Source organism: Thiobacillus denitrificans DSM 12475 (assembly GCF_000376425.1).
Classification (GTDB): domain Bacteria; phylum Pseudomonadota; class Gammaproteobacteria; order Burkholderiales; family Thiobacillaceae; genus Thiobacillus; species Thiobacillus denitrificans.
In genome coordinates this window covers 1-56,611 of sequence record NZ_AQWL01000007.1, presented here as the reverse complement: position 1 = coordinate 56,611, position 56,611 = coordinate 1, and the positions used below count along the sequence as shown (strand labels likewise).

The following is a 56,611-nucleotide window of genomic DNA, read 5'->3' as shown; positions in this document are numbered from 1 at the left end:
CCACGAAAGGAAAACGAAATGACCCCGACCGATTTCATTCAGGCCCACCGCGACGCCGTTCTGATCCGCGCAGGCGCCCTGAATCCGAACGCGCCTATCTGCCACCCGCAAGCCGCAGCCGTCGCCGTGAGCGCCGAGCCGTTGCTGCCGGCGCTGGCAAAATTCTGTTCTGACTTGGCAGACTCGCGCCGAGGCGCGGGCGCGGCCGTCCGGGTGAAAGGTTCCGGATTCGCCACGCCAGATTTTGGAAACGCATTGGCTGATGCCGTGCGCACCGTGACGCAGGCCCGCATGGCCGCCCACATGCGGCATGAGGCTTTTTGCAAACTGATGCCGGTTGCCGACTATAAGCCGCAGCGGTTTCCGATGCTTGCTGTCGGCGGCGATCTTGAGTTTCTGGGCGAGAGTTCCGAAGCCCCGGAAGCGATGGTGAGCGATGAGGCGGGCGCGCTCGCTGGGCTGGGCCGGTATGGCCGCAACGTTTTGATATCGCGCCGCGTGCTACTCAATGACGATATCGGTTTGATCATGGCCACGTTTGAAAACTTCGGCACCGCCGCCGCGCGGGTTGAAGCCAAGTTGGCGTACACGCTGATCGAATCAAATTTGGTTCTGTCGGACGGCGAAGCCATGTTCGATGCTGGCCATGGAAACGTCCTGGCATCCGTTTTCGGCGATGTGGCGCTTGGCGAGGCGATGCGGATGCTGCGCGCTATGCCCGACCCCTTCGGCGAGGTGCTTGACCATGACCCCGCCGTGCTGGTCGTCGAAGGTGCGCTTGAGTTGCACGCCCGCCGCCTGGTGCACGAAGCCGGGCTTGACCTGGAGGTCGTGGCATCGTCCCGGCTGCCCAACGGGCGCTGGTACCTGCTGCCGAATCCCGAATTCGCCCCCGTCGTTGGCCTGTTGCGCCTGGCCGGATCGAAGTCCCCCGTGTCGATCGACGCCGGCCGCGACGATCTTGGACGCGACGGCACGCTGATCGCCGTGCGCGCAAACGCCGCTGTTGTGCCCCTGAGCCGTACCGCGATCAAGGGAGGCGCGTAACCATGTTCGGCCGAGACCCCAATGAACTTGGCGGGCTGGCGCGCGCGTATGCCGGCGCAGCGAAAGCGTACAAGAACGCCGAGACCGTGCTGAATCGGGCACTGGACGCGCTCGCCGCAGCCCGTGAGGGTGATTGCCCCAGCGATATCACCCGCACTCGCCAGGCGGCAATCGAGGCAGACCGCGCCGCCGGTATCGCCTGGGATGAGGCGGAGGTTGCCCGCCGCGCTTTCTGGCGCCAGCGGGCTGCCGAGCACGAAGCACGAGTCGTAGCCGAGTGCGTGCCGATGCTGGTTCAGTTGGCTGCATTCCAGCGCTTTGCAGGATTGCCCGCAATCCCGCCCGAGCACCTGTTGCGGCACTACCTGATAACCCCGCCAAGCCACATCGAGCCGGAAGGCGACGTGCGCATCGACCCGTTGCCGAGTCCAGGCCTGGACCGCGCCAGCGATGAGATCACGTCCCCGCAGTCGGGTTGGAAGATGCCAACCCGGAAAACCTGACCGAATCTACGGCGCTTGCGCCGTGCATGATGCCGCTTGGGCGAGAGAGCCGACCCATAGCCCAAGCGGCAAGACCTCCCAGATTATGGGCACGGCAGGCAGGCGACGGCTGAAATCGCCTGGACCCGCATCCTCCCCGCATGAAAACCGGGTATACGGCGCACCCCAAAACATGGAATACAAGATGACCCCTACCATCGAACCGCCACCGCCCCGCTACCTGCAGCGCGTCATTTTCGGCACTCAGGCATGGCCCCTGATGGGCGCCGGCGATATAGCCGTGCACGAGGCTGCGCATGTTGTTGTTGGCCTGGCCCTGGGGATGCCCGTGTACGGCGCGCGCATCGCCGCCGACGGCGCATCCGGACAGGCCGGCGTGCTGTCCGCCGTGGGCGAGACCGTCACCACCCCCGCCACGCTGCGGCCGCCGGAAGACGTTGCTGACAGTTACCGGCAGGCCGCGCCGCTTGTCTGGCCGGGTCTGCCGTCAGCCGATGCTGCGCTGAATTACGCCGTCATGCTGGTGGCTGGCAGGCAAGCCGAGCTGATCGCCGCCGGCATCCGGCTTGGCGGCGAGCTGCGCATCCATGACCCCGATCACCAGCAAGCCCGCGCCATCTTGGCCGCCACCGACCAGCGGCTTGCTATGACGTTCGTGCAGCGCATGGCCCGCCATTTGCTTACCGCTGCCTGGGCAGATGTTGAAAGCATCGCCGCCGAGCTGCGCGCGACTGGCACCTGGACGAATTCGGGCGCATGGGTGCGCGAATCAAGAACCCCCTCAACCACCGGAGATTTTGAAAATGGAAAATGATCTTTTAGCGAGCGTGGCCGTGAACGCCGGCGCTGCGGGCGCTCGCCGGCTTTGTCGCGGGCTTTGCCGTCGTCGGAACATGGTGGAAAATTTTCCACCATGTCTGTTCTCTCCCCTTGCCGCGCGCTGCCGTTGAGGCCTCACGCACCGCCCGCCCGCCTCTACGGCGGGTTTTTTTATGCGCGGATAGGCGAGGATATAGGCCGGCCCGAGAAAGGGCTGTAGCGTTGATTCTGGCGGGTCTTGACTGTCAACGTGCGCCAGCGGGGGGCGCGAACGTTGCAATTGGCGAAAAAATAGGCGTATGCTGGAGATGTCCAACACTCTGTTGGATAAAAAGCGGGGCGACCAAGCGTTGAAGCGCGAGGCCACCCCTACCACAACCGTTTACAAAGGAAACGATCATGGGTGCATCAATTATCCCTCAATCCCCGGCACTTCGATTCACGGCGACGCTTGGCGTCTATCAGTTCGCGCCGTCCGCTACCGTGCTCGATCTGGAGGACCAGTTAAGCGCGAAGCAGTCGCAGCTAAATGCGATGCTATCCGTCGCGGGTGAGTCCAGGCTGGACTGTGTCTCTGGCTCCCTGGCAAATTACTTTTGGGCCTGCAAGGCAACTGCTGAAGAGATCGCCGACCTGACGGCGGAATTGCTCCGCCGGAATAGTCCGCAGCAGTCCTGAAAACACGCGCCCACCAAAAACAGCCCGGCCTTCGCGCCGGGCTGTTTGTTGGCGGGAAAATAAATCGATAACGTGACAGATATTAAATCCGGAAAATTTACCGATAACGGTAACGATAACGGATCTCCTGTAGATGGCGTGCCTATTGGCTTTCGGCTTTGTTACCCATGCATACGAAAAGTACTTTAGTCATGAATCGTGTTCTTCCACTCCAAACAATACCTGCCTGAGTGCCCTCAACTGGTCGCGAAGTTCCGCAGCTTTCTCGAATTCCAGGTTCTTCGCCGCATCGAGCATGTCTTTTTCCAGCTTCTTGACCTTCCTGGTCAGCGCTTTTTCATCCAGTATCTTGTATTCGGCCACCGTCTGCGCCGCCTTGAGTTCCTGGCGCGTGGCATCGGCGTCGTAGACGCCGTCGATGATGTCCTTGATGCGCTTGACCACGCCGCGCGGGACGATGCCGTTCTCGGTGTTGAAGGCGATCTGCTTGTTGCGGCGGCGCTCGGTTTCGTCCATCGCCCGCCTCATCGAATCGGTAATGCGGTCGGCGTAGAGGATCGCGGTGCCATTGAGGTGGCGCGCGGCGCGGCCGATGGTCTGGATCAGCGAGCGCTCGGAGCGCAGGAAGCCTTCCTTGTCGGCGTCGAGAATCGCCACCAGCGACACCTCGGGGATGTCGAGGCCCTCACGCAGCAGGTTGATGCCGACCAGCACGTCGAATTCGCCCAGCCGCAGGTCGCGGATGATCTCGACGCGCTCGACGGTGTCGATGTCGGAATGCAGGTAGCGCACCTTGATGCCGTGCTCGGCGAGGTAGTCGGTCAGGTCTTCCGCCATGCGCTTGGTCAGCGTGGTGACCAGAACCCGCTCGCCGACGGCGATGCGCTTGCCCGCTTCGCTCATCAGGTCATCGACCTGGGTCGCTACCGGGCGCACCTCGACCAGCGGATCGACCAGCCCGGTCGGGCGCACCACCTGTTCGACCACCTGGCCGGCATGCTCGGCCTCGTACTTGGCCGGCGTCGCCGAGACGAACACGGTCTGCGGCATCAGCGCCTCGAATTCCTCGAACTTCAGCGGACGGTTGTCGAGCGCCGACGGCAGGCGAAAGCCGTAGTCGACCAGGTTTTCCTTGCGTGAGCGGTCGCCCTTGTACATGCCGCCGACCTGCGTGACCGTGACGTGCGACTCGTCCATGAACATCAGCGCGTCCTTCGCCAGGTAGTCGATCAGCGTCGGCGGCGGCTCGCCCGGTTTGCGCCCGGACAGATGCCGCGAATAGTTTTCGATGCCCTTGCAGAAACCCAGCTCGACCATCATTTCGAGGTCGAAGCGGGTACGCTGCTCCAGTCGCTGCGCCTCCACCAGCTTGTTATTGGCGTAGTACCACTCGAGGCGCTCGCGCAGTTCGACCTTGATCTGCTCGATGGCGCGCAGCGTGGTTTCGCGCGGAGTGACGTAATGACTCGACGGGAACACGGTGAAGCGCGAAACCTTCTGCAGGATCTGCCCGGTCAGCGGGTCGAACAAGTGCAGCGTCTCCACCACGTCGTCGAACAGCTCGACGCGGATCGCGGTTTCCGCGTGTTCCGCCGGGAAGATGTCGATGACGTCGCCGCGCACGCGGAACACGCCGCGCTTGAACTCGACGTCGTTGCGGTCGTACTGCATCTGCGTCAGCCGCGCGATGACCTCGCGCTGGCTCATCTTCTCGTTCTGCCGCAGCAGCAGGATCATGCTGTGGTAGTCGGACGGGTCGCCGATACCGTAGATCGCCGACACGGTGCACACGATCACGGTATCGCGCCGTTCCAGCAGGGATTTCGTCGCCGACAGCCGCATCTGCTCGATGTGCTCGTTGATGCTGGAATCCTTCTCGATGAACAGGTCGCGCGCCGGCACGTAGGCCTCGGGCTGGTAATAGTCGTAGTAGGAGACGAAGTACTCGACCGCATTTTCCGGGAAAAACTCGCGCATCTCGGAATACAGCTGCGCCGCCAGCGTCTTGTTGGGCGCCATGATCAGCGCCGGCCGCCCGGTTTGCGCAATGACGTTGGCCATGGTGAAGGTCTTGCCCGAGCCAGTCACCCCTAGCAGGGTCTGGAACGACAGGCCGTCTTCGATCCCCTCGACCAGCCGGGCGATCGCGGTCGGCTGGTCGCCAGCCGGCGGAAACGGCTGGAACAGACGGAACGGGCTATTGGGGAAGGTGACGAACACAGGTAAAATCGCGCGGCTAAAACTTGTCGATAGTAGCATCCCGAGCGGATGCATGAAGGAACCACTGTGGAACTCTCCCGCCGCGTACAGGCCATCAAACCCTCACCCACCCTGGCCGTCACCGCCCGCGCCGCCGCGCTCAAGGCGACCGGCCGCGACATCGTCGGCCTCGGCGCCGGCGAGCCCGATTTCGACACGCCGCAGCACATTAAGGAGGCGGCGATCGACGCGATCAACAAGGGGTTCACCAAATACACCGCGGTCGACGGCACCCCGGGCCTGAAAGCGGCGATCATCGCCAAGCTCAAGCGCGACAATGGCCTCGACTACACGCCGAAGCAGATCCTGGTATCGTGCGGCGGCAAGCAGAGCTTCTTCAACCTGGTTCAGGCGGTGATCAACCCCGGCGACGAGGTCATCGTCCCCGCCCCCTACTGGGTCTCGTACCCCGATATCGTCATCCTCGCCGACGGCAAGCCGGTGATCGTCGAGGCCGGCATCGAGCAGGGCTTCAAGATCACCCCGGCGCAACTCGAAGCCGCGATCACGCCAAAGACGCGGCTCTTCGTCATCAACAGCCCGTCCAACCCCACCGGCGCGGTGTACAGCCGCGACGAGCTTGCCGCGCTGGGCGAAGTGCTGAAGAAGCATCCGCAGGTGCTGATCGCCAGCGACGACATGTACGAGCATATCCGCCTCGATGGTGCGCCCTTCGTCAACATCCTCAATGTCTGCCCCGATCTGTACGACCGCACCCTGGTGCTGAATGGCGTCTCCAAGGCCTATTCGATGACTGGCTGGCGCATTGGCTACGCCGCCGGACCGGAAGCGATCCTGCGCGCGATGACCAATGTGCAGTCGCAGTCCACCTCCAACCCCACCTCGATCTCGCAAGTGGCTGCCGAGGCCGCGCTCAACGGCGACCAGGGCTGCATCACCCCGATGCTCGACGCCTTCAAGGCACGCCACCGCTACGTGGTCGACGCACTCAACGCCATTCCCGGCTTCAACTGCGTCGACAGCGGCGGCGCCTTCTACGCCTTCCCCGACGTGCGCCCGGCGATCATGAACCTGCTGGCGCGCGACGTCATCGAGCAGCCAACCGACATCGCCTTCTCCGAATACCTGCTGGAATCGGCCGACGTCGCCGTCGTCCCCGGCTCGGCCTTCGGCGCCGAGGGCTACATCCGCCTCTCGTTCGCCACCTCGCAGGCCAACCTGGAAAAGGCGCTCAAGCGCATCGCCCAGGCGATGGCCTGAGCGTCGGCATCCGGGCGAGGGCAGGCAAGTGCCATGTTCCAGAAACTCGCCGCCCTGCTCCCCATCCGCGGCACCCTGAGCTGGCTGCTTCAGCTTGCCTACACCACCTGGCGCCTGTTTGGCCAGAACGGGCTGCAGAACCACGCCGCAGCGACGGCGTTCTACTTCCTGCTGTCGGCCACCCCGCTGCTGCTGCTGCTGAGTTACGCCCTGCAGCTGCTGGGCCATATTGCCGAGAATTCGGTGCCGGCCACCATCCTGATGGCCGCACTCTACGACCAGATGCAACTGGACAATCTCACCGCGCTCGGCTTCATTCCGCGCCAAACCCAGCTCACAGCCGGTGGCGTCGGCCTTGTCACCCTGGTGCTGTCGTCGCGCGGGCTGGTCAACACGATGCAGGGGGCTTTCCGCATCATTTTCCCCGACCGGACCAAGCGCAATCTGGTGGTGTCGTGGATACTGCCGCTGATCATCCTGCCGGTGCTGTTCCTGCTGATGGGGGTGGCCGCACTGGCCCAGGTCACGCTATCCTTCCTGGCGCAGAATGACTTCATCGGCACCGGCAACGCGCAGGTACTGCAGGCGCTCAACTCGCTGTTCGGCTTTGCCATGGTGTGGGCACTGCTGTTCACCGCCTACTGGCGGCTGCCACGGCGGCATCCGCGCGCGCGCGACGCCGCCGTATTCGCGCTCGCCGCGACCGTGAGCCTGGGCCTGCTGCTCGCGCTGTTCGGCGCCTTCTTCAAACTGGAGAACTACCACAGCCTGTACGGCGCATTGGGCGGCGTGGTGTTTGTGCTGATCGGCGGCTATTTCGCCTTCCTTCTGCTGTATCTGTGGGCACAGGCGCTGTATGCCTATGGCAAGGCCGATATCACCGCACTGGAAAAGCTGTTCCTCGGCGGCAGCGGCGAGGGTGCCGGCAAGCTCGAAAGCTACGTTTTCAGCGACAGTCACCACCTGCTGGAAAAATACGGCCAGGTGCACCCCGCCGGCCATGCGCTGATCGAGGAAGGCGACGACGCGAAAACCGCCTATTTTCTGTACGCCGGCCGCGCAGCGGTGTACAAGAACACCGACGGCGGGCGCCGCCGCCTGGGCGAACTCGGCGAAGGCCAGCTGTTCGGCGAAATGGCTTATCTGTTGAATGAAAAACGCACCGCCTCGGTCGTCGCCGACAGCGAGATCACCGTGCTGGCGCTGCCGCCGCAGACGCTGGAAGAGCTGATGCGCCATTCCGCCCCGCTGTCGCGCCGCATCATCGACATCCTGTGCCAGCGGCTGGAACGGATGAACCTGGCGAACCCGGGCTGAATTGATCGGATATAGTGTATGGATATACACTATATTCAACCTCAGCCTTCACCCCGGCGTGAGGGATGGAACCCGCCATGGCCCTGCATTCGCTTTACGTCGATCTCAATTCCTTCTTCGCCTCGGTCGAGCAGCAGCTTCGCCCCGAGCTGCGCGGTCGCCCGCTCGGCGTGCTGCCGGTGATGGCCGACACCACCTGCTGCATCGCCGCCAGCATCGACGCCAAGCGCTTCGGCATCCGCACCGGCACCCCGGTGTGGCAAGCCCGCAAGCTGTGCCGCGACATCGTTTTCGTGCAGGCGCGACCGTCGATCTACGTGGAAATCCACCACCGCATCATCGCCGCCGTGGAGTCGTGCACCCCGGTCGGCGCCGTGCTGTCGATCGACGAAATGGCCTGCGACCTAATGGGCAGCGAGCGCGAGGAAGCCAGGGCCGTCGCGCTGGGCAAACAGATCAAGCAGGCGATCTACGATCAGGTCGGCGAGGTGCTGCACAGCTCGGTCGGCATCGCGCCCAACCGCTTTCTCGCCAAGACCGCGTCCAACATGCAGAAACCGGACGGGCTGGTGGTGATCCGTCAACACGAATTGCCGCAGCGGCTGTACGGCCTCAAGCTCGGCGCATTGAACGGCATCGGCCGCGCCATGGAACAGCGCCTCAACCAACTCGGCATCCACACCGTCGAGCAGCTCTGCACCGCCAGGCGCGACACCCTGCGCCGCGCCTGGGGCGGCATCGGAGGCGAGCACTATTACGCCAAACTGCGCGGCGAGAACGTCGCCCCAGCCCCCACCCAGCGCTCCAGTGTCGGCCATTCGCACGTGCTGGCGCCCGAGCTGCGCGACCCCGATTCCGCGCTCGCGGTGCTGTACCGCCTGCTGCACAAGGCCGCCATGCGGCTGCGCCATTACGGCTACTGCGCCGGCGGGCTCGGCCTGCATCTGCACTACCTGAAAACCGCCGCCGGCCACCCCCGCTGGGTCGATCAGGCGCGCTTCGCGCCGCACGCCGACACTCTCCAGCTCAATCCTGTGCTGGCCGAACTGTGGCAACGCCGCCCGTCCGATCCCGGCCCCATCCTCAAGGTCGGCGTCACCCTCACCGACCTGGTCGAGCACAGCCAGGTCACGCGCGACCTGTTCGACCCCGACGACCGGCACGAAACCCTCAACAGCGTGCTCGACCGGATCAACCAGCGCTACGGCCCCAACACCCTCTACTTCGGCGGTGCCCACCATGGCCGCGGCGCCGCGCCGATGCGCATCGCCTTCAGCCACGTGCCCGAATTGCAGGTGGAAAATGACGGCTGAGGGTTGACCGAATCGCCCGTCATCACTAGAATGCGCGCTTCCCATTCCCCGATAGCTCAGTCGGTAGAGCGACGGACTGTTAATCCGCAGGTCCCTGGTTCGAGCCCAGGTCGGGGAGCCAGACATAAGCAAGCACTTAGGCCATCCTTCGGGGTGGCCTTTTGCTTTTTCCTGTTTCTGTATCGGCACGAGGCTCGCCACGGGTCGCGCGCTGATCAACACGTCAAAGGAATCGAGATGCAGACAGACCAAATCCTAAGCCACCTGAAAAAGCATGGGCAGCTGCTCGATCTGGAGATCGCGTCGGCAACCGGGATTGCACTGGTTCAAGTACGCAAGTCACTGGCTGACTTGACGGCACGTCGCGAAATTTCCCAGTGCAGCGTCACCCACTTCAATGGCGACAAGCGTGTTGATGGTTTTCAGTGCAGGATTTCGGGCTATGTTCCGCCCGCCGCGCCAGGCCGAAAAGCCGGGCCTACCAAAAGCGTCGCGTCAGACTAGAAACGGGACAGTCATTGAAGAATAGCTCGGAGTGATGTCCTGGCGGTCCAGGAGTCCAGCGGGTGATCCCTTCAGCGAGGGGTGATCCCAGTGGGTTTCAACCAATATCATGGAGCAATACCAGTGACCAACGCACAACGCCGGGCAGCATTGCTCGCCAGCCGCAAGGCCGAAATGGATTCGTCAAGCAACAACAGCAAACCAATGCCCAAGCCCAGCAGCGCATTCTGCCCCCATGAGGCTGGCGCGTATTACCTTGCTGACGTGAATACGGTCGGCACGTTCAAGATGTTCGCCAGGGACCACAAGCCGCCCGTTTACACCTACGGCATCATTACCGTTCACTTTGAATTGAATCCCGACACCGGCACATGGATCTGGTTTGACGGCGAGAAAAATCAATTCCCGCGCAAGACCCAGGATGGTTGGCGTCTTGGCAGCAGAAAGCTGCACGACACACGCGAAGGCGCAGAGGCCGAGCTTCAGTGCGCGATGGCCAAGAACGGCGACCGGGTGACCAAGGTGCATGACCTGCCCGACGATATGACTGCGCTGAAAAAGATCCGTAGCGCCCACCACCCGGACCGCAACCCCGCTGCCGATCAGGATCTCTATCAGGCGGTAGTCGAGAAGCTGGACAGGATGCGCGCGCTGGCCCAGTGAACCAGAATTAGGAATGACTCCTATGGATTTCTGCTGCCAAGACAATCCAAGGCATTCGGCTACAATGGCCGGGCGAATAAGACTTCAAGCCGAAGCGTTTCCAGGAGGGGGCGCCACCGGAGGAAAGCTATAAGAACAGCAGAAGAAGAACGACATGAAGACCTTACTTATCCCCCTGCTCGCTCTCGCCGCCTCGCCGGCGGTTGCCGACGTCTACCGATGCACTTCTGGCCACAAGACCGTCTACCAGGATGTGCCGTGCGCGAACGCCAAGCTGGTTGAAAATCCAAACGGCCTGCCGCCATCTCCTGCCGAGCAGAAGAAGGCTTTTGACAGAGCCGCGAACGACCAAGCGGCCCTGGCTCGCCTTCGCCAGCAACGCCAAATTGAAGAACAGACGGCTTCACGCCGTCAGGCGGTTTCAACCGTCCCCGCCGCCCCCACCGCGCCGTCTTATCAGCCCAACAACACCTCTGGACGGCCGGACAGATACTACGATCGGCCAGACAGGTACCACGATCGCCGCACCGAGACCTACACGACGAGCCATCGCTGAAATGCGAGATCGCCAATTATGACGAAACTGTAGCTGGAAAAGCTGGCAAGCCACATTTGGTATTTTGGATCACGGACGGAAACACCCAGTTGTACCCTAAGCAGCGCAGCCAAGGCGTCCGATGGTTCCTGTCGTTTTATTTGCAGCTCAAGGCCTCGGAGAAGAGCAACGCCAAGCGACTTTTTCTATTGGATGAACCTGGAGCGAATCTCCATTCCAAAGCCCAGGCCGACGTACTAAAAGTGATCAACAAGCTTGCCAAGCAGAATGCGTCGACGGTCATTTATTCGACTCATAGCCCACAAATGCTTGAATACCCCAAGCTGTTCCGAGTGCACGCCGTTCAGCGCGATGGCGAGCAAGACGACAGTCCAACGGTTGTGATTGATGCTCATAGACTCGGTACCGCATCGACGGATACTTTGTCTCCAGTATTAACTGCAATGGGATCCGACCTCTCAAGTCACGAAGTTATAAAGAAAGAAAACAACGTGCTTCTGGAGGAAATGAGCGGGTATTACTACCTGACTGCCTTCTGGAAGCTAACTGATACTAAAACGAAGGCACACTTTATCGCTGCGACGGGTGTCAACAAGATCGAAATGCTGACCAATATGTTCCGTGGATGGGGGCTAGACTTTATTGTGGCGGTCGATGATGACAATCAAGGGCGTAACGCCTAAAAATCAATGAAAAAGGAACTGTTTGGTGACGATGAGGTTGTCTCATCGAAAAAGCTTTTGAAACTTCCGGACTGCCCCGGCGTCGCTGATGCGTTCAGCACGGACGACTTTAAGAAACACGTTCTGAAGGACGAGCACGCCGTCATTGCAGGGACAAACAGTGAATATTTAAAAAATGCAAACCGATCCAAGCCAGTGCTCGCTTTCCAATTCAACCTGGCTGTTGATTCGGGAGATCTGAAGTGGGCGATGATGGATGAAGTTAGCAAGAAAAGGATTAAAGCAATCGTCGGTGCGATTGCTTCGAGGCTGATATAGGGCCTGCCCTTTTCAGGCCCTTAGCTTGGCAGCACCACTATCTCAACCCAGTTCCCAGATTCGTCTTGCCTGGTGAGCCAGACACAGCAAGCACTTAGGCCATCCTTCGGGGTGGCCTTTTGCTTTCCGGGAATTCTGCATGGGCCGCTCCTGGGTTCTGCAGGATCGCTTCATATGTTTTCCCGTGCTTTATTCCCTCAACTTCTCCGAGGTATTCGAAATGCACACAGCCGCCATTCTCCAATTCCTGAAGAAGCATGGTCAGCACCTGAACTCAGAAATTGCTTTAGCGACAGCCATCCCGCTGCCGAGGGTGCGCACTTCCCTGTCAGACCTTTCGTCACGCGGTGAAATCTCCCAGTGCAGCGTGACACGGTTCACCGATGGCAAGCCCGTTGAGGGGATTCTTTGCCGCATCGCCGGCTCCATTCCGCCCAGAACGCCTGGAAGAAAGCCCAGCGCTTAAAAAGGGACAACGCTCGTGATCCGGCCAAGGAGCTGGCCGGGATGGGTTTTGGTTTCTGCCAGGGCAACGCTGCTCCACCCCTCCGGCCAGTCATTGTGCGGCTCATGCATCGCGCAGGCGCCCGCCCAATCGGTCTTGTTCAGGCCCAGTACTTCGCCTTGTCCGGCAGCACCCAGCGCACCCCGCCGCGCGGGTCTTCCTTGTCGCCGCGGTAACGCGGGATCAGGTGAATATGCAGATGCGGCACGGTCTGTCCGCCGGCCTGGCCATGGTTGATGCCGATGTTGTAGCCGTCCGGCTGGTGGTGCTTGTCCAGCAGGCCTTTTGCCTGCGCCATCATCTTCAGCAAGGCGGCCTGCTCGGCTTCGCTGGCCTCGAACAGGGTAGCAAAATGGCGGCGCGGAATGATGACGGTGTGGCCGAGCGAAACCGGGAAGCCGTCCCGGTAAGCGACGGCAAGCTCATCCTCGGCGAGGATGCGGTGGGGGTCAAGCTTGCAAAAGGGACAGGGTTTGGAATGGGATGGAGACATGCCTTGGGTGTACTCGTCTTGCTGTCGGAAAATGGGGGTCAATAGGCCGCCGCCCGGCAGGAAGTGCGGGCAGGCCTGGTTTGAACCGAGTGTAACCGATGCGGCGGCCGGTTCAGCCGCTCGGGCAACCACTCGCCACAGCCCCTCAAGGCCGCCACCCCGCCTAAAATAAAAAAGTGGAAACGAACAGGGGAGTGCGATGGTCTTCGCCAATCGTCATCAGGCCGCCGACCGGTTGGCTGCCGCGCTGGCGGCCTACAAGGGCCAGCATCCACTGATCCTCGCCATCCCGCGCGGCGCGGTGCCGATGGGACTGCGGCTGGCCAGGGCGCTGGACGGCGAGCTCGACGTGGTGCTGGTGCGCAAGCTGCGCGCACCGTTCAATCCGGAATTCGCCATCGGCTCGATCGACGAATCGGGCTGGAGCTATATTGCCGACTACGCCGAATCCGTCGGCGGCACGCCGGCCTACCTGGCCCAGGAAAAGCAGACCCAGCTCGACACCATCAGAAAACGCCGGGCGCAGTACACCCCGCTCAGGCCGCCGATCGACCCGGCCGGACGCACCGTCATCGTGATCGACGACGGGCTGGCCACCGGGGCGACGATGCTGTCCGCGCTGCATGCGCTGCGCGCGCGGAAACCGGCGCGCCTGGTCTGCGCAGTGCCGGTGGCGCCGCCGGATACGCTGGAAAAGATCCGCTCCTACGCCGACGAGGTGGTGTGCCTGTCGACGCCGATGCAGTTCCAGGCAGTGGGGCAGTTCTATGCGGATTTCCCGCAGATCGAGGATGCGGAGGTCGAAGCGATCCTGAAGCAGGCTTCCGGCCATTGAGACGGCCGGCGAATGTTTGAACCCAGCCGTGTTTTTCGCGCCGTTTCAGACTGCATCAGGCCGAATCGATAAAGAACAGCATCGCTGGCGATTTCGCACTGGCCTCCAGCGCCAGGATGCGCAGACGACAGACTAAAAATGCTCATCTTCAACCTCAACATAGGCGTGCGCAATGACCTTGCCCAATTCGTCGAAGTGGTCCCAGGTGCGGTACGCCTCCATGTCCTTTTCGACCCGTGCCGTCATTTCGTGGGCCTGCATCCCCTGCAGGTAGTATTTCTTGACCGACGCCAGCAGGTCCTCGGTGAAATTGATCTGGATCGCCATGGACTTCTTGTCTTCGGGATAGCCATGGCCGGGCACGTAGGTCTCGACACTGGTGTTGTCGATAGCCGCCCGCAGCGCGCTGGCCGTTCCCTTGAAGCTCGCGTCCTGCGGCATCGCCGAGTAGGGCATGAACTTGTTCATCGAGATGTCGCCCATGAACATGAGCTTGTCTTCAACGACTTCGATCATGAGGTCGGTGTCGGAATGGGCATGTCCGGGGTGATGGATCTTGAGCGTGACCCCCCCTATCTTCATGGTCTCGCCACCCTTCAAGGCCTTGTCGGGTATCGCGATGCGGGTGTTGGCCAACGCACCCTGCGTCATGCCGTTGAATCGGTCGTGCCATTCCTGCGCTTCGCCCGACCTGAGCCTGTCGATGGTGCGCTGATGCGCGTAGATCGGCGCGTTGGGGTAGGCATCGCGTATTCCCTGGTTGCCCAGAAAATGATCGCCGTGCAGGTGCGTATTGAACACGGCGACAACGGGCTTGGTGGAGATGCATTTGAGTTTTTCCAGGAACCCGCGGCCGACATCGGCACTGCTTCCCGGGTCCACGATGACGAAGCCTGCGTCGGTGAGGATGGCGGCCGGGTTGTTCATGAACCCTTTTGTCTTCTTGTTCGGCCAGTCGTGCGGGCCGATGACCACGTACACGCGCTCGCTGAGCCTCTGCAAGGGGTAATTCTCGATCGTCGGCGGCAAATCGGTCAGGCCGCCAAGAAACTGGGCGCTCGCCGACGAATGAAAAAAGCTGTTGAACAGGAGCAACAGCGCCAGTTTTACAAGATTTGCCTTATGCATCTGCTTTATCCTATCCTGAGCAAACGGGCGGGGTTCATTCCCCATGACAGCGTCCTACCCTATCGCGCCAGATATTCGTCCGTCGTCATGATCGCGGCGTAGGCGAACCCCAGCGCGGCCATCTGGGCGGCATGGACCTGTGCCGCGGGCACCACCTGCCCGCCGAATTCAAGGTCCATCGTCGCGCACGCATCGTGAACCACGACGGTCTTGTAGCCAAAGTCCGAAGCGGCCCGGCTGGTCGCATCGATGCACATATGGCTCATCGCCCCGATCACCACGACTTCCTCGATGCCCTTTGCATCGAGCATCTGCTTCAGATCGGTCTGGAGAAAGGAATTCGGATGGTTCTTCAGGACGACCGGCTCGCCTTCGACGGGCGCAACGGCGGGATGAATCTGCGTGCCTTCCGTCCCCGGAACGAAGAAGGGGGTGTCGGGGGCGGTGAATTCATGCCTGACGTGGATGACCGGATCGCCGTTCGAGCGGGCGGCAGCGATGACGCGGGCCGCGTTGGCCACCGCATCCTCGATGCCGACCAGGGGCAGTTTGCCGGAAGGAAAATATTCGTTTTGCAGATCGACGACAACCACTGCCCGTTTGCTCATGAGGCTCTCCTTATGCATGGACGCAACAATCAGAGTCGACATGGTCGGGCCTGGATCGCACAATGCGAAGTGGCGCTATCGACATAGTGAGTGGCAAAAACGACATGGCCTGCGACGAATCGATCGAAATCGGTCTGGTGCTATATCCGGGAGCGCAACTGGCGGCGGTGTTGGGCTTGACCGACCTGTTCGGCCTGGCGGACGGGATTGCCGCCCGCTACGGCAAGCGGGATTCCAATGCGCTGCGCATCAGTCATTGGCAAACGGACGCAGCGGGCAAAGCGCCTGTCCGTATCTTCGACACGGCCCCGGATGACGTGAGCACGCTGGCCGTCCTCATTCTGCCGCCCGGCCTGGGCGAGCCGCTGTCAGCAGAAGCCGCCGCTCCGTTCGCGGACTGGCTGCGCAATCAACATGGCATGGGCGTCACGCTGGGATCGGTCTGCGCCGGGGCCTTCCTGCTGGGCGAGACCGGCCTGCTCGCGGGCCGCACCGTGACTACGCACTGGCTCCATGTCGAACTCTTCCAGGCCCGCTTCCCGCAAGCGCGCATGGACGCCGACCAGCTCATCATCGACGATGGCGACATCATCACCGCCGGCGGCGCGATGGCGTGGACCGACCTGGGATTGCGGCTGGTCGATCGTTTTCTCGGGCCGACGGTCATGGCCGAGACTGCACGGATACTGCTGGTCGATCCCCCGGGGCGCGAACAGCGCTACTACAGCCCTTTCTCCCCGCGGCTGACCCACGGCGACACGGCCGTGCTCAAGGTGCAGCACTGGCTCCAAGCAACGGATGCCAGGGACATCGCGCTTGCAACGCTGGCCGAGCGGGCAGGACTGGAGGAGCGGACCTTCCTGCGCCGCTTCCAGAAGGCGATCGGCATGACGACCAGGGAGTATTGCCAGCGGCTGCGCGTGGGCAAGGCGCGCGAGATGCTGCAGTTCAGCCGCTTGCCCGTAGACCGAATCGCCTGGGAAGTCGGCTACGGCGATCCTGGCGCCTTCCGCAAAATCTTTGCCCGGATTGTCGGCCTGACCCCCGGCGAATACCGCCGTCGCTTCAGTGCCGAATGACCCTTCCAGGCAGAGAGGATGGCCTTCCGTACGCACCCCCCCCGCGGGCCACGGCACCGCGAACAGACCGCGAGCGCCCCGGCCTCGCTAGCGCGGCTTCACCCGCACGCCGTCCTTGATCGTCTCGTCGGGGTGCGCGACCACCTTGTCGCCAGCCGCAAGTCCTGACAGCACCTCGGTGGCGAGCCCGGCGCGCTGACCGAGACCGACCGGCGCCAGGCGTGCGCGGCGGCCGTCGATCACGAACGCCGCCCAGCCGTCGCCCTGCCGGAACAACGCGCTGGTCGGCAGCTGCAGCACGTCCTGGCCTTCCCACAGCACGAAGCGCGCCTCCACCCGGTAGCCGTCGCCGAGCCGCGCCCACGCCTCGCGCGGCGAACTGAAGTCGACGATGACGCGTACCCGCTGCTCCTCCACCCCGAGCGCCGAGATCTTGGTGAAGCCGCTCGGCTCGACCACGCGCACACGGCCCTCGACCGCCTGCGCGCCGCCCCAGCGGTCGAGGATGACTTTCGAGCCGGGCGCGATCTTCACCGCATGGGTCGACAGCACCTCGACCTCGACCTCAAGGCTTGCGGGGTCGCCGATCTCGAGCAGCGGCTGCCCGGCCGCCACCGCGCCCTCGCTTTCCTGCAGCAGGCGCAAGACGTGAGCGTCGGCCGGCGCGCGTACCTGCACCACGTCGGCCACCCCGCTCTTCAGGCGGTCGGTACTGGCGACCGCCGCCTGCGCCGTCTCCAGATCGAAGCGCGCGACCTTCACTGCATGCCGCGCGCCCTGGTCGGCGGCACGGGCACGGGTCTCGGCGGTGATCGCGATATCGAGTGCCTGCGCCGAGACGAAATTCGACTGCCGCAGCGACTCGGCGCGGACGCGCTCCTGCCGTGCCAGCTGCGCGGCGGCCGCGGCGGCGCGCGCATTCTCCTCGGCGGCAGCGAGCGCTGCGCGGGCGGCGCTCACCTGCGCCTGCGCCTGCGCGCGCGTGCGCGGATCGAGCGCCACCGCGCGCGCAGGCTCGATCACCGCCAGCATCTGCCCCGCCTTGACGGCATCGCCCGCGTCGAGGCCGATGCGACGAACGTAGCCCGCCACCGGCGCGGACACCAGGTAGCGCTCACGCACTCGGGTCTTGCCCTCCTCCTCCACCGTCACCGCGAGCGGCGCGCGCGCCACTTCGGCGACATCGACCGGCACCGCGCGCGGCATGAAGCCGATCGCGAGGCCCGCCGCCACCACGGCGGCGGTTGCCAGCATTCCGGTTTTTGCGCGTAGCCGCATGTTTCCCTGTTGCCTATTCGCGAGTTTTCAATACCGCCACCAGATCGAGCCGGCCGAGGCGATGCCACAGCAGCAGGCCGGACAGCAGCGCGGAAGCGATGATAACGGAGGCGCCCATGGCATAGTTTTCCGGCGTCAGGATCAGCGGCAGCCGGTACAGTTCGCTCTGGAACGCCACCACCAGGATGCCGACCAGGCCGACGCCGACGGCGAAGCCGACCGGGATCGCAGCCAGCGACAGCAGCGCCAGGTCCCCCAGCAGGATATAGGCGATCTCGCCGCGGGTGAAGCCCAGCACGCGCAGGCTGGCGAGCTCGCGGCCGCGCTCGGAAAGGCTGATGCGCGCGCTGTTGTAGACCACGCCGAAGCCGATCGCGCCGGCGAGCAGCGTCGCCACCAGGTTGTAGAACAGGATGAACTCGCCGATGGTGGCGTAGAAGCTCTGCACCGCCGCCTTGTTGGCGACCATGCCGAGCACGCGCGGGCGCTCGTGAAGGTCGGCGTAGAGCCGTGCCTGGGTGCCCGGCTGCACCGCGAGGTAGGCGCCCGAGACCGTGTTGCCCTCGCGCATCAGGGCGTTGAGCGAGTCCTGCTGCATGTAGGCCGACACCCCGAGATACTGTTTGGTGATGCCGAGCACCGGCACCTGCCGTACCGGGCGGCTGCCCTCCAGCACCTCGATCGTCAGCAGGTCGCCCGGCTTCACGTTCAGTATCTCGTTCGCCAGGTGGTCGGTGAGCACCACGCCGCCTGGCGGCACCGCCACCGGCTGCAGCCGGCTGTCGAGCGAGCGGTGCAGCCGGCCTTCCGGCTGGATGCCGAAGACGGCCGCACGATGGCGATACTGCCCGAAACGCAGGATCGCCGGCACGTCGCGGTAGCCCTCGACGTGGTCGACGCCGGGCAGCGCGGCAAGCTCGTGCAGCGCGCGTCCCGAAGTCGGCTCGATGAAGGTGAGCGCCAGATCCTCGCGCGCGGCCTGGCGGAACTGCACGTCGACCATGAAGTCGATCGCGCCTTTCTGGTAGTTGCCCACCATCATCAGCCCGCAGGCGCAGGCGATCCCGAGTATGGAGAGCAGCGACTTCATCGGGTGCCGCCCGATGTGGCGCAGCACCATGCGGCTCGGCGCGGCGAGCCAGCGCGCAAGGCCGAGGCGCTCGAACACGCTGGCATGGTAGGCGAGCGGGGTTTCCGGGCGCATCCCTTCCGCCGGCGGCAACCGCACCGCGCGCACCACCGACAGCAGCGTGCCGCTCACCGCAGCGAAGGCGGAGATCGCGAGCGCGATCAGGATGACCCCCGGGCGCAGCTGGTAATCGAGGTAGGGAAAGCGAAAGCTCGTTTCGGTGTAGACGTGCGCCAGCCCCTGGCCGAACCAGGCGCCGAGCGCCAGGCCCGCCGCCGCCCCGAGTACCGCCATCAGCAGCACCAGCTTGACGTAGTGCGCGCCGATCGCGAGATAGCTGTAGCCGAAGGCCTTGAGGATGGCGATCTGGTCGCGCTGCAAGGCGATCAGCCGGCTCAGGACCACGTTCAGCAGGAAGGCGGCGACGCCGAGGAAGATCGCCGGGAACACTGTCGCCATGGTCCGCAGCTGCTTCAGCTCCTCGGACAAAAAGCGGTTGGAGAACTGGTCGTCTCGGCCGTAGGCGCCGGTGCCGCCGTAGCTTGCGAGCACGGCGTCGACGCGGTCGATCACATCCTGCTCGCGGGCATCGCGGGCGAGCGTGAGGCTGACCTGGTTGAACGCGCCCTCCATGTCGTAGGCGGCGGCGAGCGCGCTGCGCCCCATCCACAGCACGCCGTAGCGCTTGAAGTCGGGAAACATCGCGCCGGGCGCGATCTGGTAGACGTATTCCGGCGACACCGCGACGCCGACCACCGTCAGCCGCTTGCGCTTGCCATTGATGATCGCGGCGAGCGTATCGCCCGGCTGGAAGCCGTGAGCGTCGGCGAAGGTGTCGGAGAGCACCACCTCGTCCGCGCTCCATGGCTGCACGCTGCGCCCGCGCTTGAGATGCACGTGGTTGAGTTGTGCCTCGCCGACGTCCGGCACGGACAGGATCAGCCCGGTGATGGGGTCGGTGAAGCCCGCGACTTCGAGCTTCACCCCTGCCCTCACCCGCGTTTCCAGCACCTCGACGCCAGGAATCGCCGCGAGCCGCTCGGCCACCGGCTCGGGCGCGCGCTTGAGGCTGGCGAAGACCTCGGCAAAGCGGTATTCGGCGTAGAAGCGGTCGCGCGTCGTGGTGAGCGAATCGTAGGTCGACAGCGACATCGCCATGGTGGCGATGCCGCCCATGATCACCGCGGTGATCGCCAGCACCTGGCCGCGCATGTGCCACAGATCACGGAAGAGTTTGCGGTCGAGGGCCTTCACGTCGTCAACGGGCTGCGCGCGCGCCCCACCTCCGGTAAAACACGCGCTTCATCGCGTACACGGCGAGCAGGTAGGCGGCCGCAATGCCTGCGAGCACGGCGTAGAACGCGGCAGGCAGCGGGACGAATCCCAGCTGCGCGCCGAGGGGCGTCAGCGGCAGCGCGATCGCCACCGCAACCACCAGCAGGGACAGCGCGGCCAGCGCCGGATGCGGCCGGCTGGCGAACGGGTTGCCGCGGGTGCGGATGACGAAGATCACCAACACCTGGGTCACCACCGACTCGACGAACCAGCCGGTGTGGAACAGCGCCTCGCCGGCATGGAATACGCCGAGCATGACGTAGAAAGTCAGGAAATCGAACACGGAGCTGACCGGCCCCAGGGTGAGCATGAAGTTACGGATGAAATGCATGTCCCAGGTTCGCGGCCTGGCCAGGTCCGCTTCATCGACGCTGTCGAGCGGAATGGCGATTTCGGACAGGTCGTAGAGGAAGTTGTTGAGCAGGATCTGGATCGGCAGCATGGGCAGGAACGGCAGCAGCAGCGTCGCGCCGGCCATGCTGAACATGTTGCCGAAGTTGGAGCTGGTTCCCATCATGATGTACTTGGTGACGTTGCCGAAGGTGCGCCGCCCTTCCCGCACCCCTGCATGCAGTACCTGCAGATCGTGCTCCAGCATGATCAGGTCGGCGGCCTCCTTTGCCACGTCCACCGCGCCGTCCACCGAGATGCCGACGTCCGCCGTGTGCAGGGCGGGCGCATCGTTGATGCCGTCGCCGAGAAATCCGACCACGTGGCCGCGTGCGCGCAGCGCGGCCAGGACACGGGTCTTCTGTGCCGGCGTGATGCGGCAGAACAGATTGGCGCCCTGCACCCGCGCCTGCAGCGCCGGATCGTCGAGCTGCACAATCTCGCCGCCGGTCAGCACGCCGCTGACCGCCACGCCAAGCTGCGCGCAGATGTAGCGGGTGACGAACTCGTTGTCGCCGCTGACGATCTTCAGCGCGATGCCGTCCTGCGCCAGCGCGGCCAGGGCCGGCGCGGCGCTGGCCTTGGGCGGATCGAGAAAGGCGGCAAAGCCGCTGAACACCAGTTCTGCCTCGTCGGTCAGCATGGCGTGGCCGTGCTCGGGCGGCTCGCTGCGCCAGGCGATGCCGAGCACGCGGAAGCCGTCGCGGCTCAGCGATTCGAACAGGGCCTGGATGCGGGCGCGGGCGGCGGCGTCCAGCGGATATTGCCGGCCGTCCGTTTCGTAGCCGGTGCACAGGCGCAGGATGTCTTCCGGCGAGCCCTTGACCGCCAGGGTGCGTTGGCCGCCCTGCTCCAGCAGCACCGATACCCGGCGCCGCTCGAAATCGAACGGCACCTCGTCGATCTTGCGCCAGCTGCCGACGTCGACGTGGCGGTGGGCGAGGATGGCGTCGTCGAGCGGGCTCCTGATGCCGGTTTCGAAATAGCTGTTGAGATAGGCGAGCTCCAGCACCCGGCTGCTGTCCCTGCCGGCGGCATCGACATGCCGCTCCAGCCGGATGCGGCCCTCGGTGAGGGTGCCGGTCTTGTCGGTGCACAGCACGTCGATGCCGCCCAGATCCTGCACCGCCGACAGCCGCTTGACGATGACGCGGTTGCGCGCCAGCCGCATGGCGCCCTGCGACAAGGTGACCGACACCACCATCGGCAGCAGTTCCGGCGTCAGGCCCACCGCCAGAGCGACGGCGAACAGGAAGGACTCCAGCAGCGGACGCTGGAACAGCGCATTCACCAGCAGCACGAACAACACCAGCAGCAGGGTCAGGCGCAGGATCAGGTTGCCGAAGTCCCGGGTGCCTCGCTCGAAGGCGGTGCGCGGCGGCCGCCGCGCCAGGGTGTCGGCGATCTGCCCGAGTGCCGTATCCGATCCGGTGCGCCGCACCAGCACGACCCGGGCGGAGCCGCTGACGATCGACGTGCCCATGAAAACGGCGTTGGTCGCCGCCGCGATGCCGTCGTCCGGACTGCGGTCCGGTTCGAGGTCCGCCACGCGCTTTTCCACCGGATAGGATTCGCCGGTCAGCAGCGCCTGGTTGACAAACAGGTCGCGCGCCTCCAGCACCCGGCCGTCGGCGGGAACCAGATCGCCGGCTGCCAGCAGCACCACGTCGCCCGGGACCAGATCGGCCACCGCCGCCTCGTGCGCCTGCCCGCCCCGCACGACGCTGGCACGCAGGGCGACCTGGCGCTTGAGGCGATCGACGGCGCGGCCGGCGCGGTATTCCTGGGCGAAATCGAGCGTCACGCTCATCAGCACGATGATGCCGATGACGACGAAACTGCGCATGTCGCCGAGGAAGCCGGCGACGGCGCTCGCCGCGAGCAGCACCAGCACCAGCGGATTGCGGAAGTGGGCGAAAAACGCCAGCAGCCAGGTCCGCTCGGCGCGGGGGCGCAGCAGATTCGGGCCGCTGCGGTCCAGGCGGGTGGCGGCTTCAGCGGCGTCCAGGCCTTCGGGCCGCGTATTCAGCGCGGCAAGGAGTTCAGCCAGAGGCAGCTGCCAGAGACGCTCGGGAGGGTGTCTATCCGGCGTTGGCATGGCGCTACCAGCTCAATTCGTGCGCCGCCTTCTTCACGGCGTTGTCGCGGATCTCGGCAATCTGGCCGTCCGACAGGCGGATCACGCGGTCGGCCATGTCGGCGATGCCGGCGTTGTGGGTGATCAGCACGGTCAGCGTGCCGAGTTCGCGGTTCACCTTTTCCAGCACTTCCAACACCACCACGCCGGTGGCCGAGTCGAGCGCGCCGGTCGGTTCGTCACACAAGAGCACCGCCGGGTTCTTGGCGACGGCGCGGGCGATCGCCACGCGCTGCTGCTCGCCGCCGGATAGCTGGGCCGGAAAATGGTCAAGGCGGTTGCCCAGCCCCACCAGGCCGAGCGCGTCCTCGGGACGCATCGGCGAGGGCGCGATCTCGGTCACCGCGGCGACGTTCTCGCGCGCGGTCAGGCTGGGGATCAGGTTGTAGAACTGGAACACGAAGCCGACGTGCTCGCGGCGGAAGCGAGTAAGCTCGGTCTCGGTCGCGCCGGTCAGCTTGTGGTCGAGGTAGTAGACCTCGCCGCCGGAGGGTGCGTCGAGTCCGCCGAGGATATTGAGCAGCGTCGACTTGCCGCTCCCTGAGGGGCCGAGCAGCACCACCATCTCGCCGCGGTAGAGCGTGAGGTCGATGCCGCGCAGCGCCTGCACCTCGACCTCACCCATGCGGTAGACCTTGGTGAGGCCGCGGGCGACGAAGACAGGGCTGGCTTGTTCGGCAGGCATGCTTCGATCATGCCACGCGGCCCGACGGGCGGCCAGCGTGCTCAGTCAGCGTCGGGGAAGGTGCTCCGCGAACCACCCCGCCGCCCGCATCGCCACCGCCTCCAGCGCGCCGGGTTCCTCGAACAGGTGGGTCGCGCCGGGAACGATCACCATTTCCTTCTCGCAGCGCAGCTGGTCGTACGCCAGCTGGTTGAGGTCGATCACGCCATCGTCGTAGCCGCCCACCAGCAGCAAGGTCGGCGCGCCCACTTCCTGCAGGGCCAGTTCGCTGGCCAGGTCGGGACGACCACCGCGGGAGACCACGGCGCGTGCCGCCTCGCCCAGTGCGGCGGCGGCTTCGAGCGCGGCGGCGGCGCCGGTGCTGGCACCGAAGAAACCGAGCGGCAGGGCGCGGGTCGTGTCCTGCGCGCCGACCCAGCGCGCCGCGTCGAGCAGCCGCTGCGTCAGCAGACCGATATCGAAGCGGCGCGAATAATCGCGGTCCTCCTCCGGCGTCAGCAGGTCCATCAGTAGAGTGCCCACGCCGGCGTCGCGCAACACCCCGGCGACATAGTTGTTGCGCGGCGAGTGGCGCGACGAGCCGCTGCCGTGGGCGAACAGTACCAGCCCGACGGCGCCGTCGGGGATGTCCAGCATGCCTTCGACGGTAGCATTGCCGGCCGGGATGTGGGCCAGGGTGGCGCTGCTCATGGCCGATCCTCGCGGTGCATGGCAACCGGGATGCGGCGGTTGCCGAAGGGATGGCTGAACGCACCGAAGCGGCCGGCGATGGCGCCACCGCAGTGCGGGCAGTGGCCGTCCGGCGTGAGCTTGTAATCGTCGATGCGGTACCAGTCGCGCACGATCAGTGCCTCGTGGCAGCCCGGACAGAAGGTGGTGCCGCCGGTGGTGTCGTGCACGTTGCCGGTGTAGACGTAGTGGAGACCGGCCTGCAGCGCGATGTCGCGCGCGTGCGTCAGCGTCGACGCCGGCGGCACGTCGCGCATCTTCCAGTCGGGATGGAAGGCGGAGAAGTGCAGCGGCACGTCGGGGCCGAGTTCGTGCATGATCCACCGGCTCATCGCCGCAAGCTCGGCGTCGGAATCGTTGCGGCCGGGGATCAGGAGCGTGGTGATCTCGAACCAGACGTCGGTCTCGCGCTTCAGGTAGATCAGCGTATCGAGCACCGGCTGCAGATGGGCGCCGGTCAGCTCGACGTAGAAATCGTCGCTGAAGGCCTTGAGGTCGACGTTGACGGCGTCCATCCTGGCGAAGAATTCGCGCCGCGGTTCCTCGGTGATGTAGCCGGCAGTGACCGCCACGGTCTTGAGGCCGCGCGCGTGGCAGGCGTCGGCGACGTCCATCGCGTATTCGGCGAAGATCACCGGATCGTTGTAGGTGAAGGCCACACTCTTGCAGTCGCTCCGCTCCGCCGCTTCGGCGATCTCGTCCGGCGCAGCCCGGTCCATCAGCGTGTCGGTCTCACGCGACTTGGAGATGTCCCAGTTCTGGCAGAACTTGCAGGCGAGGTTGCAGCCGGCGGTGCCGAAGGAAAACACCGAACTGCCGGGGTAGAAATGGTTGAGCGGCTTCTTCTCGATCGGGTCGACGCAGAAACCGGACGAGCGACCGTAGGTGGTGAGCACCATCCTGCCGCCCTCATTCTTGCGCACGAAACACAGCCCGCGCTGGCCCTCGTGCAGCCTGCAGAAGCGCGGGCACAGGTCGCACTCGATGCGGCCGTCCGGCAGCACGCGCCACCAGCGTGCCGGGTGATGCGATTCGGGGATGCTCATGCGGCCGTCTCTTTCCACTTGCTGACGCTGTAGTGCGACAGGCGCACGCCTTCAGCCCAGAAATCCGCGGGCAGACCCGCCTTGCGCTTGAGCTGGGCGAGAAACGCGGCCGGCTCGGGCAGCTGCGCCCATACCTGCGGCAGGAAGGTGCTGCGGTAATGGCCATACTCGAACACCACCCCATCGACATGCGGCTGCAACGCCGCCAGCGCGTCCGCCTCGCTTGTCACCGCCAGCGGCTCGGCCGGCGTCAGCAGCGACACCTCGACCCGGATTTCCTCGAACTCGCCGCGGCCCAGCGGCATGAAGCGGGGATCACGGAACGCCGCCGCCACCGCGTTTTCGCGCACGTCGATCTCCAGCGAACGGTGTGCTTCCAGGGTGCCGATGCAGCCACGCAGCTCGCCGTGCCGGGTCAGGGTGACGAAGCAGGCGCCCGGCTCCAGCAGCCAGCCGGCCTGGGTGGGGGATGCCGCCTCGTGGCCCAGCCTGGAAGCGATCTCGGCGCGCGCCAGCTTGAGCAGGGTGGCGCCCTTTTCCGCGTCCGGCCGGTCCGCATCGGTCCCGGCCTCGAAAGCGAACGCGGCGTAGCCGACCACCCGCTCGGGGTCGCCGGCGGTGTCGCTGGAATTGCGCACGTCCAGCGCCACGGCATGCAGGCCATGCGTGCGCGCCGCCAGCAGCAGGCCGTTGATCGGCGTGGCGCCGCAGGCCTGCTCGTGGCTGAGGTGCGGATCCAGCGCCAGAATCGCGCCGACGGTCTCGCCGTCCACCTTGCGGGCGAGCGCATCGGGCAGGAAATGCGACAGGTCGGAGCTAATCACGATCAGCGTCTCGTCGCCGCCCCACATCCTCTCCAGCACCTCGGCGACCTCGGCAGCGGTCGCCTCGCCCACCGCCAGCGGCAGCAACAGGAAATCGCCCAGCACCTGCTGCAGGAAAGGCAGCTGCACTTCCAGCGAATGCTCCATCCGGTGCGCCGCGGCGCTTGCGCTTACCTGCGGCAGATCGGCGAGGTGCCGCATGCCCTCGCGATCCAGCCGGATTTCGCCGAGCGGGGTGGCAAAGCGCTCCGCCTCGGGCAAGGCCAGCCCGCGCACATGGACCCGGTGGGCGGGACCGAGCAGCACCACCCGGCAAATATGGCCGCGCAAATCGCCCAGACGCGCATAGGCGCTGGCGGCGACCGCGCCGGAATACACATAGCCGGCATGCGGCACGATCAAGGCTTTGGGCCGGCAGGGCAGTGCAACGGGGCCGGCCTCGGCCAGCATGTCGGCGAGCGTTTGCCTGAGCAAAGCCGGCTGGTCCGGGTAGAAAAGGCCTGCGACGACAGCGGGGCGGGTGGTAGGCATGGACAATCCCCTCGGCAACCAGTTTACTAAGTGTGGGAGATTCGACCCGATTTCAAGTCGGGCGGTGTTTCCGCCGATAATGACGGATTAAAAAAAGACAGGAATCTGTCGTCATAAAAACTTCAGCAATGAGGAGGAGTATGGTTTCATCCAAAACCGTCGGCGAAGGCGCGCTGTTGAAGGCGATCCTGCAGGAAGCGGCCACCGAAGTAATGGTGTTCGACGCGGACACCCTGCAGATCGTCCAGGCCAACCCGTCCGCTGCGAACAACCTGCAATATCCGCTCGCGGCCTTGCAGAAGCTGACACCGCTGGACGTGCTGGCGCCCGAGGACAAACCGTCGTTCAACACCCTGCTTGCCCTGCTGCAAAGCGGGAAGAAGCGCCGCATCACGCTGCATGCGCACTGCTGCCGCCGCGACGGCAGCCGCTATCCGGTCGAGGCCCGGCTTTCCTGCGCAACCCATCGCGGCCAGCCGGTTTTCATCTGCATTGCCGACGACATCAGCCAGCGCGAGGCCTCGCGGCAGGCGCTGGCACACTCGGCCTCCGATTTGCGCGCGATCGTGGCGCATATCCCCGGCATGGCCTATCAGATCATGCGCAAGCACGATTCCCAGCCCGTCCTGCGCTACGCCAGCGAGCAATCCGTACAGTTGCTCGGTATCGATGCGACCGCCCTGTGCGCTGAGCCGGAACGCTTCTTCAAGCTGATCGTGGAAGACGACAGGGCCGACTACCTGGCGAAGTTCACCGAAACCGGCGGCGGCCACATGAGCTTCAACTGGGAAGGCCGCATCCGGATGGATGCCTGGGAGGATGTGAAATGGGTGTCGATTCGCGTCGGCCAGCGCAAGGTGGCCGGCAATCTGGTCTGGGACGGCATCATGCTGAACGTGACGCAAAGCAAGCAGGCCGAAGCCGAAATCCGCCATTCGCGCGCGCAGTTGAGCGCGTTGGCCGCGCACGTCGACAAGGTCAAGGAACAGGAGCGCATCCACCTGGCACGGGAGGTGCACGACGACCTCGGCGGCAATCTCACCGCCATCAAGATCGTGCTGGCCTGGCTGAAGGACAACCTGCCGCCCGACGCGCACCGCCTGATTCAGCGCACCGACTATCTTGACAAGGTGGTCGACCATACCTTCGACGCGGCACATCGCATCGCCTCTAATCTGCGGCCGGCAGCGCTGGATCTCGGCATCGTTCCGGCCATCAAGTGGCAGCTGCAGCGGTTTGGCCGCAACACCAACATCGCCTACCGGTTCAGCGCGACCGACGAGCCGATCCCGCTCGATCCCGATGTCGCGATTGCCGTGTTCCGCATCGTGCAGGAAGCGCTGACCAATGTCGCCAAGCACGCCCGCGCCACTCAGGTCAGGCTCAAGCTGGTGCGCAATCAGGACAGCCTGCTTGTCACCCTCTCCGACAATGGCACGGGTATCCAGCCTGTGCGCAGAGATGAAGGCAAGCCTGCCTTCGGCATCCTCGGTATGCACGAGCGCGCCGCGGCACTGGGCGGCGAACTCACCGTGCTGCCCGCCCGGCGCCGCGGCACCCGGATAAGTCTGCGCGTTCCATTACCCGCCCCCTCGCCCAGCTGTCAACAAAATGACAACATAAACATGTTAAAACAATCAGCAGAGAACGATTCCCGTGGCTGTCGCTAAACCCTACCGCATCCTCATCGTCGACGACCATGCCATCGTCCGCGAGGGGCTCAAGCAAATCCTCGCCGAAGTCGACGACATCGAAGTCGCTGGCGAGGCCGACTGCGCAAGAAATGCCCTGCAGATGGCCCGGCGGGAGCCCTGGGACCTGGTGCTGATGGACATTTCCATGCCCGACCGCAGCGGCTTGGAAACCCTGGAACTGCTGAAGAACGAACATCCCGGCATCAAGGTGCTGATGCTGTCGATGCATCGCGAGACCCAGTATGCGGTGCGCGCGCTGAAGACCGGCGCCGCCGGCTATCTCAACAAGCAGAGCGCGCCGGATCAGCTCGTCGACGCCATCCGCCTGGTCGCCTCGGGCAAGAAGTACATCAGCGCCGAAGTCGCCCAGGAACTCGCCAGCGAAATCAGCGGCGAACGCGCCAGCCTGCCGCACGAAGGCCTCTCCAACCGCGAATACCAGACCCTGTGCATGATCGCCTCCGGCCTGACCGTCACCCTCATCGCCGACCGGCTGGCGCTGTCGGTCAAGACCATCAGCATGTACCGCGCCCGCCTGCTGAAGAAAATGCAGCTCAAGAACAACGCCGAGCTGACGCATTACGCGATCAAGCAGGGACTGCTGGACTGAGACTCGAGATGCAAGATGCAAGGTTCAAGCGACAAGGTTTTCCTTGCATCTTGTATCTTGAGTCTTGCACCTGCCTTCGGAAATACCGGGGTTTTCCCGCCCTAATCCACCCTTCAGCCCCCTTCCGCCCGCCTTAACATGCGAGGCATAGTGAATTGCCCGCTTCCGGGCCTGAGTGCCGACATGGCCGAGCCGACCGTCAAAATCAATCTTGCCAATCCGACCGAAGTCGCGCGCGAAACCTTGCGCCGCCTTGCGCTGCGCCGGATCGCGCCGACCCCGGACAACTACCAGACCCTGTACGAGGAAATCACCGGCGCGCCCGGCGTGCCGATGACGACGGCCATCACCGCTACCGCTGCCAGTGCGCTGTCCGGCCTGGTCATGGACCTCAGCCTGCACCATCCCGAGCTGGCGGGCCCGGTGGAAATCCTCGACCGGGCCATCCGCAAGAGCGACTGGGCGCAATGCCGCAAGCAGTTGAGCCAGATCACGCGGCTGCTCAAGCAGCGGACGGACGACGGCGGCGAGGAAGACCTGGCCCTGCTGCGCGACCTGCTGGCCAAAACCCTGGAATTCGGCCTCATTCCCCAACTGTCGCACAGCCCCGCGCTGACGGACAGAGTACAACAGCTGGCCTCGGTCGTGCGCGATGCCAGCAGCGCCAGCGCCCTGCGCAATACCGCATCCAGCCTGAAATCCCTGTGGATCGACGTCGACCAGCATGCCTCGCACCGCCACGACCAGCAGGAAACATTCCGGCGCATTCTGCTGCTGCTGGTGGAAAACATCGGCGAACTGCTCGACGACGACACCTGGCTGCGCGGCCAGCTCGACATGGTGCAGGAAATCGTCGCCGGCCCGCTCAGGATCGAGTCGCTGCAGGAAGCGGAAAAACGGCTCAAGGAAGTGATCTACAAGCAAAGCCTGGTCAAGCACGGCCTGCGCGAAGCCACCGCCACGCTGAAAGCCACCATGACCACCTTCGTAAGCCGTATGCACGACGCCGTGGCGGCCAACGACGAGTACCAGGGGAAAATCGCCTCCCACATCGAACGCATCGGCAGCACCGAAGACGTGCGGGAGCTGAACCGCATTCTGGAAAGCCTGCTAGAAGAAACCCGCACCGCGCAGTCCGACACCCGCCGCGCCCACGACCAGCTGATCCAGGAGCGCGACGCCGCCCTGCAGGCCGAAGGCCGCATCCGGCAGCTGGAAACCCAGCTCACTGAAATGAGCGCCCTGGTGCGCGAAGACCCGCTCACCCGCAGCCTCAACCGGCGCGGCCTGGACGACGAATTCGCGCGCGAAGCCTCGCGCGCCGACCGCTATGCCTCACCGTTCTGCATCGCCGTGCTGGATGTCGACAACTTCAAGGCGCTCAACGACAGGCACGGCCACCAGACAGGCGACGCGGCGCTGATCCATCTGGTCAAGGTCGCCAAGGAGGAACTGCGCCTCACCGACCACATCGCGCGCATGGGCGGCGAGGAATTTCTCATCCTGCTGCCCAACACGCCGCTCGACGAGGCCATGGGAATCGTCACCCGCCTGCAGCGCAGCCTCACCAGAAAATACTTCCTCGACAACAACGAACGCGTGCTGATCACCTTCAGCGCCGGCGTCGCCGCGCGTGCTCACGGCGAATCGCAGGAAGCCGCCATCGCCCGCGCCGACAGCGCCATGTACGAAGCCAAGCACGCCGGCAAGAACCGGGTTTGCCGGGCGCCGCAAGCGCCCATGCAGGCTCCGGAATGAAGATCATGCAGATTTTTGCAACCGCAGCCTTAACTTTCTCCGACCCCCGACGATTCCTCTCACAACGGCGGTTCATGTAGCCCAGCGGGCAAACCAACGTTGACGGCACCAGAGCCCAGCGGGCGTAAAAGCCGGAACCATCGACCACTAAAGGAGAAACAACATGGCAGCAGTGATCAACACCAACATCGCTTCGCTCAACACCCAGCGCAACCTGGGCACCTCGCAGTCCGCGCTCAACACCTCGATCCAGCGCCTGTCTTCCGGCCTGCGCGTGAACAGCGCCAAGGACGATGCCGCTGGCCTGGCGATTTCCGAGCGCATGACTTCGCAGATCCGCGGCCTCAACGTCGCCGCCCGCAATGCCAACGACGGCATTTCGCTGGCGCAGACCGCCGAAGGCGCGCTCGGTAAGGTCGGCGACATGCTGCAGCGGGTGCGCGAACTGGCGGTGCAATCCGCCAACGCCAGTAACAGCGCCGACGACCGCAAGGCGCTCAACGCCGAGGCCGGCCAGCTGCTGTCAGAAATCGACCGCGTCGCCAAGCAGACCGAATTCAACGGCCTGAAACTGCTCGACGGCAGCTTCACCCTGCAAGCCTTCCAGGTCGGCGCCAACGCCGGCGAGACCATCGACGTCGCCGGCATCGCCAACGCCCAGATCTCGGCGCTCGGCAGCTGGACCAGCGTCGACACCCCGGCCGCGCCGGTCGCCGGCGCGGCACCGACGGGCACGGGCTACGTCGCCGGCACCACGGCGACGGCGACCGATTCTGTAGCCTCCGGCGCCTACGTCCAGGCCGCATCCGACAATGCCGCCGACGCCTTCCAGTTCAAGATCGACGGTGCGATCGCCTCCGACCGCCTGGTCGGCGATGCCTCCGCCGCCAACCTTCAAACCGACATCGCCGCTTTTGTTGCAGCCAGCGGCGGCGCCTATACCCTGGCGGGCACGGTTGCCGGCGGCGACCTGGTCATCACCAAGGCCGACGGCACCGACATGGCCATCGCCACGTCGTTCTCCAACGCCGTCGGCTCTACAACTGCTGCGGCAGGCACCACTTCGGCCGGCACCTTCGGCGGCGCTGGCTTCGTCGGCAACCACACCGGCGGCACCCCGGCAAGCGGCGGCACTCCCGGCACCTTCTCGGCGCTGACCGGCACGGCCTTCACCATCAACGGCGAGAACATCGAAGTCGGCGCCGCCACCGATGCCGCCACCCGCCTGGCCGACCTGACCACCGCCATCAATGCCAAGACCGGCGCCACCGGCGTCCAGGCATCGGTTGCCGGCGGCGCGCTGACCCTGACCTCGATCGGCGGCTCCGGCAACATCGACATCGCCGGCTCCGGCGCCGTGACCGAGCAGACCGGCCTGACCGCGGGCACCAACGCCGCCACCCCGGGCAGCGCCCAGACCGGCTTCGCCACGCTCGACATCTCCACCGTCGCCGGCGCCAACAACGCCATGAAGGCGATGGACGCGGCAATCAACTCGGTGAACAGCGCCCGCGGCACTCTGGGTGCGGTGCAGAGCCGCTTCGAGAACGCCATCGGCAACATCCAGGTGACCGCCGAGAACCTGCAGGGCGCCCGCAGCCGCATCATCGATGCCGACTTCGCCGCCGAGACCGCCTCGCTGACGCGCGGCCAGATCCTGCAGCAGGCCGGTACCGCGATGCTGGCGCAGGCCAACTCGCTACCGAACAACGTGCTCTCGCTGTTGCGTTAAGTAACAAACAGGCGTCTCCGGGCGCCTGGCGACACGGCGGACCAAGGTTTTTCCTTGCTCCGCCTTCGTCGCACCTAGATAAGGGGAATCATCATGTCCATTGGAAAAGTCGATTCAGTTGACCTTGCCGCGTTGAGGCAAGCCCCCGCGCCCGCACCCATTACCCCCGCGCAGCGCGCCACCCTCGACAATCCGGTGTTCGCGCCCGCGCCGCCTGTCACCCAGGAGGCGGTCGCCGCCGCCGTGCAGGCCGCCAATGCCTACGTGGAATCCGTGTCGACCAACCTCAAGTTTTCACTCGACCAGGAAACCGGCCACACCATCGTCAAGATGGTCGACACCGAAACCGAGGAAGTGCTGCGCCAGTTTCCCAGCGAGGAAATGCTGGCTATTTCCAAATCCATAGACCGCATGCAGGGTCTGTTGATCAACCGAGAAGCCTGAGGAGACGGCCATGGTTTCAGCCGCAGGGATCGGATCGGGACTCGACGTCAACGGCATCGTCGAACAGTTGATGGTGTCGGAACGCAGGCCGCTTGCCGCCTTGAGCAGGCAGGAGCTGGCGCACACCCAGAAGCTGTCCGCTTTCGGCCAGCTGCGCGGCGCGCTCGCCAGCTTCCAGACCGCGCTGAAGGATCTCGGCAGCGGCAGCAAATTCCAGGCGCTGAGCGCCACCTCGTCCGACACCAAGGTGCTCAGCGCCAGCGCCGCCGGCAAAGCCATCCCGGCCAGCTACCAGATCGAAGTCAAGCAACTGGCGCAGCAGCATAAACTGGCGTCCGCCGGCTACGCCTCGGCCGACGATATCGTCGGCTCGGGCACGCTGACGATCCAGTTCGGCACCTACGACAGCAGCTCGAACAGCTTTACCGCCAATGCCGGCAAGGCCGCGAAAAGCATCAGCATCGAACCGGCCAACAACACGCTTGCCGGCGTGCGCGATGCGATCAATGCCGCCAATGCGGGCATCACCGCCACCATCGTCAACGACGGCGGCGCCGCCGGCAACCGCCTGGTGCTCACCGCCAGCGACAGCGGCGCGGCCAGCAGTCTGAAAATCGGTGTGATCGACGACGATGGCAACGGGCTCGACGGCAGCGGCCTGTCGGCGCTGGCCTACGATCCGACGGCGGCCGCCGGCAGCGGCAAAAGCCTCAGCCAGAATGCCGCGGCACGCGACGCCCTGCTGGAAATCGACGGCATCGCGGTGACGCAGCCCACCAACACCGTCAGGAACGCCATCGACGGCGTCACCCTGAACCTGGTCCAGGCCAATGCCGGCGAAAAACTGACGCTGGCCGTCAGCCGCGACACCAAGGCCGTCACCAGTGCAGTCGAAGCCTTTGTCAAGGCCTACAACAATACCAGCGGAACGCTCAAGAGCCTCACCGCCTTCAACGGCCCCGGCGCGCAGAACGGCGTCCTGCTGGGCGATTCCACCGCGCGCGCGATCCAGGTGGAGATGCGCAACCTGCTGAATGCCTCGGTCGACAACGGCGGTGCGCTCACCACCCTGTCGCAGATCGGCGTCAGCTTTACCCGCGACGGCATGCTGGCGCTCGACAACGCCAAGCTCAACACCGCCATCGACAAGAATTTCGACGACATCGCGGCACTATTCGCCAAGATGGGTAAAACCAGCGACAGCCTGGTCAACTACAGCGCCAGCAGCGCGAAGACCCAGCCCGGCAGCTATGCCGTCAACGTCAGCCAACTGGCGACGCAGGGTAGCACGCAAGGCAACCAGGCCGCTGTGCTGACCGTGACGGCCGGCGTGAACGACCAGCTTGCCCTGACGGTCGATGGCAAGGCGGTCAGCGTGACCCTTGCCGCCGCCACCTACGCCAACGCCGATGCGCTCGCGGCCGAAATCCAGAGCAAGGTGAATGGCGCCACCGGCACCTCCGGCAGCGTGCTGGTGACGCAAAACGGCGGCGTGCTCAGCGTCGCCTCGGCGCTGTACGGCAGCGCTTCGCAGGCGAAAGTCACCGGCGGCAGCGCCATGGCCAGCCTGTTCGGCGCCGCCCCCGTCGTCACCGCCGGCGTCGATGTCGCCGGCTCGATCAATGGCGTCGCGGCAAGCGGCAGCGGGCAGACGCTGACCGGCGCCACCGGCAATGCCAGCGAAGGCCTGGCGCTGCGCATCGCCGGCGGCGCGCTCGGCGCGCGCGGCAACGCGACGTTCAGCCACGGCTATGCGTCCCGCATCAGCCAGTATCTCGACTCCGTGCTCGGCGACGACGGCAGCCTGAAGACCCGCACCGACGGCATCGACAGCAGCATCAAGAATCTGGACCGGCGCCAGGAGCAGATGGAAGCGCGCCTGGTGCAGATCGAGAAACGCTACCGTGCGCAGTTTTCCGCGCTCGACTCCATGCTCAGCAACATGAACAACACCAGCACTTTTCTGACCCAGCAGCTGGCCAGCCTGCCAGGCAGCAACCAGAACTAAACCCATCGGGAGACAGACGTGTACACGAATCCGAGAAGCGCTGCCAACGCCTACGCCAGCGTCGGCCTGGAAACCGGCGTGATCGCGGCCAGCCCGCACCAGCTCATCGTCATGCTGTACGAAGGCGCCGAACTGGCGGTGCGGATGGCGATCAAGCACATGGCTGATGGCGACATGGCGAAAAAATCCATCGCCATCAGCAAGGCCAGCAACATCATCCTCGACGGCCTGCGCGCCGCGCTCGACCCGCAGCAGGGTAGCGACATCGCGCTGCAACTGGATGCGCTGTACGACTACATGAACCAGCGCCTGATGCTCGCCCACGTCAACAGCCAGACCGCCCCGCTCGAAGAAGTGCTGGGCCTGCTGCAGGAACTGCACGGCGCCTGGCAGCAGATCGGCGCCAGCGGGCGTCCCACCTCTTCCACCAAACAACAACACGTTGCAGCCTGAACCGAACCGGAGCCCATGATGACCAGCAACGAAATGCTCACCGCCTACGAATCGCTCTCCGCACTCACCGGCACCATGCTGGACGCCGCCAGCCAGGGCGAATGGGACCATCTGGCCGCGCTGGAGCAGCGCTGCCAGGGCTACGTCGGCAGCCTGATGCAGGCCGCGCCGGTGCCGCTGAACGAAACCGAACAGCGCGCCAAGGTGGCGATCATCCGCACCATCCTGCAGAACGACGCCAAGATCCGCGCGCTCACCGAGCCGCGCCTGCACGAGCTGCAGCAGCGCCTGAGCAGGGCACGCACCGGCCAGCGCGGCATGGACGCCTACGGAGCGCAGCGGGCGTAAGGCCCGCCCGCATGTATCCGGCCCAGGCCCTGTCCCGCATTCTGTCCGTCCAGCCCGTGCTGGACGCGGTCGAACGCGACCAGGCCGCGCCGCGCGCGGCGTTCGAGCACCTGAAAATCGGCCAGACGCTCGCCGGCTTGGTGAGGAGCCAGGCAAAGGGCATTTCGCTGGTCGAAATCGACGGTCAAACCGTCGCCATGCGCCTGCCCCAACAGGTTGTCACCGGCGACACCTTGCGTCTGCGCTTCGCCGGCCACATGCCGCAACCGGTATTTCTGCTCGAAGCCCCCGAAACCGCGGCCAGCGATGCGCCGCAACTGAGCCAGACCGCGCGCATGCTGAGCGAGCTGATGCAGCGCCTGCCGCAGCACCCTGCCCTGCCCACCCTCGTCCCGCCCGGCCCCCTGCTCGACCAGCCGCCCGCGCTGCCGGCCGAACTGGCGCTGGCCCTGCGTACCGCGCTGGTCCGCAGCGGCTTGTTCTACGAGTCGCACCTGGCCAACTGGGCGGCGGGCCAGGACAGCCTTGACGGCCTGATGCAGGAGCCACAGAACCGGCTGGCGGCGGCGGACGCCGCGCGTGCCGCAGCCAACCCGCCGACCCTGCCCGACGGCGGCGAAACGGCCGCGCAGAAGCCGCTTAACCCGATGCACGCCCTGCTGTCGCAGCAGTTGCAGGTGCTGGAATCGCCCCAATTCGTCTGGCGCGGCGAGGTGTGGCCGGGACAGACATTGGAATGGCAGCTACGCCGGGAAACGGACCCCGCGCAGGACCAGTCGGCCGCTGCCGACGAGGCCGATGCGGGCTGGGAATCCAGGCTCAGACTGACCCTGCCGCAACTCGGCACCGTGATCGTGCATATCAGGCTCGATGCGCAGCAGGCGTTCAGCATCAGGATGATGCCGGAACAGCCTGAAATCGAACCCCTGCTGCAACAGCACCAGGACACGCTGATCGAGCGCTTGAGCGCGGCCGGCTGCACCCTCCACACCCTCACGGTGCAGCACGATGCCGGCGCCTGACATGCGGCGCGCCGCTGCCGCGCTCGCCTACCGCAGCGGCGATGCTGCGCCCCGCGTGGTTGCCAAGGGACGCGGCGTGGTGGCCGACAGCATCATCGAGAAAGCCCGCGCCTCGGGTGTGTACGTCCACGAATCGCGCGAATTGCTGGCCTTGTTGATGCAGATCGATCTCGACAGCCATATCCCGCCGCAGTTATATATCGCAGTGGCCGAACTGCTGGCCTGGCTTTACCATCTGGAAGCAGCCGACAGGCAGGCCTTGCCGAACGAGCTCGTCTGAACAGAATGTCTTTTCCAGTCTCGCAACCCTCGCAACACGACCTGACCCATCCCGATCGCGCCAATGCACTGGCGCCTTACGCCGTCCACTCGCGCGCGGAGATTCTTTTCCTGCTGCGCGCGATCCATAAACGCAAGCTGCTGGTCAACCTCGATCTGCCGCGCAGCCGGCAGATCGTCGTCACCTCGGTGCTCGCGGTCGACGCGGCGCGCAACCTGCTGATTCTGGACAGCGCCCGCGGCGACGCGCTCAACCAGGAACTGATGTCCGGCACGGGCGCGGAGTTCATCACCCAGCTCGATGGCGTCTCCATCTCGTTCTCCAGCGGCCCGGTTGCTGCGTGCGCATACGAAAACCTGCCGGCCCTGTGCATTGCCATCCCTCCATCGCTGGTTCGTCTGCAGCGCCGGGAGCATTTCCGGGTGGCCATGCCCATTGCCAACCCGGTCAGATGCATCGTTCCGTCCCAGCCGGACGCGACCGCGGAGCCGATCACAACCTGCATCGTGGACATCAGCTGCGGCGGCGTGGCGATCGCCGAAAACAGCGGGCGCCTCGGCTGCGACACCGGCAGAACGCTGCCCGACTGCCGCCTGCTGCTGCCCGAAGCCGTCACCGTCGTCACCTCGCTGGAAGTCCGCAATGCGGCACAGATCCGCCTGCAAAACGGCGTCACCCAGACCCGCCTGGGTTGCCGATTTCTGGATTTGCCCAACGACATGGCCGCCAGGCTGCAGCGCTTTGTCATGGATATCGAGCGTGCACGGCGAAACAGCCTGTAGCGCGCCACCCCACATGAATGATTCAAGGAGACTCCGCCATGCAAACGATCCAGCAGGAAATTGACGAAAGAACCAATCTGACCAGCTCCAACAAGCTGGAGCTGCTGCTGTTTCGCCTGGGCGACGATGCGAACCTCGATCGCAGCGAGCTGTTCGGCATCAATGTATTCAAGATAAGGGAAATCATCCCGATGCCGGCCATCACGGCCGTTGCGGGATCGCCTGCCCACATGATGGGCGTGGTCGATCTGCGCGGCCAGATCATCCCGGTCATCAATTTGCCGGCGATTGCCGGATGCACCCCGCGGACCGGGTTGAATATCCTGCTGATTACCGAATATGCCCGCAGCACCCAGGCCTTTGCCGTCGAATCGGTGGAAGACATCGTGCGTCTCGACTGGCGGCAGGTGCTGTCCGCCGAGGGCAATGCCGCCGGCGGGATGGTCACCAGTCTCGCCCGCCTCGACGGCGACAACAGCGACCGCCTGGCGCAGGTGCTGGACGTGGAGACCATCCTGCGCCAGGCCATGCCGTCGAGCGAGCCGGCGGTCGACCCCGCCAATATCGGCCCTGCGGTGGACATCAAGCCCGGTACCGTCATCCTGGCGGCGGACGATTCGGTGATCGCGCGCACCATGATCGAACAGGGGCTGGAAGCGATGGGCCTGCCCTACCTCATGTGCAAGACCGGCAAGGAAGCCTGGGACCAGCTGCAGGCCATCTCCGCCAAGGCACAGGACGAGGGCAAGACCGTGCATGACCGGATCGCCCTGGTGCTGACCGACCTGGAAATGCCCGAGATGGACGGCTTTACCCTGACCCGCAACATCAAGCAGGATCCGCGCTTCAGCTCCATTCCCGTGGTGATCCACTCGTCGCTGACCGGTTCGACCAACGAAGCGCACGTCAAGAAAGTCGGCGCCGACGCCTACGTGGCCAAGTTCGTCGCCGAAGACCTGGCCGACGCGCTGCGGCACGCGCTGGCTAAAGTGCATTGAAGTTGCAAGTTGCAAGTTGCAAGTTGCAAGTAATGTGGGCGAAGCATGCGGCTGCATGCCTCGCCCAAATCTTGTAACTTGAATCTTGAATCTTGAAGCCCCTGCCCCGCGGGGGCGCTCTGCCTTAAACGCCCATGTTCATGATTTCCTGGTAGGCGGACACCAGCTTGTTGCGCACCTGCACGGTCTGCTGGAAGGCGATGCTGGATTTCTGCATGGAGATCATGGCGTCGGAAAGACTGACGTTGCTGTCACCCATGGCGAACCGTTCGGCCAGCTGCTGCGACTGCAGCTGGGCCGTATTGACCTGGTCCAGCGATGATTTCAGGACCGACTGGAAATTGACCTGATTCGCGGTCTTGTCGGTTTGCAGCGGATTTTCGCCCGCGGGCGATGCGCGTGCCGCCGCGGCCTTCAGCTGCGCCACCATCGCTTCGATCCGGCCGCTATCGATCATGCCTACGCTCATCGTGCCCTCCCTGATTCATCCAGCCGCCTGCACAGGCGGTTTTTCACGTGCCCACCTTATCAGGCCGGCGGCAAGCCATAAGCCCGATAAGCGCCTGAAACCGGCTTCTATTCCCCCGATTGAAAGTGGCGGCAGTGCCGATAATTCGGTCACATAGCGACACTCCCATGGAGCGACACGAATGAACACGGCAAGCGGAAACCGGGCGGCCCATGACGCCGGCACGACGGAGGCAGGAACAATATGGCAGTAGCAGGTGAAATCGTGGTTCCGCCCAATGTCCTGGAATTCACCCGGACCGCCGGCGGACGGAAAATCATGCTGATGCTGGGCGTGGCCGCGGTCGTTGCGGTCATGGGCGCAATCTGGATGTGGGGGCAGCAGCCCGACTATCGTGTGCTGTTTTCGAACTTCAGCGACCGCGACGGCGGCGCCATCGTCGCCGAACTGGAAAAAATGAACATCCCCTACAAGTATGCCGAGGGCGGCGGCGCCGTTCTGGTGCCCGCCGAGCGGGTGCACGATGCGCGCCTGAAACTGGCTTCGCAAGGCCTGCCCAAGGGCGGCAACGTCGGCTTCGAACTGATGGAAAACCAGCGGCTCGGGTCTTCGCAGTTCATCGAACAGATCAATTTCCAGCGCGCCATGGAAGGCGAACTGGCGCGCTCGATCGAATCCGTCTCCGCGGTGCAGGCCGCGCGCGTGCACCTGGCCATGCCCAAGGACTCGATCTTCGTTTCCGAACAGAAGCAACCCACCGCTTCGGTGCTGCTCAATCTCCATCCCGGCCGCGCGCTCGATCCGCAGCAGGTCAGCGCCATCGTCCACCTGGTCGCCAGTAGCGTGCCGGGGCTGCCGACCAAGAACGTGACCGTGGTCGACCAGAACGGCAGCCTGCTTTCCGATACCAGCAAGGCGGCCAGCCTCAACGGCATGGACCCCAGCCAGACCAAGTACGTCCAGGAGCTGCAGCAAAACGTCGCCAGGCGGATCGAGTCGATCATCACCCCGATCGTCGGCCCCGGCAATGTGCGCGCCGAAGCGACTGCCGATGTCGATTTCTCCCGCAGCGAGCAGGCGGTGGAATCCTACAAGCCGAACCAGACGCCCGACGCCATGGCCATCCGCAGCCAGCAGACCAGCGAATCGCTGAACGGCACGGCCAATCCCGCCGGCGTGCCGGGCGCGCTCACCAACCAGCCGCCGGCGCCGGCGACCGCGCCGATCAACGCGCCCGGGCAGAAGCCGGCCGCGCCTGCCATGGCCGCCGCAGCCGCGCCGGCCACCAACACGCGTAAGGATGCCACCGTCAACTATGAAGTCGACAAGACCATCCAGTACGTCCAGCAGGGCGGCGGCGGCCTGAAGCGGCTGTCGGTTGCGGTGGTCGTCAATTACAAGAAAACCACCGACAAGTCCGGCAAGAGCGTCATGCAGCCGTTGAGCGAACCCGAGAAAACCCAGATCACCGATCTGGTCAAGGAAGCCATGGGCTACAACCAGGAAAGGGGCGACACCCTCAACGTGGTGAACAGCCCCTTCGCCAGCGCGGAGCAGGAAGCGCTTCCCAAGCTGCCCTTCTGGAAGCAGCCCGAATATGTCGAATACATCGGGATCGCCAAGACGGCAGGCAAGTATCTGCTGATTGCGGTGGCGCTGCTCGTTCTGTACCTGAAAGCAGCCAAGCCTTTGCTTAGGAAGCTTTCCGAGCCTCCCGCGCTGCCCGCGCCCGACCACGATGCGCTGCAGCATGCGGCCGGCGGCGCGATGAGGGCGCTGCCTCCCGGTCAGCGCAACTATCAGGAAAACCTGTCGCGGGCGCAGAAGATGGCCAGCGAAGACCCGCGCGTGGTCGCCAACATCGTGAAAACCTGGGTGGACAGCCATGAGTGAAAGCGGCATCACCAAGGGGGCGATCCTGATGCTTGCGCTGGGCGAGGAAGGCGCATCGGAAGTGATGAAATACCTCGGCCCGCGTGAAGTGCAGAAGCTGGGGGAAGCCATGACCACCATGAAATCCATCCCCCAGGAAGAGGTCGAGAACGTGCTCGACGACTTCAACAACGTGGCCGACCAGAATTCCTCGCTGGGCCTGGATTCGAACGACTATATCCGCACCGTTCTCAGACGCGCGCTGGGCGACGACAAGGCCTCGTCGCTGCTGAACCGGATCCTGGGCGGCGGCGGCGATGCCAGCGGCATCGAAAGCCTGAAGTGGATGGACGCCGAATCGGTGGCCGACCTCATCCACAACGAGCATCCGCAGACCATCGCGACCATCCTGGTGCACCTGGAGCGCGACCAGGCCTGCGAGGTGCTGGCCTGCTTCACGGACCGCCTGCGCAACGACGTATTGCTGCGCATCGCCACGCTCTCCGGCGTGCAGCCGGCTGCACTGCGCGAACTCAACGACGTGCTGACCAAGCTGCTGTCCGGCAGCGACGTGCTGAAGAAACAGCCGATGGGCGGCACCCGCGCAGCGGCCGACATCCTGAACTTCATGAGCGGGGAAAACGAGGCCTCCGCCATGGAATACCTGAAAAGCTACGACCCCGACATGGCGCAGAAGATCATGGACGAGATGTTCGTGTTCGAGAACATCATGGAAATCGAGGATCGCGGTATTCAGCTGCTGCTGCGCGAAGTCCAGTCCGATTCGCTCATCATCGCGCTCAAGGGCGCGTCGGAGGACATGCGCGAGAAGATCTTCAAGAACATGTCGCAGCGTGCCGCCGAAATGATGCGGGAAGACCTGGAATCGAAAGGGCCGGTGCGCCTGTCCGAGGTCGAGGCACAGCAGAAGGAGATCCTGATGATCGTCCGCCGCCTGGCCGATGAAGGCCAGCTCTCGCTGGGCGCGAAAGGGGAAGAGACCTATGTCTAGTTGCGTCATTCCCAGCGCCGATCAACCGGCTTGCCAGCCCTGGGAGATGGCCAGCTTCGACGCCGATCCGCATCCCGTGAAGCAGGCGGATTGCGCAGGGATCACCCTGCCGACGATCGAGCAGATCACCGCGATCCAGGAGCAGGCAAGGCAGGAAGGCTATGACACCGGCCGGGCCGAAGGCTATGCCCAGGGCCAGCGCGAAGCCGCGCTCGAAGCGGCCAGGCTGCGCGGACTGGCCGACACCTTCAGCGCCGAGGTCGGCAAGGCCGACGAAACGATCTCCCGCCAGGTGCTCGACCTGGCGGTCGACCTTGCGCACGCCATGCTGAAAACCGCCCTGGCCGTGCAGCCCGAACGAGTCATCCCGATCGTCAAGGAAGCGGTCCGCTATCTGCCGGTGCTGCATCAGCCGGCCCTGCTCTTCCTGAATCCGGCGGATGCCGAGCTGGTCAAGGACAGGATCGGCGACGAACTCGCAAAAACCGGCTGGCAGCTGGCCGACGATGCCGAACTTGAACGCGGTAGCTGCCGGGTGGAAACCGCGAGCAATCAGATCGATGCCACCCTGCCCACCCGTTGGCAGCGCCTCGCCGCCGCGCTGGGCAATCAATCGGATTGGCTGGTGCCCTGATGGACGCGCAACTCCACAGCAGCCGCTGGAAAGCCTATCTGCAGGATTGCGGCGAACTGCTGGCGATCGCCGAGCCGATGCAGGTGTCCGGCCGCATCACGCGCGTGGCCGGACTGGTGATGGAAGCGGTCGGCCTGAAGCTGCCGGTAGGCAGCGCCTGCACCGTGCCCCTGCCCAACGGTTCGCACCTGGAAGCCGAGGTGGTGGGATTCGACGGCAACCGGCTTTTCCTGATGCCGCAAAGCGACGTCGAAGGGATCGTGCCCGGCGCCCGCGTGTTCCCGGCCGAAGTCATCCCCACCCTGCCCGGCCTGGGCCAGGTGAACCATCCGCGCCGTCGCCCGAGCGACCGCACCCGCCACCTGCCGGTCGGCGACGCCCTGCTCGGGCGGGTGCTCGACAGCGGCGGACGTCCGCTCGACGGCCTCGGTCCGCTGCACACTTCCGCCACCGCCCCGCTCAACAACCGCGCCGCCAACCCGCTGGGGCGCGCGCCGATCACCGACATCCTCGACGTCGGCGTGCGCGCGATCAACAGCATGCTGACGGTGGGGCGCGGCCAGCGCATGGGCCTGTTCGCCGGCTCCGGCGTCGGCAAGAGCGTGCTGCTCGGCATGATGGCGCGCTACACCAGCGCGGACGTCATCGTGGTCGGCCTGATCGGCGAACGCGGCCGCGAGGTCAAGGAATTCATCGAGCAGATTCTCGGCGAGGAAGGCCTGGCGCGCGCCGCGGTGGTGGCCGCGCCCGCCGACACCCCGCCGCTGATGCGCTTGCAGGGCGCGGCGTACGCCACTTCGATCGCCGAGCATTTCCGCGACCAGGGCAGGAACGTGCTGCTGATCATGGATTCGCTCACCCGCTATGCCATGGCGCAGCGCGAGATCGCGCTGGCGATCGGCGAACCGCCCGCCACCAAGGGCTATCCGCCTTCGGTTTTCGCCAAGCTGCCGGCGCTGGTCGAGCGGGCCGGCAACGGCAAGCCGGGCGGCGGCTCCATCACCGCCTTCTATACCGTGCTGACCGAGGGCGACGACCAGCAGGACCCGATCGCCGATTCGGCGCGCGCCATCCTCGACGGCCACATCGTGCTCGACCGCTCGCTGGCCGAGAGCGGCCACTACCCCGCCATCAACATCGAGCAGTCGATCAGCCGTGCCATGCACGGCATCGCCACGCCGGAGCACCAGCAGCTGGCGCGGCGCCTGAAGAAACTGTATTCGCGCTACGAACGCAGCCGCGATTTGATCAACGTCGGCGCCTATGCGGCCGGCTCCGATCCGCTGCTGGACGAAGCCATCAAGCTGCAGACAGGCATCGAAGCTTTCCTGCAGCAAGGCATTCTTGAGCGCTCGGACGTTCAGGAAAGCCTCGCCAGGCTCGAAGCCTTGTTCCAATAAACCTTACCGGACGATAGCGCACACCGAATGGCCACCCCTTCCGCACTCAATACGCTGATCGATCTCGCCCACAAGGAAACCGACGCGGCCGCCAAGCAGCTCGGCGCCGCGCTGCGTGCCGGTGAAGAAGCGGAGCAGAAGCTCGATCTGCTGACGCAATACCGCGACGATTATGCCGCGCGCTGCCAGTCCGACCTGAGCGCGGGAATCAGCACGACGCATTTCAACAATTTCCAGATCTTCATGCAGAAGCTCGACCACGCCATTGCCGGCCAGCAGAAGGTCGTCGGCGAAGCCAGACAGCGGGTTGACCAGGCACGTACTGTCTGGCAGTCCTGCGAGCAGAAAAAAATGTCCTTCGTCACGCTGGCGGACCGCGCAAGCAAGGAAGACCTGCGCCGCGAGTTGTGGCGCGACCAGAAACAGAACGACGAGCATGCCGCCAGGCGCACGCTGCACAAGCGAACCCCTTCCTGAAACAGGACCACGCCTTATGAATGCGACCCCCATGAATATCAATCCGGCCCATGCTGCCCAAGCGCAATCCAGCGCTGCCAGGCAACCGGATTCCGCCGCGCCGGACTCGGCGTTCAGCCAGGTTCTGTCGAGCGAAATCGCGCAGCACCGGAAAAACGACAGCGCCGGGGAAGGCGCCGATGCCACGGCGGACGCAGCGGACGCTGCGCCCGAGGCCGCGGCGCAGACGGAAGCCGGTGCGGATTCCACAGCCGAGGCGGCGCCAGGCGAGAAACCCGCACGCGCGGCGCTGGCGGAGGACAGCGCGGTTGCGCCCGAGACCTTGCTGGCACTGGCGATCAACCCGGAACTGTTCAAGCCGGCTGCGGCCGGAACGGGCGACGCTGCCACGGAACCGATGCTCCTGGATGTCCGCAAGGGCCGGACGCCGCTGAAAGCGCAGTCCGGACAGTTTGCCGACGATGCGCGCGGCGCCCGCAAGACCGACCCTGCCCAGTCCGGCAAAGCCAATTTTCATGCCGCCACCGCCACTGCCGCGGCGGCTGCCACCGCCAGCGTTTTTTCGGGCCAGGCGGCCGCCGCCCGGCAGTCCGACGCCATGAAGGGCGGTGAATTCCTGCCCGACCTCCTGAGCCATCCGGCCCTGCGCGCCGCCCCGCCGGCAGCGCTCGAAAGCATGCCTGCGCTCAATGCGCTTGCCTCTCCCAAACTGGCTCCGACGGTAGGTACCACGGCCTGGGGCCAGGCGCTCGGTGAAAAACTCGTGTGGATGACGGCGGGCGCCCAGCAAACGGCCTCGCTCACCCTCAACCCGCCCAACCTGGGTCCGCTGCAGATCGTCCTCAACGTTTCGAACGACCAGGCCACGGCCAGCTTCTTCTCGGCGCAGCCCGAAGTGCGCCAGGCGCTGGAAGCCGCCATGCCCAGACTGCGGGAAATGATGGACGAGGCCGGCATTCAGCTGGGGCAGGCGACGGTCAGCGCAGACACGCCGCGGCAGAACGACACCCCCGGCCAGCCTGGGCAACGGATCGCATCCCGGTTTGCCGCGCCGGACGAGGCCGCCGCTGCCGGCCTGCAGGCGGTTCAGCCGCCCGTTGCGCAATCCGGACGCGGCCTGATCGACACCTTCGCCTGACCCGGGCCAGCCGCCGGCATTGAACGATATGCGTCCCTTTTCTCCCTCTTTTCCCGGCATCGAAGGCAGCGGTTTCTTTTGATAATGAACACCATCTGCACGACATTGCCCTTATAGAGGAATTGTACCGATGGCCGTATCTGCCGCACCCGCCCTATCCGCCGAGCCGACGGACGCCGCTCCTGCCAGGAAGCCCAGAAAAAAATGGCTCGTCCTCCTCGGCGCCGTCGTGGTTCTGCTGGGCGGTGGCGGCGCGGGCGCCTGGTTCCTCAGCCAGGGCAGCGCATCCCAGGAGGCCCCGGCGGCAAAAGCGCCGGTTTTCCTGCCGCTCGAAACCTTCACCATCAACCTGCAGGGCGATGGGCATTATCTGCAGATCGACATCACGCTGCAGGTCGCCGACCAGACCCAGGTCGACACCATCAAATCCTACATGCCGCGCGTCCGCAGCCGCTTGCTGTCGCTGCTCTCCAGCAAGCAGGCCGAGGAGCTGGCCAGCACGGAAGACAAGAAAAAGCTCGCGCAGGAAATCCTGGCGCAGGTGAAGCTGCCGTTCGACCCGAAGGGCAAGCCCCAGCAAGTGGACGATGTCCTGTTCACTTCATTCGTGATTCAGTAAACCGCTCATGGCCGACAACTTTCTTTCGCAGGATGAGGTCGACGCGCTGCTGAAAGGCGTGACCGGCGAAACTGACGATACGCCGGCCGAATCGGAGGACGCTTCGGGCGCGCGCCCCTACAACCTGGCGACGCAGGAACGCATCGTGCGCGGCCGCATGCCCACGCTCGAAATCATCAACGAGCGTTTCGCGCGCCAGTTGCGGATCGGCCTCTACAATTTTCTGCGGCGCGGGGTCGAAGTCTCGGTCGGTCCGGTCAGGGTCTCGAAATACAGCGAATTCATCCGTAACCTGGTGGTGCCCACCAACCTCAATCTGGTGCAGTTCAAGCCGCTGCGCGGTACGACGTTGATGATCTTCAACCCCGACCTGGTCTTTCTCATGGTCGACAACCTGTTCGGCGGCGACGGGCGCTTCCACACCCGCGTCGAAGGCCGGGACTTTACGCAGACCGAACACCGCATCATCCAGCGCATCCTCAATATCGTATTCGAGGCCTATTCGAAATCGTGGGAGCCGGTCTATCCGATCGAGTTCGAGTACATCCGCTCGGAAATGAACACCCAGTTCGCCAATATCGCCACTCCCAACGAAGTGGTGGTGGCCGTCACCTTCGCCATCGAGCTTGGCCAGGTCAGCGGCGAAATGCATTTCTGCATTCCGTATTCGACGATCGAGCCGATCAAGGATCTTCTCACCAGCAGCCTGCAGGCGGAAAACCTGGAAGTAGACAAGCGCTGGATCCGTCTGATGCGGCAGCAGATCCAGTTGGCGGAGGTCGAGATCGTCGCCGACCTGGGTACGGCACAGATCAGCCTGCGCGACATCGTCGACATGAAAGTGGGCGACATCATTCCGCTTGACATTCCGCAAACCGTCGAAGCCAAGGTGGACGGCGTCCCGGTGATGGAATGCGCATACGGGAAATTCAACGGTCAATACACCTTGCGCGTCGAGAAACTTTTGTCGAACAGCCAGAACGATACGCAAACAGGAGATCAGCATGCCTGAAGACACCACCCAAACCATAGACGAAAACGACTGGGCGGCCGCGATGGCCGAACAGACGGCGCCTGCGGCGCCAGGTCCGGAAATTTTCAAGGAACTGTCCGGAACCGCCGCATCCGGCGGGCTGGCCAAGGATATCGATTTCATTCTCGATATTCCGGTGCTGCTGACGGTGGAACTGGGGCGCACCAAGATCGCGATCAAGAACCTGCTGCAGCTGGCGCAGGGATCGGTGGTCGAGCTCGACGGCCTGGCGGGCGAACCGATGGACGTGCTGGTCAACGGCTGCCTGATCGCACAAGGCGAAGTGGTGGTGGTGAACGACAAGTTCGGCGTGCGCCTGACCGATATCATCACCCCCGCCGAGCGGATCCGGAAACTCAACAAGTGATGCGTCGCCTGATCACGCCCTGCCTGCTGCTCGGACTGCCGGCCCTGGCACAGGCAGCCGACACCCCGGCCGTCTCCGCCGCCGGCAGCCTGCTGCAGGTATTCATCGGACTGGTGGCCGTGCTGCTGCTGATCGCCGCTACGGCCTGGGTCGCCAAGCGCTTCGGCATCACCCGCGGCGGTTCGTCCAGCCTGCTTCAGGTGGTCAGCAGCACATCGGTCGGCGCACGCGAGCGCGTCGTGGTGGTCGAGGTGGGCGAATCCTGGCTGGTGGTGGGCGTCGCCCCCGGCAGCGTCAACGCCCTGATGACACTGCCGAAAGGCACGCTACAGCCACCGCCGTCCCCCTCCATTCCCGGCGCGCCGTTTGCCGCGCGTCTGCAGCAGCTGATCGAAAAATCCCCCTACAAAAACAAGCCCCCATACGGGAATAAACGCCGTGAAGAATAGGTCGCTTCGCCGCCTGGCGCATGCCGGCATCATGCTGGCCGCCCTGCTGCTGCCTTCACTTGCATTCTCCCAGAGCGCCGGCCTGCCGGCCTTCACCAGCACCCCGGCGGCCGGCGGTGGCCAGAATTACACCCTCAGCCTGCAAACCCTGCTGCTACTGACCTCGCTGTCGTTCCTGCCGGCCGCGCTGCTGATGATGACCAGCTTCACCCGTATCATCATCGTGTTGTCGCTGCTGCGGCATGCGCTCGGCACCCAGTCGTCGCCACCCAACCAGGTACTGATCGGGCTTGCGTTGTTCCTCACGCTGTTCGTGATGGGCCCGACCCTGGACAAGATCTACGTCGAGGCCTACCAGCCGCTTGCCGAGAACCGTATCCAGCTGGGCGAGGCCATGGACAAGGGCGCGGTGCCGCTGCGCGCCTTCATGCTGAAGCAGACGCGCGAGACCGATCTCGCCCTGTTCGTGAAGATGTCGGGCTCGGCAGCGCCGAAAACCGCCGCCGACATTCCGATGCGCGTGCTGATACCGGCCTACATCACCAGCGAACTGAAGACCGCCTTCCAGATCGGATTTGCGGTATTCATCCCTTTCCTCATCATCGACATGGTCGTCGCCAGCATCCTGATGGCGATGGGGATGATGATGGTGTCGCCCGCCATTGTCGCCCTGCCGTTCAAGATCATCCTGTTCGTGCTGGTCGATGGCTGGAATCTGCTGCTGGGCTCGCTGGCGCAAAGCTTTTACTAGTGTCGACGCTAATTTCACGCCCGCATCGGCCCATCCCCGCGGCTTGCCGCGAAATCGACCTCAACACGCCCTAGGAGACCCGCCATGACGCCCGAAAGCGTAATGACCATTGGCCGCACCGCGCTGGAAATGACCATCCTGGTGGCGGCCCCCGTGTTGCTGGTTACCCTGGTGGTCGGTCTGATCGTCAGCGTGTTCCAGGCGGCCACCCAGATCAACGACCCCAGCCTTTCCTTCATCCCCAAGGTCATCGCGGTGCTCGTCACCTTCGCCATCGCCGGGCCGTGGATGCTGACGGTGATGACCGACTACATGCGGCGCGTGCTGACTGGCCTGCCCGGCATCATCGGCTAGTGTCGTAACCCGGAAATAGGGAAACGCAATGAAACGGATGGATTTTTTCGTAGGGCAAGGCGCGAGGAGGCGACATAGCTGGCGCTATGGCAACGACGAGCAACGCCGCCATGCGGAAAAAGACGCCGTTTCATGTTGCGATATTTCTGAGTCACGACACTAGTGCCCGTCAAGCTTGCATGATCAGCTTCAGCGATGCCCAGCTCAATGCCTGGCTGATCGGCTTCATCTGGCCGCTCACCCGCATCCTCGGCCTGCTCATGGTGACGCCGGTGTTCGGCCATCGCGCCGTGCCCGCACGCGTCAAGATCGGACTGGGCATCTTCATCACGCTGATCGTCTCCCCGACCCTGCCGCCGATGCCCGGCGTGGGACTGGGCTCATGGCATGGCCTGTTCATCCTGGTGCAGCAATTTCTCATCGGCCTCGCCATCGGCTTCATCATGCGCGTCGTGTTTGCCGCGGTCGAGGCCGCGGGCGAAATCGTCGGCCTGCAGATGGGCCTGGGGTTCGCCTCCTTCTTCGATCCGCAAAGTGCCGGCCAGACGCTGGTGCTCTCGCGATTTTTCAATATGCTGGCGGTATTGGTGTTTCTGGCGGTGAACGCCCACCTGCTGCTGCTTGGCGTGTTGGTCGACAGCTTCCAGAGCCTGCCGATCAGCCCGCAGCCGCTCTCGACCGCGGGTTTCCACAACGTCGCCGCGTTCGGCACCACCGTGTTTGCCGTCGGCCTGCAGCTGGCGTTGCCGCTGATTGCCATCCTGCTGATGACCAACCTGGCACTCGGCATCCTCACCCGCTCGGCACCCCAGCTCAATATCTTCGCGATCGGCTTCCCCATCACCCTGGGCGTGGGTCTGATCGTGCTGGATATCACCCTGCCCTACTTTGCGCCCCAGTTCGAACAGCTGATCCAGAACGGGATCAAGGCAAGTGCCATGGTGATCCAGACGCTGCGTCCACAATAAGATGCAAGATTCAAGTTACAAGTTGCAAGGAAAATCTTGTAACTTGTAACTTGAATTTGTCAGAAGCCTAGGCTGTCGAGCAGGTCGTCGACCTGGCCTTGGTCGGCGACCACATCGCTCTTGTTCGCCGGGTTGATCTGCGGGCCGTTGAGCAGGCCGCTGCCGGATTCCCGCCTTGCCTCGGCTGGCGCATAGTCGATCAGCAGCTGCACCAGCTGCTGCTCCAGACCATGCGCGAGTTCGGTCACTCTGCGGATGACCTGGCCGGTGAGATCCTGAAAATCCTGCGCCATCATGATGTCAAGCAGCTGCTGCTTGGTGGCGCCGGTATCGTTGCGCATGTCGGCCAGGCACTGCATGGTCAGCGTCGCCATGTCACGATAGTTGGCTTCCGAAAAAGGGGCTTTCAGCGCGGCTTGCCAGCCATTCAGTATCTCGTCGGCTCCCGCATCGATCCGCTCCTGCAGGGGGATCGCCGTGTCGGTGGCATTCAGCACGCGTTGCGCGGCCTGTTCGGTCATGCGTGCCACATAGTTGAGGCGCTCGCGGACGTCGGGAATTTCGTGCGTCGCCTTTTCCACCACCTTGTCGAGTCCCAATTCGCGCAGGCTGTCGTGCAGGGTACGGGTGATCTGGCCGACCCGCGCCAGCATCTCGTCCTGATCGCACCCCGCGCCATGTGATTCCAGACGGATTTCGGCACGCAGCGGATCGGCGGAAAGGCCCACGGCATGGGGCGCGGAAGCGGCCGCAGCGGAGCTGGCGAGTAGCGTATCCACGTCAGGCTCCCGCTTTTTCAAGTTTTTCGAATATTTTCGCGAGCTTCTCGTCGAGGGTGGCGGCGGTGAAAGGCTTGACCACGTAACCGCTGGCTCCCGCCTGCGCCGCGGCGATGATGTTTTCCTTCTTGGCTTCGGCCGTCACCATCAGAACGGGCAGCTTGGACAGCGCGGCATCGGCACGAATGGCCTGCAGCATGGTGAGGCCATCCATGTTGGGCATGTTCCAGTCGGACACCACGAAATCGAAATTTCCGGCCCTCAGCTTGGCCAGGCCATCGACGCCATCTTCCGCTTCCTCGACGTTGGAATAACCCAGTTCCTTGAGCAGATTGCGCACGATGCGGCGCATCGTGGAAAAGTCGTCAACAACCAGAAATTTCGTGTTTGGGTCGGCCATACATAACTCCACTGATGCGGTTTGATTTGCTACCTGGTTAATCGGCAGGGCGGCGTCGAACTTGAGCCGCAAAGCCGCTTCGCGCGGAGGATCAAACCCGCATCGCACGATTGCCGTGCGCCGCAAAAAACGCTAGCACCCGTCCCGGCAATTCGTGCAGGGGGGCGACCTCGTGGGTGGCGCCGATGGCGATGGCTTCCTTGGGCATGCCGAATACCACGCACGAGGATTCGTCCTGCGCCAGGTTATAAGCTCCCGCCTTTTTCATTTCCAGCATCCCCGCCGCGCCATCCTTGCCCATGCCGGTGAGGATGACGCCGACCGCATTCTTGCCCGCGCCGGCCGCGGCCGAACTGAACAGGACGTCGACGGAGGGACGATGGCGGTTGACCGGCGGCCCCTGATCGAGCCGGGTCATGTAGTTGGCTCCGCTGCGGACCAGCAGCAGGTGCGAATGCCCCGGCGCGAGGTAGGCATGGCCCGGCAACACGCGCTCGCCGCCTTCGGCTTCCTTGACCGAGATCCTGCACAGCTTGTCGAGGCGGTTGGCGAACGAGCGCGTGAAGCCTTCCGGCATGTGCTGCGTGATCAGGATGCCGGGGCAGTCCGGTGGCAGCTGTATCAGAAAGTCCTTGATCGCCTCGGTGCCGCCGGTGGACGCGCCGATGATGATCAGCTTCTCGCTGCTGGTGAGCGGATTGCGTACCGGCGCCAGGGCGGGGTTGGCCGGCTGGCCCTGCGTGCCGGGCAGTGCGCGCGGCTTGATTCTTGCGCGCGCGGCGATGCGGATTTTCTCCGCGATCAGGTCAGTGTACTCAAGCATGCCGCTCTGGATCGAGACCTTGGGCTTGGTCACGAAATCAACCGCGCCCACCTCCAGCGCGCGCATGGTGATTTCCGAGCCCCGCTCGGTCAGCGACGACACCATGACGACCGGCATCGGGCGCAACCGCATCAGCTTCTCGAGAAACTCCAGGCCGTCCATTTTCGGCATTTCCACGTCCAGCGTGAGGACGTCCGGATTGGTTTGCTTGATCAGATCGCGCGCCACCAGGGGATCGGGAGCGACACCCACCACTTCCATGTCGGGCTGGCTATTGATGATTTCCTTCATCACGCCGCGAATCAGCGCCGAATCATCGACGATCAGAACCTTGGTTTTCATCATGCTGACTTTCCCGCGATCAAAACAGGTCGATATCGCCACTTACCGCATGGGTCTTGAGCCGGCTCGCGTAGTCCTGCTCCCGCTTCACCAGCGTGTAATTGTTGAGTTGCTTGAGTTTCTTGACCAGCACCTTGCCGGTGTGCGGAAAGAAATACACCTTGCGCGGATGTACATCGTTCAGATCTTCGGCCACGGTGCGGATGTTCTCGGTCCGCAGGAAATCGCGCACGAACTGGGCATTGCGTTCGCCCACGTTGATTGCGGTAAAACCGCGCAGCACGTTGCCGCCGCCGAACACCTTGGCTTCCAGGTTCTCGCGCCGCGCCCCCGCCTTGAGAATCTGGTTGATCAGCACTTCCATGGCGTAGGCGCCATAGCGCATCGATGCCGACATCGGGCTGCCGGCGTCACCGCCGCCATCCGGCAGCATGAAATGGTTCATCCCGCCGATCCCCGACACGCGGTCGCGTATGCACGCCGCCACGCAGGAACCCAGTACCGTAACGATGAGCATCGGCTTGCCGGTGTAGTAGTACTCGCCAGGCAATATCTTGGCGGCATCGCAATCGAACGTGCGGTCGTAATACAGATTGGTCGCAAGCTGCTCCTCGATCGCAGGATTCATGCGAACGCCCCTGCGCCGGCATGACGCGGCTCCAGTTCGTACACGGTCTTGCCACGCAGCCTGAATGCATCCGACGCATAGATGAAATTTTCGGAATGCCCGGCAAACAGCAGTCCTTGCGGCTTCATCAGCGGCACGAACCGCGCAAGAATCCGGCTCTGCGTAGGCTTGTCGAAATAGATCATCACGTTGCGGCAGAAAATGACATCGAACGGTCCGCTGACCGGCCAGCTTCCAGCCAGCAGATTGAGGGGCTTGAATGTCACCAGTTGGCGCAGTTCGGGGCGCACCCGTACCAGCCCGGCACGCTCGCCCTTGCCACGCTGAAAGAAGCGTTTGGCGCGATCCGGTGCCATCTTGTCGATCCGTTCGATCGGGTAGACACCGTTCGCCGCGGTTTCGAGCACGTTGGTATCGATATCCGTGGCAACGATGCTGACGGGCGGCGTCAGGGTACCGAACGCCTCGCATGCCGTCATGGCGATCGAATAGGGTTCCTCTCCGGTCGAACTGGCCGAACACCAGATCGACAGCGGCGCTTGCATGCCGAGCAGGTGCTCGGCGAGTATCGGAAAATGGTGGGCCTCGCGAAAAAAAGAGGTCAGATTGGTGGTCAGCGCGTTGGTGAAGGCCTCCCACTCTTCGCTGTCGCACCCGCTTTCCAGCCTATCGAGATATTCCTCGAAAGTGCTGATTCCCTTCGCCCGCAGGCGGCGCGCCAGGCGGCTGTAGACCATCTCCTGCTTGCTTTCGGTCAGCGAGATCCCGGCCTGCCGGTAAATCAGTGCACGCACCCGGGCGAAATCACGCGACGTGAATTCGAATACCTTGATGCTGTCCGATGAATTCTTCAGTACGGGCCTCATGTCGAAATCACTTGTCTACTCAATGCTGTGTTCCCGACACGCGCGCGTGTTTGATTCGAGTCTGGAATGGCCATACTGTACAAACCCCATCACGTCCATGCGCCTGCCGCTCCCGCGAGCGGATCAACCGCTCCATGCCCCGCCATCACCTGAAGCCCTGCGCCTTCCGGCCACTGTCCAGCAGCCTGGTCTGTGCCTGCGCCGGAAAGGGGGTCACCGCCTGGCGATCCGGACTGTGCGCCGCTGGCGCCCCCTGCACCAGCTTGAAGGTTCCCACCAGTTCCGTAAGCCTGGCCGCCTGATCCTGCAGGCTCTCGGCCGCCGCCGCCGCCTGCTCCACCAGGGCGGCGTTCTGCTGCGTCATCTCGTCCATCTGACCGACCGCCTGGTTGATCTGCTCGATGCCAGCGCTCTGCTCCTGGCTGGCGGTCGCCGTGCCGCTGATGATGTCGGCCACCAGTTCAACCGAGGTCACGATGTCGTCCATCGCCTCGCCTGCTTCGTCCACCAGCTTCCTGCCTGTCTCGACCTGCTCCACCGAGTCCTGGATCAGGGTCTTGATCTCCTTGGCCGCGCTGGCGCTGCGCTGGGCAAGGTTCCTCACCTCAGAGGCGACGACGGCGAAACCGCGCCCCTGCTCGCCCGCCCGTGCAGCCTCGACCGCAGCGTTCAAGGCAAGGATGTTGGTCTGGAAGGCAATGCCGTCGATGACGCCGATGATGTCGGCAATCTTGCGCGAGCTGTCCTTGATCGAGGCCATGGTGTCGATCACCTGTCCCACCACCTCACCGCCCTTGCCGGCAATCTCGGCGGTCGAGGCAACCAGCTTGCTGGCATGATGGGCATGCTCGGCGTTCTGCTTGACGGTGCTGGTCAGTTCTTCCATCGAACTCGCCGTCTCTTCCAGTGAGCTGGCCTGCGATTCGGTGCGGGCAGACAAGTCGGCATTGCCCGTGGCAATCTCCCTGGCGCCCAGGTTCACGAGCTCGGTGCTTTGCTTGATCTGCCCGACCAGCAATTTGATGTTGATCTGCAGCACGCGCAGCGATTGCATCAGGTTGGATAGCTCGTCGGCACCCCGGGTCGCGATCCGCCCGGTGAGGTCGCCCGAGCTCATGCGCTTGATGTCCTGCCGGGCACGCTCCAGCGGCAGGACGACCGTACGGTAGGACAGCACGGCGAACAACGCCGCCAGCGGCACTCCCAATGCGGCGATTGCCATCAGCCAGCCGGTGAAGTGCTGATTGGCTTCGGTTGTTGCAAGCCAGGCCAAAGCACCCATCCCCACGAACATGATGGCCATTGAAATGGAGGCCAGCGCCAGCATGGCCTTCAGCGAATACGTCTTGACTACGCCGAGACGCTGCAGAAGAGAAGGTCTGACGGCATTGCCCTCTCGAATTTCGAGCCTCTTGTCGCCGGCCTTGATGGCGCGGTAGGCACTGTCGGCGGCCTGGATTTGTTCACGGCTGGGCTTGGTCCGCACGGAAGCGTAGCCGACGATTTCATGGTTTTCGATGATGGGCGCGGTATTGGCCTCGACCCAGTAGTAATCGCCGTTCTTGCAGCGGTTCTTCACCAGGCCGGTCCACGCCTTGCCGCTTTTGACGGTGCGCCAGAGATCCGCGAAAGCCTCCTCCGGCATGTCCGGGTGGTGCACGAAATTCTGTGGTGACCCGACCAGCTCTTCTTCACTGTATCCGCTGATGTTGACGAAGTCCTGATTGACGCAGGTGATATTGCCGTGCAGGTCCGTCTTCGACACCACTGTTTCGGTGTCCTTCAGGACATATTCGACATTGCTTACCGGCATGTTGGAGCGCATTGCTTGTTCCCTTCCATTGGATAAGTTGACGCTTATCGTCCTATGCCGGCGACCCACTTTCAGCATGTGTGGCAGCGGGCTTGCTTGCACCCACTATCGGCGATGAGTGCTGGATTCTTAAAGGCGACTTTCAGTTGAATCTCAGAACTCTTCCCACTCCTCGTTGCCGCCGCCGGCGGCCGCGAGCTTCTTCGGCCGCGCGGCCGGAGCCACCCTCGGCCGCGACTGCGGCAGGGGCGTCACGACCTCACGCAGCACCGGCAGCGCCGCCCGCTGGCCACTCGAACCATCCAGCCTAAACACGCTCACCGCCTCGGCAAGCTTGGCCGCCTGATCCTGCAGGCTCTCGGCCGCAGCCGCCGCCTGTTCAACCAGAGCTGCGTTCTGCTGCGTCATCTCGTCCATCTGCCCAACCGCCTGGTTGACCTGCTCGATGCCGGCGCTCTGCTCCTGGCTCGCCGCAGCAATCTCGCCCATGATGTCGGTGACACGTTTGACCGAGCCGACAATCTCGTCCATGGTCTTGCCAGCTTCGTCGACCAGCTTGCTGCCGGCCTCGACTTTGCCAACGGAGTCTTCAATCAGGGCCTTGATCTCCTTGGCAGCACCGGCGCTGCGCTGGGCAAGGTTCCTCACCTCAGAGGCGACGACGGCAAAGCCGCG

Annotated in this window: 59 protein-coding genes and 1 tRNA gene; 41 read left to right on the top strand and 19 right to left on the bottom strand. The window is 64.3% G+C overall.

The genetic code is table 11. The features are described 5' to 3' along the window. The first annotated feature begins 18 nt into the window (after positions 1-18). From B059_RS0112150 to B059_RS0112135, 4 genes are all read left to right on the top strand, one after another. Positions 19-1,047, top strand: coding sequence for a phage major capsid protein (locus B059_RS0112150; protein ID WP_018078531.1), 1,029 nt, complete (start codon positions 19-21; stop codon positions 1,045-1,047). 2 nt (positions 1,048-1,049) lie between these two features. After that, positions 1,050-1,550 carry a hypothetical protein gene (locus tag B059_RS0112145; RefSeq protein ID WP_018078530.1) on the top strand — a complete coding sequence of 167 codons (501 nt, stop codon included), beginning with the start codon at positions 1,050-1,052 and terminating at the stop codon, positions 1,548-1,550. A gap of 172 nt (positions 1,551-1,722) precedes the next feature. Next, the gene (locus tag B059_RS0112140; RefSeq protein WP_018078529.1) at positions 1,723-2,364 is read left to right on the top strand and encodes a hypothetical protein; all 642 of its coding nucleotides are present in this window, start codon (positions 1,723-1,725) and stop codon (positions 2,362-2,364) included. A 404-nt stretch (positions 2,365-2,768) separates the two neighbouring features. Beyond that, positions 2,769-3,047 carry a hypothetical protein gene (locus B059_RS0112135; RefSeq protein ID WP_018078528.1) on the top strand — a complete coding sequence of 93 codons (279 nt, stop codon included), beginning with the start codon at positions 2,769-2,771 and terminating at the stop codon, positions 3,045-3,047. A gap of 189 nt (positions 3,048-3,236) precedes the next feature. Here the strand turns inward: B059_RS0112135 and uvrB are convergent, their stop codons facing one another. Next, positions 3,237-5,267: an excinuclease ABC subunit UvrB gene (gene uvrB, locus B059_RS0112130; protein ID WP_018078527.1), complete on the bottom strand. Its 2,031-nt coding sequence runs from the start codon at positions 5,265-5,267 to the stop codon at positions 3,237-3,239. A 66-nt stretch (positions 5,268-5,333) separates the two neighbouring features. Between uvrB and B059_RS0112125 the strand changes: the two genes are divergently transcribed. From B059_RS0112125 to B059_RS0112080, 10 genes are all read left to right on the top strand, one after another. Next, the gene (locus tag B059_RS0112125; RefSeq protein WP_018078526.1) at positions 5,334-6,527 is read left to right on the top strand and encodes a pyridoxal phosphate-dependent aminotransferase; all 1,194 of its coding nucleotides are present in this window, start codon (positions 5,334-5,336) and stop codon (positions 6,525-6,527) included. Positions 6,528-6,560: 33 nt separating this feature from the next. After that, entirely contained in the window at positions 6,561-7,844 is a 1,284-nt protein-coding gene (locus tag B059_RS0112120; protein WP_018078525.1) for a YhjD/YihY/BrkB family envelope integrity protein, read from the top strand. A gap of 77 nt (positions 7,845-7,921) precedes the next feature. Continuing rightward, positions 7,922-9,157 (top strand): Y-family DNA polymerase, encoded by a 1,236-nt coding sequence (locus tag B059_RS0112115; protein ID WP_018078524.1) that lies wholly within the window; start codon positions 7,922-7,924, stop codon positions 9,155-9,157. 45 nt (positions 9,158-9,202) lie between these two features. Next, positions 9,203-9,278, top strand: a tRNA-Asn gene (locus B059_RS0112110). 116 nt (positions 9,279-9,394) lie between these two features. Beyond that, positions 9,395-9,661, top strand: coding sequence for a FaeA/PapI family transcriptional regulator (locus B059_RS0112105; RefSeq protein WP_026177494.1), 267 nt, complete (start codon positions 9,395-9,397; stop codon positions 9,659-9,661). A gap of 90 nt (positions 9,662-9,751) precedes the next feature. Then, complete coding sequence (locus tag B059_RS0112100; protein ID WP_245538790.1) at positions 9,752-10,324, top strand: hypothetical protein; 573 nt, start codon at positions 9,752-9,754, stop codon at positions 10,322-10,324. A 154-nt stretch (positions 10,325-10,478) separates the two neighbouring features. Continuing rightward, complete coding sequence (locus tag B059_RS0112095) at positions 10,479-10,880, top strand: DUF4124 domain-containing protein (protein WP_018078521.1); 402 nt, start codon at positions 10,479-10,481, stop codon at positions 10,878-10,880. Beyond that, positions 10,814-11,563, top strand: coding sequence for an ATP-dependent nuclease (locus tag B059_RS0112090; protein ID WP_081601621.1), 750 nt, complete (start codon positions 10,814-10,816; stop codon positions 11,561-11,563). Before B059_RS0112095 ends, B059_RS0112090 begins: the two co-directional genes overlap by 67 nt. Positions 11,564-11,569: 6 nt before the next feature. Beyond that, positions 11,570-11,881, top strand: a complete 312-nt coding sequence (locus B059_RS0112085) for a hypothetical protein (protein WP_018078519.1) — start codon at positions 11,570-11,572, stop codon at positions 11,879-11,881. A 139-nt stretch (positions 11,882-12,020) separates the two neighbouring features. Continuing rightward, complete coding sequence (locus B059_RS0112080) at positions 12,021-12,347, top strand: hypothetical protein (protein WP_018078518.1); 327 nt, start codon at positions 12,021-12,023, stop codon at positions 12,345-12,347. A gap of 139 nt (positions 12,348-12,486) precedes the next feature. Here the strand turns inward: B059_RS0112080 and B059_RS0112075 are convergent, their stop codons facing one another. Then, entirely contained in the window at positions 12,487-12,879 is a 393-nt protein-coding gene (locus B059_RS0112075) for an HIT family protein (RefSeq protein WP_018078517.1), read from the bottom strand. Between the two features lie 199 nt (positions 12,880-13,078). On the opposite strand from B059_RS0112075, the gene B059_RS0112070 reads away from it, so the two are divergent. Then, the gene (locus tag B059_RS0112070) at positions 13,079-13,714 is read left to right on the top strand and encodes a phosphoribosyltransferase (RefSeq protein ID WP_018078516.1); all 636 of its coding nucleotides are present in this window, start codon (positions 13,079-13,081) and stop codon (positions 13,712-13,714) included. A 132-nt stretch (positions 13,715-13,846) separates the two neighbouring features. Here the strand turns inward: B059_RS0112070 and B059_RS0112065 are convergent, their stop codons facing one another. Then, positions 13,847-14,842, bottom strand: coding sequence for an MBL fold metallo-hydrolase (locus B059_RS0112065; protein ID WP_018078515.1), 996 nt, complete (start codon positions 14,840-14,842; stop codon positions 13,847-13,849). A gap of 59 nt (positions 14,843-14,901) precedes the next feature. Further along, entirely contained in the window at positions 14,902-15,450 is a 549-nt protein-coding gene (locus B059_RS0112060) for a cysteine hydrolase family protein (RefSeq protein WP_018078514.1), read from the bottom strand. An 86-nt stretch (positions 15,451-15,536) separates the two neighbouring features. Between B059_RS0112060 and B059_RS0112055 the strand changes: the two genes are divergently transcribed. After that, complete coding sequence (locus B059_RS0112055; protein ID WP_018078513.1) at positions 15,537-16,529, top strand: GlxA family transcriptional regulator; 993 nt, start codon at positions 15,537-15,539, stop codon at positions 16,527-16,529. A gap of 87 nt (positions 16,530-16,616) precedes the next feature. Here the strand turns inward: B059_RS0112055 and B059_RS0112050 are convergent, their stop codons facing one another. The 7 genes from B059_RS0112050 to amrB form a co-directional block, all read right to left on the bottom strand. Then, positions 16,617-17,651, bottom strand: coding sequence for an efflux RND transporter periplasmic adaptor subunit (locus tag B059_RS0112050; protein WP_245538789.1), 1,035 nt, complete (start codon positions 17,649-17,651; stop codon positions 16,617-16,619). Positions 17,652-17,820: 169 nt separating this feature from the next. Then, on the bottom strand, positions 17,821-20,190 hold the full coding sequence (locus tag B059_RS0112045; RefSeq protein ID WP_018078511.1) for an ABC transporter permease: 2,370 nt from the start codon (positions 20,188-20,190) through the stop codon (positions 17,821-17,823). A 4-nt stretch (positions 20,191-20,194) separates the two neighbouring features. Further along, positions 20,195-22,759 (bottom strand): magnesium-translocating P-type ATPase, encoded by a 2,565-nt coding sequence (mgtA, locus tag B059_RS0112040; RefSeq protein WP_018078510.1) that lies wholly within the window; start codon positions 22,757-22,759, stop codon positions 20,195-20,197. A gap of 4 nt (positions 22,760-22,763) precedes the next feature. After that, the gene (locus tag B059_RS0112035; protein ID WP_018078509.1) at positions 22,764-23,483 is read right to left on the bottom strand and encodes an ABC transporter ATP-binding protein; all 720 of its coding nucleotides are present in this window, start codon (positions 23,481-23,483) and stop codon (positions 22,764-22,766) included. Positions 23,484-23,528: 45 nt separating this feature from the next. Continuing rightward, positions 23,529-24,173 (bottom strand): dienelactone hydrolase family protein, encoded by a 645-nt coding sequence (locus B059_RS18990; protein WP_018078508.1) that lies wholly within the window; start codon positions 24,171-24,173, stop codon positions 23,529-23,531. Next, the gene (gene amrS / locus B059_RS0112020; RefSeq protein WP_018078507.1) at positions 24,170-25,258 is read right to left on the bottom strand and encodes an AmmeMemoRadiSam system radical SAM enzyme; all 1,089 of its coding nucleotides are present in this window, start codon (positions 25,256-25,258) and stop codon (positions 24,170-24,172) included. Before amrS ends, B059_RS18990 begins: the two co-directional genes overlap by 4 nt. Then, positions 25,255-26,613: an AmmeMemoRadiSam system protein B gene (gene amrB, locus B059_RS0112015; protein WP_026177489.1), complete on the bottom strand. Its 1,359-nt coding sequence runs from the start codon at positions 26,611-26,613 to the stop codon at positions 25,255-25,257. Before amrB ends, amrS begins: the two co-directional genes overlap by 4 nt. Before the next feature lie 140 nt (positions 26,614-26,753). Between amrB and B059_RS0112010 the strand changes: the two genes are divergently transcribed. The 12 genes from B059_RS0112010 (at position 26,754) to B059_RS0111955 (ending at position 38,742) form a co-directional block, all read left to right on the top strand. After that, complete coding sequence (locus tag B059_RS0112010) at positions 26,754-28,283, top strand: PAS domain-containing sensor histidine kinase (protein ID WP_018078505.1); 1,530 nt, start codon at positions 26,754-26,756, stop codon at positions 28,281-28,283. Then, a complete protein-coding gene (locus tag B059_RS0112005; RefSeq protein WP_018078504.1) occupies positions 28,270-28,917 on the top strand; it encodes a response regulator in 648 nt (215 codons plus the stop codon). Before B059_RS0112010 ends, B059_RS0112005 begins: the two co-directional genes overlap by 14 nt. 183 nt (positions 28,918-29,100) lie before the next feature. Next, positions 29,101-30,675, top strand: a complete 1,575-nt coding sequence (locus B059_RS0112000; protein ID WP_018078503.1) for a GGDEF domain-containing protein — start codon at positions 29,101-29,103, stop codon at positions 30,673-30,675. Positions 30,676-30,838: 163 nt separating this feature from the next. Next, a complete protein-coding gene (locus tag B059_RS21670; RefSeq protein WP_018078502.1) occupies positions 30,839-32,407 on the top strand; it encodes a flagellin N-terminal helical domain-containing protein in 1,569 nt (522 codons plus the stop codon). 93 nt (positions 32,408-32,500) lie between these two features. Beyond that, positions 32,501-32,851 carry a flagellar protein FlaG gene (locus B059_RS0111990; RefSeq protein ID WP_026177488.1) on the top strand — a complete coding sequence of 117 codons (351 nt, stop codon included), beginning with the start codon at positions 32,501-32,503 and terminating at the stop codon, positions 32,849-32,851. Positions 32,852-32,861: 10 nt separating this feature from the next. Further along, positions 32,862-34,859, top strand: a complete 1,998-nt coding sequence (gene fliD, locus B059_RS0111985; protein WP_018078500.1) for a flagellar filament capping protein FliD — start codon at positions 32,862-32,864, stop codon at positions 34,857-34,859. An 18-nt stretch (positions 34,860-34,877) separates the two neighbouring features. Further along, entirely contained in the window at positions 34,878-35,312 is a 435-nt protein-coding gene (gene fliS, locus B059_RS0111980; RefSeq protein WP_018078499.1) for a flagellar export chaperone FliS, read from the top strand. Positions 35,313-35,327: 15 nt separating this feature from the next. Further along, positions 35,328-35,660 (top strand): flagellar protein FliT, encoded by a 333-nt coding sequence (locus B059_RS0111975; protein ID WP_245538788.1) that lies wholly within the window; start codon positions 35,328-35,330, stop codon positions 35,658-35,660. Positions 35,661-35,671: 11 nt separating this feature from the next. Then, positions 35,672-36,682, top strand: a complete 1,011-nt coding sequence (gene fliK, locus B059_RS0111970; RefSeq protein WP_018078497.1) for a flagellar hook-length control protein FliK — start codon at positions 35,672-35,674, stop codon at positions 36,680-36,682. After that, positions 36,669-36,962 carry an EscU/YscU/HrcU family type III secretion system export apparatus switch protein gene (locus B059_RS0111965; RefSeq protein ID WP_018078496.1) on the top strand — a complete coding sequence of 98 codons (294 nt, stop codon included), beginning with the start codon at positions 36,669-36,671 and terminating at the stop codon, positions 36,960-36,962. Before fliK ends, B059_RS0111965 begins: the two co-directional genes overlap by 14 nt. A 5-nt stretch (positions 36,963-36,967) precedes the next feature. Beyond that, the gene (locus B059_RS0111960; protein ID WP_018078495.1) at positions 36,968-37,744 is read left to right on the top strand and encodes a flagellar brake protein; all 777 of its coding nucleotides are present in this window, start codon (positions 36,968-36,970) and stop codon (positions 37,742-37,744) included. A 38-nt stretch (positions 37,745-37,782) separates the two neighbouring features. Continuing rightward, positions 37,783-38,742, top strand: a complete 960-nt coding sequence (locus B059_RS0111955; protein WP_018078494.1) for a chemotaxis protein — start codon at positions 37,783-37,785, stop codon at positions 38,740-38,742. A 124-nt stretch (positions 38,743-38,866) separates the two neighbouring features. Here B059_RS0111955 and fliE read toward each other — a convergent pair whose 3' ends face one another. Then, positions 38,867-39,211, bottom strand: coding sequence for a flagellar hook-basal body complex protein FliE (gene fliE / locus B059_RS0111950; RefSeq protein WP_018078493.1), 345 nt, complete (start codon positions 39,209-39,211; stop codon positions 38,867-38,869). Positions 39,212-39,454: 243 nt separating this feature from the next. Between fliE and fliF the strand changes: the two genes are divergently transcribed. From fliF to fliR, 13 genes are all read left to right on the top strand, one after another. After that, entirely contained in the window at positions 39,455-41,104 is a 1,650-nt protein-coding gene (fliF, locus tag B059_RS0111945) for a flagellar basal-body MS-ring/collar protein FliF (RefSeq protein WP_018078492.1), read from the top strand. Then, positions 41,097-42,095 carry a flagellar motor switch protein FliG gene (fliG, locus tag B059_RS0111940; RefSeq protein WP_018078491.1) on the top strand — a complete coding sequence of 333 codons (999 nt, stop codon included), beginning with the start codon at positions 41,097-41,099 and terminating at the stop codon, positions 42,093-42,095. Before fliF ends, fliG begins: the two co-directional genes overlap by 8 nt. After that, on the top strand, positions 42,088-42,729 hold the full coding sequence (locus tag B059_RS0111935; protein WP_026177487.1) for a flagellar assembly protein FliH: 642 nt from the start codon (positions 42,088-42,090) through the stop codon (positions 42,727-42,729). Before fliG ends, B059_RS0111935 begins: the two co-directional genes overlap by 8 nt. Continuing rightward, the gene (gene fliI / locus B059_RS0111930) at positions 42,729-44,129 is read left to right on the top strand and encodes a flagellar protein export ATPase FliI (protein WP_018078489.1); all 1,401 of its coding nucleotides are present in this window, start codon (positions 42,729-42,731) and stop codon (positions 44,127-44,129) included. Before B059_RS0111935 ends, fliI begins: the two co-directional genes overlap by 1 nt. 27 nt (positions 44,130-44,156) lie before the next feature. Beyond that, positions 44,157-44,606 carry a flagellar export protein FliJ gene (gene fliJ, locus B059_RS0111925; protein WP_018078488.1) on the top strand — a complete coding sequence of 150 codons (450 nt, stop codon included), beginning with the start codon at positions 44,157-44,159 and terminating at the stop codon, positions 44,604-44,606. Positions 44,607-44,637: 31 nt separating this feature from the next. Beyond that, positions 44,638-45,744: a flagellar hook-length control protein FliK gene (locus tag B059_RS21665; protein ID WP_018078487.1), complete on the top strand. Its 1,107-nt coding sequence runs from the start codon at positions 44,638-44,640 to the stop codon at positions 45,742-45,744. Between the two features lie 130 nt (positions 45,745-45,874). Continuing rightward, positions 45,875-46,363, top strand: coding sequence for a flagellar basal body-associated protein FliL (gene fliL / locus B059_RS0111915; protein ID WP_018078486.1), 489 nt, complete (start codon positions 45,875-45,877; stop codon positions 46,361-46,363). Positions 46,364-46,370: 7 nt separating this feature from the next. Beyond that, on the top strand, positions 46,371-47,375 hold the full coding sequence (fliM, locus tag B059_RS0111910; protein ID WP_018078485.1) for a flagellar motor switch protein FliM: 1,005 nt from the start codon (positions 46,371-46,373) through the stop codon (positions 47,373-47,375). Next, complete coding sequence (gene fliN / locus B059_RS0111905) at positions 47,368-47,763, top strand: flagellar motor switch protein FliN (protein ID WP_018078484.1); 396 nt, start codon at positions 47,368-47,370, stop codon at positions 47,761-47,763. The genes fliM and fliN overlap by 8 nt, the downstream gene beginning before the upstream one ends. Next, on the top strand, positions 47,763-48,212 hold the full coding sequence (gene fliO / locus B059_RS0111900; protein ID WP_018078483.1) for a flagellar biosynthetic protein FliO: 450 nt from the start codon (positions 47,763-47,765) through the stop codon (positions 48,210-48,212). Before fliN ends, fliO begins: the two co-directional genes overlap by 1 nt. Before the next feature lie 31 nt (positions 48,213-48,243). Continuing rightward, the gene (gene fliP, locus B059_RS0111895; protein WP_169333083.1) at positions 48,244-48,963 is read left to right on the top strand and encodes a flagellar type III secretion system pore protein FliP; all 720 of its coding nucleotides are present in this window, start codon (positions 48,244-48,246) and stop codon (positions 48,961-48,963) included. An 84-nt stretch (positions 48,964-49,047) separates the two neighbouring features. Further along, positions 49,048-49,317 carry a flagellar biosynthesis protein FliQ gene (fliQ, locus tag B059_RS0111890; protein WP_018078481.1) on the top strand — a complete coding sequence of 90 codons (270 nt, stop codon included), beginning with the start codon at positions 49,048-49,050 and terminating at the stop codon, positions 49,315-49,317. A gap of 179 nt (positions 49,318-49,496) precedes the next feature. Beyond that, on the top strand, positions 49,497-50,285 hold the full coding sequence (fliR, locus tag B059_RS0111885; protein WP_018078480.1) for a flagellar biosynthetic protein FliR: 789 nt from the start codon (positions 49,497-49,499) through the stop codon (positions 50,283-50,285). A 59-nt stretch (positions 50,286-50,344) separates the two neighbouring features. Here the strand turns inward: fliR and cheZ are convergent, their stop codons facing one another. The 7 genes from cheZ to B059_RS18985 form a co-directional block, all read right to left on the bottom strand. Then, on the bottom strand, positions 50,345-51,064 hold the full coding sequence (cheZ, locus tag B059_RS0111880; protein ID WP_018078479.1) for a protein phosphatase CheZ: 720 nt from the start codon (positions 51,062-51,064) through the stop codon (positions 50,345-50,347). A gap of 1 nt (position 51,065) precedes the next feature. Next, entirely contained in the window at positions 51,066-51,464 is a 399-nt protein-coding gene (cheY, locus tag B059_RS0111875; protein WP_018078478.1) for a chemotaxis response regulator CheY, read from the bottom strand. Positions 51,465-51,555: 91 nt separating this feature from the next. Continuing rightward, positions 51,556-52,629: a protein-glutamate methylesterase/protein-glutamine glutaminase gene (locus tag B059_RS0111870; RefSeq protein WP_026177483.1), complete on the bottom strand. Its 1,074-nt coding sequence runs from the start codon at positions 52,627-52,629 to the stop codon at positions 51,556-51,558. 19 nt (positions 52,630-52,648) lie between these two features. Then, a complete protein-coding gene (gene cheD, locus B059_RS0111865) occupies positions 52,649-53,257 on the bottom strand; it encodes a chemoreceptor glutamine deamidase CheD (RefSeq protein WP_018078476.1) in 609 nt (202 codons plus the stop codon). Further along, positions 53,254-54,123, bottom strand: coding sequence for a CheR family methyltransferase (locus tag B059_RS0111860; protein ID WP_018078475.1), 870 nt, complete (start codon positions 54,121-54,123; stop codon positions 53,254-53,256). The genes cheD and B059_RS0111860 overlap by 4 nt, the downstream gene beginning before the upstream one ends. A 145-nt stretch (positions 54,124-54,268) precedes the next feature. Further along, positions 54,269-55,948, bottom strand: coding sequence for a methyl-accepting chemotaxis protein (locus B059_RS0111855; protein ID WP_018078474.1), 1,680 nt, complete (start codon positions 55,946-55,948; stop codon positions 54,269-54,271). A gap of 141 nt (positions 55,949-56,089) precedes the next feature. Next, the coding region (locus B059_RS18985; protein ID WP_038058691.1) for a methyl-accepting chemotaxis protein at positions 56,090-56,611 on the bottom strand (522 nt) is incomplete at its 5' end.

Coding starts and splice junctions, on each gene's coding strand:
- B059_RS0112150 (WP_018078531.1), top strand. CDS start 19: ATGACCCCGACCGATTTCATTCAGGCCCACCGCGACGCCGTTCTGATC.
- B059_RS0112145 (WP_018078530.1), top strand. CDS start 1,050: ATGTTCGGCCGAGACCCCAATGAACTTGGCGGGCTGGCGCGCGCGTAT.
- B059_RS0112140 (WP_018078529.1), top strand. CDS start 1,723: ATGGAATACAAGATGACCCCTACCATCGAACCGCCACCGCCCCGCTAC.
- B059_RS0112135 (WP_018078528.1), top strand. CDS start 2,769: ATGGGTGCATCAATTATCCCTCAATCCCCGGCACTTCGATTCACGGCG.
- B059_RS0112120 (WP_018078525.1), top strand. CDS start 6,561: ATGTTCCAGAAACTCGCCGCCCTGCTCCCCATCCGCGGCACCCTGAGC.
- B059_RS0112115 (WP_018078524.1), top strand. CDS start 7,922: ATGGCCCTGCATTCGCTTTACGTCGATCTCAATTCCTTCTTCGCCTCG.
- B059_RS0112105 (WP_026177494.1), top strand. CDS start 9,395: ATGCAGACAGACCAAATCCTAAGCCACCTGAAAAAGCATGGGCAGCTG.
- B059_RS0112095 (WP_018078521.1), top strand. CDS start 10,479: ATGAAGACCTTACTTATCCCCCTGCTCGCTCTCGCCGCCTCGCCGGCG.
- B059_RS0112085 (WP_018078519.1), top strand. CDS start 11,570: ATGAAAAAGGAACTGTTTGGTGACGATGAGGTTGTCTCATCGAAAAAG.
- B059_RS0112080 (WP_018078518.1), top strand. CDS start 12,021: ATGGGCCGCTCCTGGGTTCTGCAGGATCGCTTCATATGTTTTCCCGTG.
- B059_RS0112075 (WP_018078517.1), bottom strand. CDS start 12,879: ATGTCTCCATCCCATTCCAAACCCTGTCCCTTTTGCAAGCTTGACCCC.
- B059_RS0112070 (WP_018078516.1), top strand. CDS start 13,079: ATGGTCTTCGCCAATCGTCATCAGGCCGCCGACCGGTTGGCTGCCGCG.
- B059_RS0112065 (WP_018078515.1), bottom strand. CDS start 14,842: ATGCATAAGGCAAATCTTGTAAAACTGGCGCTGTTGCTCCTGTTCAAC.
- B059_RS0112060 (WP_018078514.1), bottom strand. CDS start 15,450: ATGAGCAAACGGGCAGTGGTTGTCGTCGATCTGCAAAACGAATATTTT.
- mgtA (WP_018078510.1), bottom strand. CDS start 22,759: ATGCCAACGCCGGATAGACACCCTCCCGAGCGTCTCTGGCAGCTGCCT.
- B059_RS0112035 (WP_018078509.1), bottom strand. CDS start 23,483: ATGCCTGCCGAACAAGCCAGCCCTGTCTTCGTCGCCCGCGGCCTCACC.
- B059_RS18990 (WP_018078508.1), bottom strand. CDS start 24,173: ATGAGCAGCGCCACCCTGGCCCACATCCCGGCCGGCAATGCTACCGTC.
- amrS (WP_018078507.1), bottom strand. CDS start 25,258: ATGAGCATCCCCGAATCGCATCACCCGGCACGCTGGTGGCGCGTGCTG.
- amrB (WP_026177489.1), bottom strand. CDS start 26,613: ATGCCTACCACCCGCCCCGCTGTCGTCGCAGGCCTTTTCTACCCGGAC.
- B059_RS0112010 (WP_018078505.1), top strand. CDS start 26,754: ATGGTTTCATCCAAAACCGTCGGCGAAGGCGCGCTGTTGAAGGCGATC.
- B059_RS0112000 (WP_018078503.1), top strand. CDS start 29,101: ATGGCCGAGCCGACCGTCAAAATCAATCTTGCCAATCCGACCGAAGTC.
- B059_RS21670 (WP_018078502.1), top strand. CDS start 30,839: ATGGCAGCAGTGATCAACACCAACATCGCTTCGCTCAACACCCAGCGC.
- B059_RS0111990 (WP_026177488.1), top strand. CDS start 32,501: ATGTCCATTGGAAAAGTCGATTCAGTTGACCTTGCCGCGTTGAGGCAA.
- fliD (WP_018078500.1), top strand. CDS start 32,862: ATGGTTTCAGCCGCAGGGATCGGATCGGGACTCGACGTCAACGGCATC.
- B059_RS0111975 (WP_245538788.1), top strand. CDS start 35,328: ATGATGACCAGCAACGAAATGCTCACCGCCTACGAATCGCTCTCCGCA.
- fliK (WP_018078497.1), top strand. CDS start 35,672: ATGTATCCGGCCCAGGCCCTGTCCCGCATTCTGTCCGTCCAGCCCGTG.
- B059_RS0111965 (WP_018078496.1), top strand. CDS start 36,669: ATGCCGGCGCCTGACATGCGGCGCGCCGCTGCCGCGCTCGCCTACCGC.
- B059_RS0111960 (WP_018078495.1), top strand. CDS start 36,968: ATGTCTTTTCCAGTCTCGCAACCCTCGCAACACGACCTGACCCATCCC.
- B059_RS0111955 (WP_018078494.1), top strand. CDS start 37,783: ATGCAAACGATCCAGCAGGAAATTGACGAAAGAACCAATCTGACCAGC.
- fliE (WP_018078493.1), bottom strand. CDS start 39,211: ATGAGCGTAGGCATGATCGATAGCGGCCGGATCGAAGCGATGGTGGCG.
- fliF (WP_018078492.1), top strand. CDS start 39,455: ATGGCAGTAGCAGGTGAAATCGTGGTTCCGCCCAATGTCCTGGAATTC.
- fliG (WP_018078491.1), top strand. CDS start 41,097: ATGAGTGAAAGCGGCATCACCAAGGGGGCGATCCTGATGCTTGCGCTG.
- B059_RS0111935 (WP_026177487.1), top strand. CDS start 42,088: ATGTCTAGTTGCGTCATTCCCAGCGCCGATCAACCGGCTTGCCAGCCC.
- fliI (WP_018078489.1), top strand. CDS start 42,729: ATGGACGCGCAACTCCACAGCAGCCGCTGGAAAGCCTATCTGCAGGAT.
- fliJ (WP_018078488.1), top strand. CDS start 44,157: ATGGCCACCCCTTCCGCACTCAATACGCTGATCGATCTCGCCCACAAG.
- B059_RS21665 (WP_018078487.1), top strand. CDS start 44,638: ATGAATATCAATCCGGCCCATGCTGCCCAAGCGCAATCCAGCGCTGCC.
- fliL (WP_018078486.1), top strand. CDS start 45,875: ATGGCCGTATCTGCCGCACCCGCCCTATCCGCCGAGCCGACGGACGCC.
- fliM (WP_018078485.1), top strand. CDS start 46,371: ATGGCCGACAACTTTCTTTCGCAGGATGAGGTCGACGCGCTGCTGAAA.
- fliN (WP_018078484.1), top strand. CDS start 47,368: ATGCCTGAAGACACCACCCAAACCATAGACGAAAACGACTGGGCGGCC.
- fliO (WP_018078483.1), top strand. CDS start 47,763: ATGCGTCGCCTGATCACGCCCTGCCTGCTGCTCGGACTGCCGGCCCTG.
- fliP (WP_169333083.1), top strand. CDS start 48,244: ATGCTGGCCGCCCTGCTGCTGCCTTCACTTGCATTCTCCCAGAGCGCC.
- fliQ (WP_018078481.1), top strand. CDS start 49,048: ATGACGCCCGAAAGCGTAATGACCATTGGCCGCACCGCGCTGGAAATG.
- fliR (WP_018078480.1), top strand. CDS start 49,497: ATGATCAGCTTCAGCGATGCCCAGCTCAATGCCTGGCTGATCGGCTTC.
- cheY (WP_018078478.1), bottom strand. CDS start 51,464: ATGGCCGACCCAAACACGAAATTTCTGGTTGTTGACGACTTTTCCACG.
- B059_RS0111870 (WP_026177483.1), bottom strand. CDS start 52,629: ATGAAAACCAAGGTTCTGATCGTCGATGATTCGGCGCTGATTCGCGGC.
- cheD (WP_018078476.1), bottom strand. CDS start 53,257: ATGAATCCTGCGATCGAGGAGCAGCTTGCGACCAATCTGTATTACGAC.
- B059_RS0111860 (WP_018078475.1), bottom strand. CDS start 54,123: ATGAGGCCCGTACTGAAGAATTCATCGGACAGCATCAAGGTATTCGAA.
- B059_RS0111855 (WP_018078474.1), bottom strand. CDS start 55,948: ATGCGCTCCAACATGCCGGTAAGCAATGTCGAATATGTCCTGAAGGAC.